This is a genomic window from Pseudomonas sp. AB6 (assembly GCF_034314105.1).
GTDB lineage: Bacteria > Pseudomonadota > Gammaproteobacteria > Pseudomonadales > Pseudomonadaceae > Aquipseudomonas.
In genome coordinates, this window is record NZ_JAVIWJ010000001.1 from 831,521 (window position 1) to 888,864 (window position 57,344).

51 protein-coding genes and 1 pseudogene (2 of these 52 running past the window's edge) are annotated in these 57,344 nt (G+C 55.1%); 28 read left to right on the plus strand and 24 right to left on the minus strand.

Features of this window, described 5'->3' with window-relative positions; genetic code table 11:
* On the plus strand, positions 1–842 hold the 3' portion of the coding sequence (locus RGW60_RS03875) for a glycerate kinase (protein ID WP_322202312.1). 298 nt of this gene lie to the left of the window's left edge; the window shows 842 of its 1,140 coding nt (coding positions 299–1,140); the start codon falls outside the window, past its left edge; its stop codon occupies positions 840–842.
* Here the strand turns inward: RGW60_RS03875 and RGW60_RS03880 are convergent.
* Together RGW60_RS03880 and RGW60_RS03885 are read right to left on the minus strand one after the other, a co-directional pair.
* Positions 839–1,747 carry a hypothetical protein gene (locus tag RGW60_RS03880; RefSeq protein ID WP_322202314.1) on the minus strand — a complete coding sequence of 303 codons (909 nt, stop codon included), beginning with the start codon at positions 1,745–1,747 and terminating at the stop codon, positions 839–841. The genes RGW60_RS03875 and RGW60_RS03880 overlap by 4 nt on opposite strands.
* Before the next feature lie 89 nt (positions 1,748–1,836).
* Positions 1,837–3,366, minus strand: coding sequence for an MFS transporter (locus RGW60_RS03885; protein WP_322202317.1), 1,530 nt, complete (start codon positions 3,364–3,366; stop codon positions 1,837–1,839).
* 125 nt (positions 3,367–3,491) lie between these two features.
* Between RGW60_RS03885 and RGW60_RS03890 the strand changes: the two genes are divergently transcribed.
* A complete protein-coding gene (locus RGW60_RS03890; protein ID WP_322202319.1) occupies positions 3,492–4,364 on the plus strand; it encodes a LysR family transcriptional regulator in 873 nt (290 codons plus the stop codon).
* A gap of 56 nt (positions 4,365–4,420) precedes the next feature.
* Positions 4,421–4,798 carry a VOC family protein gene (locus tag RGW60_RS03895; protein ID WP_322202321.1) on the plus strand — a complete coding sequence of 126 codons (378 nt, stop codon included), beginning with the start codon at positions 4,421–4,423 and terminating at the stop codon, positions 4,796–4,798.
* Between the two features lie 165 nt (positions 4,799–4,963).
* On the opposite strand, the gene RGW60_RS03900 is transcribed toward RGW60_RS03895, so the two are convergent.
* Both RGW60_RS03900 and RGW60_RS03905 read right to left on the minus strand, forming a co-directional pair.
* Positions 4,964–6,421 (minus strand): mannose-1-phosphate guanylyltransferase/mannose-6-phosphate isomerase, encoded by a 1,458-nt coding sequence (locus RGW60_RS03900; protein WP_322202323.1) that lies wholly within the window; start codon positions 6,419–6,421, stop codon positions 4,964–4,966.
* Positions 6,421–7,857, minus strand: coding sequence for an undecaprenyl-phosphate glucose phosphotransferase (locus tag RGW60_RS03905; RefSeq protein WP_322202324.1), 1,437 nt, complete (start codon positions 7,855–7,857; stop codon positions 6,421–6,423). Before RGW60_RS03905 ends, RGW60_RS03900 begins: the two co-directional genes overlap by 1 nt.
* 390 nt (positions 7,858–8,247) lie before the next feature.
* Here RGW60_RS03905 and yegS point away from each other — a divergent pair, with 390 nt between their 5' ends.
* Positions 8,248–9,177, plus strand: coding sequence for a lipid kinase YegS (yegS, locus tag RGW60_RS03910; RefSeq protein ID WP_322202326.1), 930 nt, complete (start codon positions 8,248–8,250; stop codon positions 9,175–9,177).
* Here the strand turns inward: yegS and RGW60_RS03915 are convergent.
* From RGW60_RS03915 to RGW60_RS03925, 3 genes are all read right to left on the minus strand, one after another.
* The gene (locus RGW60_RS03915; protein ID WP_322202329.1) at positions 9,161–9,820 is read right to left on the minus strand and encodes a response regulator transcription factor; all 660 of its coding nucleotides are present in this window, start codon (positions 9,818–9,820) and stop codon (positions 9,161–9,163) included. The two genes, yegS and RGW60_RS03915, sit on opposite strands and share 17 nt — an antisense overlap.
* Entirely contained in the window at positions 9,817–10,707 is an 891-nt protein-coding gene (locus RGW60_RS03920) for a sensor histidine kinase (RefSeq protein ID WP_322202331.1), read from the minus strand. Before RGW60_RS03920 ends, RGW60_RS03915 begins: the two co-directional genes overlap by 4 nt.
* A 207-nt stretch (positions 10,708–10,914) precedes the next feature.
* Positions 10,915–11,400, minus strand: coding sequence for a hypothetical protein (locus RGW60_RS03925; protein WP_322202333.1), 486 nt, complete (start codon positions 11,398–11,400; stop codon positions 10,915–10,917).
* A 486-nt stretch (positions 11,401–11,886) separates the two neighbouring features.
* Between RGW60_RS03925 and RGW60_RS03930 the strand changes: the two genes are divergently transcribed.
* Together RGW60_RS03930 and RGW60_RS03935 are read left to right on the plus strand one after the other, a co-directional pair.
* On the plus strand, positions 11,887–12,816 hold the full coding sequence (locus RGW60_RS03930; RefSeq protein WP_322202335.1) for a chemotaxis protein CheV: 930 nt from the start codon (positions 11,887–11,889) through the stop codon (positions 12,814–12,816).
* Between the two features lie 98 nt (positions 12,817–12,914).
* Positions 12,915–13,724 carry an MOSC domain-containing protein gene (locus tag RGW60_RS03935; RefSeq protein ID WP_322202337.1) on the plus strand — a complete coding sequence of 270 codons (810 nt, stop codon included), beginning with the start codon at positions 12,915–12,917 and terminating at the stop codon, positions 13,722–13,724.
* A gap of 161 nt (positions 13,725–13,885) precedes the next feature.
* On the opposite strand, the gene RGW60_RS03940 is transcribed toward RGW60_RS03935, so the two are convergent.
* Positions 13,886–15,814 (minus strand): transglycosylase SLT domain-containing protein, encoded by a 1,929-nt coding sequence (locus RGW60_RS03940; protein ID WP_322202339.1) that lies wholly within the window; start codon positions 15,812–15,814, stop codon positions 13,886–13,888.
* A gap of 225 nt (positions 15,815–16,039) precedes the next feature.
* Here RGW60_RS03940 and RGW60_RS03945 point away from each other — a divergent pair, with 225 nt between their 5' ends.
* Positions 16,040–17,950 carry an ATP-binding cassette domain-containing protein gene (locus RGW60_RS03945; RefSeq protein ID WP_322202341.1) on the plus strand — a complete coding sequence of 637 codons (1,911 nt, stop codon included), beginning with the start codon at positions 16,040–16,042 and terminating at the stop codon, positions 17,948–17,950.
* A 45-nt stretch (positions 17,951–17,995) separates the two neighbouring features.
* On the opposite strand, the gene RGW60_RS03950 is transcribed toward RGW60_RS03945, so the two are convergent.
* Entirely contained in the window at positions 17,996–18,436 is a 441-nt protein-coding gene (locus RGW60_RS03950) for a universal stress protein (protein ID WP_322202343.1), read from the minus strand.
* A gap of 97 nt (positions 18,437–18,533) precedes the next feature.
* Here RGW60_RS03950 and RGW60_RS03955 point away from each other — a divergent pair, with 97 nt between their 5' ends.
* The 7 genes from RGW60_RS03955 (at position 18,534) to RGW60_RS03985 (ending at position 26,805) form a co-directional block, all read left to right on the plus strand.
* Positions 18,534–18,971 (plus strand): hypothetical protein, encoded by a 438-nt coding sequence (locus RGW60_RS03955; RefSeq protein ID WP_322202345.1) that lies wholly within the window; start codon positions 18,534–18,536, stop codon positions 18,969–18,971.
* 410 nt (positions 18,972–19,381) lie between these two features.
* A complete protein-coding gene (gene fadB, locus RGW60_RS03960) occupies positions 19,382–21,529 on the plus strand; it encodes a fatty acid oxidation complex subunit alpha FadB (RefSeq protein WP_322202347.1) in 2,148 nt (715 codons plus the stop codon).
* A gap of 24 nt (positions 21,530–21,553) precedes the next feature.
* Positions 21,554–22,729 carry an acetyl-CoA C-acyltransferase FadA gene (fadA, locus tag RGW60_RS03965; RefSeq protein WP_322202349.1) on the plus strand — a complete coding sequence of 392 codons (1,176 nt, stop codon included), beginning with the start codon at positions 21,554–21,556 and terminating at the stop codon, positions 22,727–22,729.
* Positions 22,730–22,855: 126 nt separating this feature from the next.
* Entirely contained in the window at positions 22,856–23,092 is a 237-nt protein-coding gene (locus RGW60_RS03970) for a DUF1653 domain-containing protein (protein WP_322202351.1), read from the plus strand.
* Between the two features lie 113 nt (positions 23,093–23,205).
* Positions 23,206–25,818: a type I DNA topoisomerase gene (gene topA, locus RGW60_RS03975; RefSeq protein WP_322202353.1), complete on the plus strand. Its 2,613-nt coding sequence runs from the start codon at positions 23,206–23,208 to the stop codon at positions 25,816–25,818.
* 159 nt (positions 25,819–25,977) lie between these two features.
* Positions 25,978–26,499 (plus strand): DUF6586 family protein, encoded by a 522-nt coding sequence (locus tag RGW60_RS03980; protein WP_322202355.1) that lies wholly within the window; start codon positions 25,978–25,980, stop codon positions 26,497–26,499.
* A gap of 72 nt (positions 26,500–26,571) precedes the next feature.
* Positions 26,572–26,805 carry a hypothetical protein gene (locus RGW60_RS03985; protein WP_322202357.1) on the plus strand — a complete coding sequence of 78 codons (234 nt, stop codon included), beginning with the start codon at positions 26,572–26,574 and terminating at the stop codon, positions 26,803–26,805.
* A 27-nt stretch (positions 26,806–26,832) separates the two neighbouring features.
* Here RGW60_RS03985 and sulA read toward each other — a convergent pair whose 3' ends face one another.
* Positions 26,833–27,306, minus strand: a complete 474-nt coding sequence (sulA, locus tag RGW60_RS03990; RefSeq protein WP_322202359.1) for an SOS-induced cell division inhibitor SulA — start codon at positions 27,304–27,306, stop codon at positions 26,833–26,835.
* A gap of 10 nt (positions 27,307–27,316) precedes the next feature.
* Entirely contained in the window at positions 27,317–27,925 is a 609-nt protein-coding gene (gene lexA / locus RGW60_RS03995; protein ID WP_322202361.1) for a transcriptional repressor LexA, read from the minus strand.
* Positions 27,926–28,211: 286 nt separating this feature from the next.
* On the opposite strand from lexA, the gene RGW60_RS04000 reads away from it, so the two are divergent.
* The 3 genes from RGW60_RS04000 to RGW60_RS04010 all read left to right on the plus strand — a co-directional run bounded on the left by RGW60_RS04000 (position 28,212) and on the right by RGW60_RS04010 (position 30,861).
* A complete protein-coding gene (locus RGW60_RS04000; RefSeq protein WP_322202363.1) occupies positions 28,212–28,916 on the plus strand; it encodes a TetR/AcrR family transcriptional regulator in 705 nt (234 codons plus the stop codon).
* 194 nt (positions 28,917–29,110) lie between these two features.
* Entirely contained in the window at positions 29,111–30,109 is a 999-nt protein-coding gene (gene nagZ / locus RGW60_RS04005) for a beta-N-acetylhexosaminidase (protein WP_322206836.1), read from the plus strand.
* 11 nt (positions 30,110–30,120) lie between these two features.
* Positions 30,121–30,861 (plus strand): S-methyl-5'-thioinosine phosphorylase, encoded by a 741-nt coding sequence (locus tag RGW60_RS04010; protein ID WP_322202365.1) that lies wholly within the window; start codon positions 30,121–30,123, stop codon positions 30,859–30,861.
* Between the two features lie 126 nt (positions 30,862–30,987).
* On the opposite strand, the gene RGW60_RS04015 is transcribed toward RGW60_RS04010, so the two are convergent.
* A complete protein-coding gene (locus RGW60_RS04015; RefSeq protein WP_322202367.1) occupies positions 30,988–33,690 on the minus strand; it encodes a DEAD/DEAH box helicase in 2,703 nt (900 codons plus the stop codon).
* A 129-nt stretch (positions 33,691–33,819) separates the two neighbouring features.
* Complete coding sequence (gene mfd / locus RGW60_RS04020; protein WP_322202369.1) at positions 33,820–37,272, minus strand: transcription-repair coupling factor; 3,453 nt, start codon at positions 37,270–37,272, stop codon at positions 33,820–33,822.
* Positions 37,273–37,450: 178 nt separating this feature from the next.
* Here mfd and RGW60_RS04025 point away from each other — a divergent pair, with 178 nt between their 5' ends.
* Positions 37,451–38,914 carry a glyceraldehyde-3-phosphate dehydrogenase gene (locus RGW60_RS04025; RefSeq protein ID WP_322202371.1) on the plus strand — a complete coding sequence of 488 codons (1,464 nt, stop codon included), beginning with the start codon at positions 37,451–37,453 and terminating at the stop codon, positions 38,912–38,914.
* A gap of 67 nt (positions 38,915–38,981) precedes the next feature.
* Here RGW60_RS04025 and RGW60_RS04030 read toward each other — a convergent pair whose 3' ends face one another.
* On the minus strand, positions 38,982–40,277 hold the full coding sequence (locus tag RGW60_RS04030; RefSeq protein ID WP_322202373.1) for an MFS transporter: 1,296 nt from the start codon (positions 40,275–40,277) through the stop codon (positions 38,982–38,984).
* 135 nt (positions 40,278–40,412) lie between these two features.
* Complete coding sequence (locus RGW60_RS04035; RefSeq protein ID WP_322202375.1) at positions 40,413–40,973, minus strand: chalcone isomerase family protein; 561 nt, start codon at positions 40,971–40,973, stop codon at positions 40,413–40,415.
* 136 nt (positions 40,974–41,109) lie between these two features.
* Here RGW60_RS04035 and RGW60_RS04040 point away from each other — a divergent pair, with 136 nt between their 5' ends.
* Both RGW60_RS04040 and sthA read left to right on the plus strand, forming a co-directional pair.
* Positions 41,110–42,105: an FAD:protein FMN transferase gene (locus tag RGW60_RS04040; protein WP_322202377.1), complete on the plus strand. Its 996-nt coding sequence runs from the start codon at positions 41,110–41,112 to the stop codon at positions 42,103–42,105.
* A gap of 196 nt (positions 42,106–42,301) precedes the next feature.
* Positions 42,302–43,696, plus strand: coding sequence for a Si-specific NAD(P)(+) transhydrogenase (gene sthA / locus RGW60_RS04045; protein WP_322202378.1), 1,395 nt, complete (start codon positions 42,302–42,304; stop codon positions 43,694–43,696).
* A gap of 42 nt (positions 43,697–43,738) precedes the next feature.
* On the opposite strand, the gene RGW60_RS04050 is transcribed toward sthA, so the two are convergent.
* Both RGW60_RS04050 and RGW60_RS04055 read right to left on the minus strand, forming a co-directional pair.
* Positions 43,739–44,461: a glycerophosphodiester phosphodiesterase gene (locus RGW60_RS04050; protein ID WP_322202380.1), complete on the minus strand. Its 723-nt coding sequence runs from the start codon at positions 44,459–44,461 to the stop codon at positions 43,739–43,741.
* A gap of 132 nt (positions 44,462–44,593) precedes the next feature.
* A complete protein-coding gene (locus RGW60_RS04055) occupies positions 44,594–45,181 on the minus strand; it encodes a PilZ domain-containing protein (protein ID WP_322202382.1) in 588 nt (195 codons plus the stop codon).
* A 93-nt stretch (positions 45,182–45,274) separates the two neighbouring features.
* Here RGW60_RS04055 and RGW60_RS04060 point away from each other — a divergent pair, with 93 nt between their 5' ends.
* The 4 genes from RGW60_RS04060 (at position 45,275) to queF (ending at position 49,628) form a co-directional block, all read left to right on the plus strand.
* Positions 45,275–46,525: a lipoprotein-releasing ABC transporter permease subunit gene (locus RGW60_RS04060; protein ID WP_322202384.1), complete on the plus strand. Its 1,251-nt coding sequence runs from the start codon at positions 45,275–45,277 to the stop codon at positions 46,523–46,525.
* Positions 46,526–46,532: 7 nt separating this feature from the next.
* The gene (lolD, locus tag RGW60_RS04065; protein ID WP_322202386.1) at positions 46,533–47,216 is read left to right on the plus strand and encodes a lipoprotein-releasing ABC transporter ATP-binding protein LolD; all 684 of its coding nucleotides are present in this window, start codon (positions 46,533–46,535) and stop codon (positions 47,214–47,216) included.
* Positions 47,217–47,276: 60 nt separating this feature from the next.
* Complete coding sequence (locus tag RGW60_RS04070) at positions 47,277–48,524, plus strand: lipoprotein-releasing ABC transporter permease subunit (protein ID WP_322202387.1); 1,248 nt, start codon at positions 47,277–47,279, stop codon at positions 48,522–48,524.
* Positions 48,525–48,797: 273 nt separating this feature from the next.
* Entirely contained in the window at positions 48,798–49,628 is an 831-nt protein-coding gene (gene queF, locus RGW60_RS04075; RefSeq protein WP_322202389.1) for an NADPH-dependent 7-cyano-7-deazaguanine reductase QueF, read from the plus strand.
* Between the two features lie 55 nt (positions 49,629–49,683).
* Here the strand turns inward: queF and RGW60_RS04080 are convergent, their stop codons facing one another.
* Entirely contained in the window at positions 49,684–49,947 is a 264-nt protein-coding gene (locus RGW60_RS04080) for a DUF4404 family protein (RefSeq protein WP_322202391.1), read from the minus strand.
* Positions 49,948–50,070: 123 nt separating this feature from the next.
* Positions 50,071–50,733, minus strand: a complete 663-nt coding sequence (locus RGW60_RS04085; RefSeq protein ID WP_322202393.1) for an HAD family phosphatase — start codon at positions 50,731–50,733, stop codon at positions 50,071–50,073.
* Between the two features lie 200 nt (positions 50,734–50,933).
* On the opposite strand from RGW60_RS04085, the gene RGW60_RS04090 reads away from it, so the two are divergent.
* On the plus strand, positions 50,934–51,635 hold the full coding sequence (locus RGW60_RS04090; protein ID WP_322202395.1) for a VacJ family lipoprotein: 702 nt from the start codon (positions 50,934–50,936) through the stop codon (positions 51,633–51,635).
* Between the two features lie 74 nt (positions 51,636–51,709).
* On the opposite strand, the gene RGW60_RS04095 is transcribed toward RGW60_RS04090, so the two are convergent.
* Entirely contained in the window at positions 51,710–52,009 is a 300-nt protein-coding gene (locus RGW60_RS04095; RefSeq protein WP_322202397.1) for a PilZ domain-containing protein, read from the minus strand.
* Positions 52,010–52,278: 269 nt separating this feature from the next.
* Between RGW60_RS04095 and rssB the strand changes: the two genes are divergently transcribed.
* Together rssB and rssC are read left to right on the plus strand one after the other, a co-directional pair.
* Positions 52,279–53,460, plus strand: a complete 1,182-nt coding sequence (gene rssB, locus RGW60_RS04100) for a two-component system response regulator RssB (protein WP_322206837.1) — start codon at positions 52,279–52,281, stop codon at positions 53,458–53,460.
* Positions 53,460–53,942: an anti-sigma factor antagonist RssC gene (rssC, locus tag RGW60_RS04105; protein ID WP_299832100.1), complete on the plus strand. Its 483-nt coding sequence runs from the start codon at positions 53,460–53,462 to the stop codon at positions 53,940–53,942. The genes rssB and rssC overlap by 1 nt, the downstream gene beginning before the upstream one ends.
* An 85-nt stretch (positions 53,943–54,027) precedes the next feature.
* Here rssC and tal read toward each other — a convergent pair whose 3' ends face one another.
* Together tal and dusA are read right to left on the minus strand one after the other, a co-directional pair.
* Positions 54,028–54,954 carry a transaldolase gene (gene tal / locus RGW60_RS04110; RefSeq protein ID WP_322202400.1) on the minus strand — a complete coding sequence of 309 codons (927 nt, stop codon included), beginning with the start codon at positions 54,952–54,954 and terminating at the stop codon, positions 54,028–54,030.
* A gap of 152 nt (positions 54,955–55,106) precedes the next feature.
* Complete coding sequence (gene dusA, locus RGW60_RS04115) at positions 55,107–56,117, minus strand: tRNA dihydrouridine(20/20a) synthase DusA (RefSeq protein WP_322202403.1); 1,011 nt, start codon at positions 56,115–56,117, stop codon at positions 55,107–55,109.
* Between the two features lie 101 nt (positions 56,118–56,218).
* Between dusA and RGW60_RS04120 the strand changes: the two are divergent.
* Positions 56,219–56,596, plus strand: a pseudogene (locus RGW60_RS04120) (site-specific integrase); the annotation flags it as partial.
* Here RGW60_RS04120 and RGW60_RS04125 read toward each other — a convergent pair.
* Entirely contained in the window at positions 56,547–57,176 is a 630-nt protein-coding gene (locus tag RGW60_RS04125) for a phage baseplate assembly protein V (RefSeq protein ID WP_322202405.1), read from the minus strand. The pseudogene RGW60_RS04120 and the gene RGW60_RS04125 overlap by 50 nt on opposite strands.
* A 97-nt stretch (positions 57,177–57,273) precedes the next feature.
* Positions 57,274–57,344 carry the 3' portion of a type II toxin-antitoxin system RelE/ParE family toxin gene (locus RGW60_RS04130; RefSeq protein ID WP_322202406.1) on the minus strand. Its footprint extends 220 nt past the window's final position, so the window shows 71 of its 291 coding nt (coding positions 221–291); its start codon lies off the right edge, out of view; it ends in the stop codon at positions 57,274–57,276.

Sequence of the window (57,344 nt, forward strand, 5' to 3'; positions counted from 1 at the left end):
CCCTGGAACAACGAAACGCCTGCCTCAGCAGTACTCAAGGTACAGGCGAATTGATCGGCGCGGCGCTGGATGCCGGTGCGCAACGGATCATTTTGGCTATTGGCGGCAGTGCGACCAATGACGCAGGCAGCGGCATGCTGTCGGCACTGGGTGCGCGGTTTCTGGATGCCCAGGGGCAGCGTGTGGAGCCGGGCGGCCTGGCATTGGCGCGGGTCCAACGGATCGAAATGGATGGCCTCGACAAGCGTTTGCGCGACGTGTGCTTTGAAGTCGCTGCGGACGTTGATAATCCGTTGTGCGGTCTGCATGGGGCGTCGCATGTCTTTGGGCCGCAAAAGGGCGCGTCACCGCAGCAAGTCCTGGAATTGGACGCGGCGTTGGGGCATTTCGCCGATCAATCTGCTGAGGTGCTGAACCGCGATCTACGGGACGACCCCGGATGTGGTGCGGCGGGTGGCATGGGCTTCGCCGCCAAGGCGTATCTGAATGCGACCTTTCGTCCCGGCGTGGACGTAGTGGCTGATCTGGTTGGACTGGCCGATGCACTGGAGGGCGCCGACTGGGTAATTACCGGCGAGGGTCGTTTCGACGCTCAGACTCTGCGTGGTAAAACGCCATTTGGGGTTGCCAAAATTGCCCAGCACAAAGGCGTTCCGGTGATCGTTTTGGCGGGAACGCTGGGGGAGGGCTATGCCCAGTTGTACCAACACGGCATAAATGCGGCTTTTGCGCTGACCAGTGGCCCGATGACCCTCGATTATGCATGTCGTAATGCCGCCCAATTGTTACACGACCGAGCGCGTGATCTGGCTCGGGTGTGGCAGTTGGCGTCGTCACGCTAAGGGTATTTTTGGCCTTTTTTGTAAAGCGTGAGGTAACTGCAGCCTATCCATTCATGCAGACGTTGGCCGTCGCTCAAGCAACGAAAAAATCCCGGGGACATCCACCGTGCATGGCCATCTATATTTGGTGCGCCGCGCCCCTTACGCAGATCGTTGAGCCACAGGGTCCGGGTTTCGAAAGAGATGCGCGTCAGGGCGCTGCTATTAGGCACGCCTGCATGGGCATGGGCTCCGGAAAAGGCGATGATCGAACCGGGCGCGATCACCACGGGTTGCCCAAGGCTAGCGTCCACGGTTTCAAGTAAATGCGGAGTGGCCTGGTCAGCGTCTACCGAATTACGGCCGCCGGCTTGGGATCGCGCTAGCACTGACGCAAGGTCGAACTCAGCACTGGTGTTTTGCAACGGTTGGTCCCATAAATGCGGGTACATGGCAAATGTTCTTTGCGCACTCACGGGGTAAATAGGCGCCCACCAATTGGTTTGCGCATACAGATTCGAACCCCAGGTATCACGATGAAACGCAATGGTTGCGGTTGCACGTGCACGAGACGCTGGGGCGTCGGAACTGGGTGGCGGTTGAAAGCGTAAGTGCAGCCGGTCACAGGCAAGCTCCACAGGGTCAAGGCCGATGTCTTCCATGAGCTTGACCCAGAGGCGATTTGCTTCGTGTGCCTGATGAAAATCAGCTTGGCAGCGAGTGAATCCTTCGGCTTGTTGGGCGTGGGACCAGTGCTGATGAATCAGCGCAGGGGTGTGGGGAAACAGCGCCTCGCGCAGAAACTCATCGGCGAACGTCACCAGTTTCGCCATCGCCGGTTGGGCGTCGATAGCCAAGATTTGCCCTTTGTAAATCCGCTCGTGGACGTCGTTGGGGGAGCAGGGCAGAGCTAGTGCGTGGTACATGATTGATGCCTCGAAAACGGCGACGTATTGAACGCGCCGCTTCGCGATCCATTGCTGACAAGCGCGCTTTTACAAATCAAATCGTGCATTTACGCCGGACTCATCTGCACCGAGGGAATCGGGTTACGCATCAAGGTGCCCACCAATATTGCACCGAACAACGCCAACAACCCGGCTAGCCAGAGAAGGGTGCTGAAACCTGCGACAAAAGCCTGTTGCGCCAAGGGCTGAATCACTAAGCGAGCACTCTCTGTCAGGGGCGACAACGCGGCGGTCATATCGCCGGCCACCACACGCGAGGCGATGTAATCGGTTTGCGTCAACCATTCGGGGGCTTCCGTGTGCAGACTGCCACTCAACGCCTGTTGCGTGTGGCTGGCCAATACCGCGCCGTAGATCCCGATTGCCAACACAATGGCGCTGAAACGCATGGTGGTGCTCATGCCCGAGGCCATGCCTGCACGATCCCGCGGCACGCACGCCATAATGTTTTTCTGGGTATCACCATTGAGCAAACCGGCCCCAGCTCCGGTGACTGCAATGGCGCAAGCAAAACCCAAGTAACCGCCGACAGAGGCAGCCCATGCGCTGAGCAGGTTGCCGCAGCCCACCAAGACCAGTCCGACAGTCATCATGCCTGCCGGTGAGAGATGGTTCGACAACCGCGCACCAATTTTCGGGAAGATCAGCATGGTCGCGGCGAACGGCAGCATGCCCAGTCCTGATGCAATGGCGCTAAAGCCCAAGCCGTTCTGCAGGTAGAACGGCAGCATCGTCATCATCACCTGAGCGCAGCCAGCGTAGGCGAACATCCCGAGCAGCGCTCCGATGAAGCGTGGGTGTTTGAACAATTGCAAATCAACCATCGGCCGATGCTGTAGGCGTTCCACCACAACGAACAGTGCCAAGAGCAGCACCCCGCCGGCCATGCGCAGGGTGGTCAGGCTGTTGTCCCAGCCAATACGATTGGCTTCGATCAAACCCCAGATCAAACACAACAAACTGCCGCTGAATGCCAAACTGCCCCAAGGGTCCAGTCGCGCCGATTGTTCATTGCGCGACTCGGGGATGTTGCGCCAGACCAAGAACATCAGCACCGCACCCACCGGCAGATTCAAGTAAAAAATCCAACGCCAGCCGACGAAAGAAGCGATCAACCCGCCGACGGTGGGCGCTGCGGTCATTGCCACGCCCATGCACGCCCCCCAGAACGCCCAGGCTTTAGCGCGTTCGGTTTCGTCGTGAAAGACGTGGCCGATAGTTGCCAGCGCCGAGGTCAGCAGCAACGCCGCACCCACACCCTTGATCGCACGTGCGATGTCGAGAAATAAGATGTTGGGCGCAGCGCCGCAGCCCACCGACGCCAAAATAAATAGCACTAAGCCGCTGATCAGGGTTTTCTTGCGGCCGAAGCGATCAGCAATGCTGCCAGCCGGCAACAGCAGTGCCGCAAACGCCAGCATGTAAGCACTGACCACCCATTCAATGTCGGCGAAGCCCGCCCCCAAATCTCGGGCGATGCTGGGGAGCGTGACGGCGACAATATTGGTGTCCAGAACAATGAGCGAGCAGACACCGGAAGCGGTCAACAAGGTCATACGCGGGCTAACGATTTTCAATTCTGCCTCCGGGCGCTTATGCTCATGATTGTCTTGCAGGTAACGCTATCAGCAGCATAAAGCAAAGGTTTCAGCCTATGATTACCCATGCAGTAGGATTTCATTACCTTTGAGCTAATTCGACTATGGAAATACGCCACTTTCGCTACTTTCTGGCCGTTGCGAAGCACCGGAATTTCACCAGGGCTGCGGAGCAGTTGGGTATTGCCCCGCCGACCCTGACGCGGCAGATTCAAGACCTGGAGAATGAACTGGGCACACGGGTGTTCCTGCGGCAGCAGCGAGAAGTCAGCCTGACTGACGCCGGCCGGGCATTGCAGGTAGAGGCTGAACTGGCGGTGAGGCAGTTTGAAACCGCGCAACTCAACGCACAGCGCGCCGGACGGGGCGAGACCGGGCATATCGAATTGGGTTATGTTGCGTCGGCGGTATTTTCCGGTGCGTTGCAGCAGCAAGTCAGCAGCTTTCGTCAGCGCTATCCCGACATTGGTTTTGCCATCAGCGAGAGCTTGATGCCTGCGTTGCCGACGTTGATTGAGGAAGGGCGGCTTGATGTCGGCTACATTCGCTCACCGATGCATGTGCCCGATTCGCTCAGCACCCTCAGCCTGGTGGCGGAAGGCTTCACTTTGGCGGTGCCCGACAGCTCATGGTTGTGCCGTCTGAAAGACCTCAACGCCGTGCATTTGCAAAATGAAACGTTCATTCTTCCCGAACAGATCTCCGGCACTTTGCAAGTGGCGGCCCACGGTGGCTTCGCGCCAACGCTCGGGCCGCAGCCGGGTGGACTGGTCTCGGTCATCGCGTTGGTTTCCCTTGGACAGGGTGTGGCGGTGGTGCCTGAATCGGTGGTGGACCATATCAACTTGCCCAACGTGGTGTACCGACGCATTCAGGACTGCCAACCTTCGTCATGCTTGTCGCTGGTGTATCGACGATTCGAGAAGGCTCCGGCCGTAGCGCACTTTATAGAGCACGTGAAGCATTGCGCAGAGTAAGGCGCGCTCGTGGTACCAACCCGTTTTGTGGCAAAAATGCTTGAGGAGTTCAACCAATGATCGATCACCTGGACCACCTGGTGCTGACCGCCACCAATGCCCAAGCTGCTCAGGATTTTTACGTTCGCGTGTTAGGGATGCAGCTGGAGACCTTTGGTGCAGGGCGTATAGCGTTTACGTTCGGTCATCAGAAAATAAACCTGCACATTAGAGGGCATGAGTTCGAGCCCAAAGCCCACCAGCCGGTGCCTGGGGCATTGGATTTATGCTTTGTCGCATCGATCCCATTGGATCAGGTGATCGAACGTTTGAGCGCGGCCAATTGGCCAATTATTGAAGGCCCCATCATGCGCACTGGCGCCACCGGACCCATTCGTTCGGTGTACCTGCGTGACCCGGATCTGAACCTGATAGAGATTTCTGAGTACGTTTGACCCGCGATTGGGAGTTGCCTTGCCGACGAAAACGTTAATGCCAGCAACCCAGGTTTCAGGTCGATATAGGCGGCGCAACGATAGGCCTTTCGTAGGCAAGCATGCCTCCACAATTTGTGCGGCTGCTTGCTATCAAACGTGTCAATGAAATCCTGGCGCCGAGTTTCAGGGCTTGGCGGCCTCCACAGGTACGCGACCATAGATATCGGTGAAGCGAACGATATCGTCCTCGCCCAGGTATTCTCCGCTTTGCACTTCGATCATTACCAGATCGATGACGCCAGGGTTGACTAAGCGGTGTGTGCGGCCCGGTTTGATGAAGGTTGACTCGTTGGTGTCTAGCAAGAATTCATTTTCGCCATTGGTGACCAGCGCCATACCACTGACGACGATCCAGTGTTCACTGCGGTGGTGGTGCATTTGCAATGACAGCGACGCTTGCGGGCGGACCATGATGCGCTTGATTTTGAATCGCTTACCTTCTTCAAGGATGGTGTAGGTGCCCCATGGGCGGGTGACGGTTCGGTGCAGTCGATAAGCATCATGGCCCTGCCGTTTGAGCTCCTTGGCAATAATGCTTACATCCTGACTACGTTTCGCGTCGGCGATCAATAAGGCGTCAGGTGTGTCAATGATGATTAAATCGTCCAGACCGATACCGCCCACTAGTCGTCTTGGTGAGTCGATGTAGCAGTTGGTCACGTCCTGTAATACGGTCTGGCCATTGCATTGGTTGCCGTTGTCATCGGTTGGGCTAAGTTCGCGCATCGCTTGCCATGACCCGATGTCGCTCCAGCCAAGCTGGCAAGGCACCACCGCGACATTCTGCGAAGGCTCCATAACTGCGTAATCAATGGAAATATCCGGGGCCAAAGCGAACAACTCGGCATTCAATTCCAATTGCAACTCGTGATCGCCTTCCTTGCATTGGCTTTGCTCCAGGCAGGCGCGTACGGCGGCCAGTACGTTGGGCGCGTGCTCTTGTAACTCCCGTAGCATAGTGTCGGCGCGCATGCAGAACATGCCTGCATTCCACAAATGAAGGCCGCCGTCCAAGTAGTCTTGAGCGGTCTCGGCATTGGGCTTCTCGACAAAGCGCGCCACCTGGTAGGAAGAGGTGTTTAGCATTTGGCCTTTTTCGATGTACCCGAAGCCGGTTTCCGCTTTAGTCGGGACGATGCCGAACGTGGCCATCCAGCCTTTATCTGCAAGTTCTCGTGCCACAGCAACGGCTTCGGCAAAGGCTTTTACGTCCTTGATCAGGTGATCAGCGGGCAGCACCAACAGGTGCGCATCTTCGCCGTATAACTGGGCGACATGCAGTGCGGCCGCAGCGATGGCCGCCGCTGTATTACGGCCTAACGGTTCGAGAATAAAGTCTAGTTTTGCGCGGGTAGTGTTCAACTGCCGATAGTCGTCCACCATACGGAAATACACGTCGCGGTTGGTTACGGTGAGAACTCGATTGACCTCTGGCAGCCCGCAGGCTCGGACGAAGGTCTTTTGCAACAAGCTCTCGCCATCGGGCAGGCGCATGAATGGTTTAGGCATGGCCTCCCGCGATACCGGCCAAAGACGGGTGCCGGCGCCGCCAGCGATGATGCAAGGAATGAGGATGCTCATTAGTAAGCCTCGCGAGTAAAGAGCACTGCCGGAACAGTGCGGAAAAGGATGTATAGATCGAACCATACCGACCAGTTTTCGATGTATTCAAGATCGAACTCGACACGTTTCTCGATCTTCTCCACGGTGTCCGTTTCCCCCCGATAGCCGTTGATTTGCGCCAATCCAGTGATCCCCGGCTTGACCCGATGCCGAGAGGTGTATTCCTTGACGACTTCTTCAAACAGGATGCCTGCGGCCTTTGTTGCTGTAGCGTGGGGCCTTGGACCAACCATCGACATGCTGCCAGCCAAAACGTTAAACAACTGCGGCAGTTCGTCCAGGCTGGTTCTGCGGATAAACCGGCCTACACGAGTGATTCTGGCGTCACCCCGGACAGTCTGAATTTCAGCATTTGCATCCGCTTGATGCCGGTGCATCGAGCGGAACTTGTAGACTTCAATCAAACGGTTGTTATACCCATAGCGCTTTTGCCGAAACAGCACCGGCCCACGAGAGTCGAGCTTTATGGCGATGGAAACTGCGAGCATCACTGGCGCAAAAATTAGCAGTGCGATGCTCGACAAGAGCATGTCTTCAAGCCGTTTGAAGAACGGTGACCAGCCATTCAATGGAACGTCGGATGCGTTGAACATGGGTAGGTTGGCGACTTCGGTGATTCGGTTGTGGGCATGTCGGAATGCAACCATATCGGGCACTAACAACACGTTAACCGGCAATCTACGCAGTTCGCGAATGATGTAGTCCATACGGTTTTCCGCAGTCCAAGGCAGAGCGACTAATACTTGAGTGACTTTTTCTTCGCGAATGAGCCGTTCCAGGTCGCCCGAATTCCCTATCAGCGGCAGATTTGCCACAGTCGCAGGCATACGCCCAATGCGGTCGTCGATGAACCCGCAAACTCCAGATCGAATATCCTGATTCTGTTCGAGGTATTCAGCCAAACGCTGACCATTTTCGGTAGCTCCCAGAATAATCGCGTTCTGCAGAAAGACGCCTTTGTGCATTAGGCGTTGGAAGGCCATCAGTACCAGCAACCGTTCAACGCCGAACAGCACGAAGCTGGTTGCGAACCAGAGCATCAACTGAACGTTGGAAATATAACTGAGCAATGAAAGCGCCTGGTGCATGAACAGCAACAAGCAAAATGCTGAAGACCAAGCAAAAAGGGTTAGGCGAAAGCGTAAAAGGTTGCTGAAAATAGTTTCTGAATACACCCCTATGGCTTGGAAGATCAGCACGCTGATGAATCCAAAAAATAGCAGCACCGCCAAGTAGCTTTTCAGTTCCACAGGATAGTCGTTTTGCCAAAATGCCAAAATCAGCAACCCTGGCAAAATACAGGTGATGCCGTGCATTACCCGAACCCCGAATAGGAAGTATTCGACAAGGCTAGTTCGCGTCAGCAGAAGACTGTTAACTGGTCGCAAGCGCATAAAACTCCTTACTCCTTTACGGCATGAAACGTTGCCGGATTTCGCACTGCAACGGCCATTATTTACAAAAAAGTCAATAAAATGGCTTTTTAGACCACTAACTCCATGAAAGCCAATATTTTGTCGAATAAACCACAGCCGACTCTTTGTTTTCAATGGTGCTCTGTCTAAAAAACAGAAATATCTTCAATCGGAGGGTAAAAACCACGATATCAGGTAGTCAGTTCACTCAGCTGAATAGGCAGGTTCAAAGCATAAATCCAATAAAGCCGTGCCTGCCTTCCAGCGGGTCAACGGAAAGAAAATTTATACGTCGAGCCGGATTTTTTTTAGTGGCCTTGGGGTCTGACTCTTCACAAGGATATTGGTTTGCCTCTGGTAGGAATCTAAATGACGCAGCGCACGGCTCTTTTGATACTTCACGGGAAGCAAGCCCTTAATGAAGAGGTACGCGCCGCGGTTGGGGCCAAACGTGAAGAGGGCTGGCAGCTTGGAGTGAGGGTGACTTGGGAGCCCGGAGATGCCCAGCGGCTGGTGAACGAGGCGCTGGCCGCGGGTTTCCGGACAATCATCGCTGGCGGCGGTGACGGAACATTGCGCGAAATTGCTCAAGCCTTAGTATTGGCGCACGCCGAGTATCCACACCAAGTCAGCCTGGTATTGCTGCCCATGGGAACTGCCAATGATTTCGCGCGTGCGGCTGGTGTGCCAATGGCTGCCAAAGCGGCGTTGGACCTGCTTGAGCTGCCAGCTCGGGAAGTGGATGTCGGGGATGTCGACGGACAATTGTTTTTGAACATGGCAACCGGTGGCTTTGGTAGCCAGGTTACTGCGAGTACCTCTGAAGACCTGAAGAAAGTATTGGGTGGTGCGGCTTACTTGTTTACTGGGCTGTCACGCTTTAGTGAATTGCGCGCGGCCTATGGTGAGTTGACCGGACCTGACTTTCATTGGTGTGGCGACCTTTTGGCACTGGGTATCGGAAACGGCCGCCAAGCGGGCGGCGGGCATGTGTTGTGTCCTACAGCCCTGGCTGATGACGGTTTGCTGGACATCAGTATTTTGCCCGCGCCTCAAGAAGTCGTGAGCACCCTTAAAGGGTTGCTCGAAGGAGGACTAGGCATTGACAACATGTTCGTGCGTGCACGTCTGCCGTGGGTTGAACTCAAATCGACCCGTGGTTTGGACATAAATCTCGACGGTGAACCGTTGAGCGGCGAGAGCTTGCACTTTTCGGTCCGACCGCGAGCGTTGCGGGTGCATTTGCCCGAACACTCACCGCTGTTGGGTGACATCGAGCCGCTCAATCGTCGAGGCTGATAATTCGTTCGCGAACGCAAAACAACACCAAGCCTGCGACGTCGAATATCTGCAAGCGCTTCATGATTTGCGCTCGATGAGTTTCGATTGTCTTTATGCTCAAACCAAGACCCCCGGCAATTTCTCGGGTGGATTTACCGCGAGCGATCAAGCGAAGGATTTCTGTTTGGCGGCTGGTCAAATTGTGCGCAACGACGCGTTCGGGACGGCGCGCGTGGACGCTGATCAATGCTTGATTGATTACAGCATGGGCAATAGCAGGGCTGAGGTAACGCTCGTTATTGCGAAGTGCGGTCAAGGCCTGTTCGAGTTCGGTGCCGGTTGCGTCTTTGAGTAAGTAACCATGGGCACCTCTCTCCAGCGCACGCATGATCATCTGGGGGTCGGTGTGCATCGACAAGATCAGTACGCTGCTCAGGGGCAGCTCATTGAGCAACTGCTCCATGGCATCCAGACCATTGGTGTCCTTCATGGAGATGTCCAAAAGGATAATGTCCGGCCGCAAGCGTCGCGCCAGTTCGAGTAATTGGGAACCATCGTCGGCTTCGCCGATCACGGCATAACCTGGAAACTCTGAAATCAGCGCACGCACACCGGCCCTGATCAGCGCGTGGTCATCGACTAGAAGCAGGTTGCACGTCATAAGCCCCTGCTTGTATTGGCGCGTTCGCGAGCACGGGGTGCCCAAGGAAAAAGAGCGTCAATGTGGGTGCCCTCGCCGGGGTGGCTGTAAACCTTTAACGTACCGCTCAGCAGCGCAATACGTTCTGCCATACCCGCCATGCCACGTTGCCCTTGTTGCCCTGGGTTTTTAGCAGGCAGAAAACCGATGCCATCATCTGCTATGTGCAGTAATAGTCCTTCTGGTGAGCGCTGCAAACGGACCAAAAGATTGTTTGCGGCGGCATGTCTCAGCATATTAGTCACGGCTTCTTGAGTGATTCTAAACGCCGCAACCGCGACCTCTTCCGATATGCCAGACAAGCGCTGATGACATTCCAAACTCCAATGCACAGCCGTGTCACTCAGCGTGCGCGACAGATGCGCACGCAAGCTGGCTTCTAGCCCAAGACTGGCCAGTTGGCGAGGATTGAGAATAGCCGATACATCGCGCACCTTCGTGAGCGTCTCTTCCAGCGTTGTACATAGCGTTAAAAACTGTTTCTCCAGTTCCACCGGTATATGGCGTTGCAGCAAGTCGCTTTGCAGTTTGGCGGCGGTAAGCATCTGCCCAATGTCGTCATGCAGTTCGCGGCTAAGCCGATGACGTTCTGTCTCTTGAACTTCAAGCATGCGTTCAGCCAATTCTTGTGGCTGAAAATTAATCGAGTTACCTGACCTGCGTTGCACATACCAGACGCTGGCGACTGTCGCTAGGTTTAGCGCTAACAGTTCAGGCGGCAATGCCATTGCGGCGAGATAAACTGCGAGATTGCCTGCGATCAATCCCCCGCAGAGTGCGACTGTCAACCAGCGAGCGTTATTTTTGCTCAGAGACCGAAATTTGAGTGATTTAATGCTGGCATACATAGCGAAAAAGCCATTTGATGTTCGCTGCGGATAACCCGATCGGATTGCTATCGGGTCAATATCAGTTCTAGAAGAATGCAAATGAGTGCGTTAACGCCGCGCAAAGTTGCGATAGCGCAAGAACAGGTGGTTAGCGTAGCGCCTTGAAAGTCGATGCGCGACCCAAACGTGCATTGTCAGCCCGCAGGGTCGGCTGAGGTTGATCAATTAATGTCTGTGGGCTGGGACGTTTAATCGCAGCGCCAAGGAGGGCGACCATGTTGCTGTCGGCATGAGACTGGCTAATTCATGTTCGAGTCCGGCGATGGTCGCAAATGAGTACAGCAATTCCGCTTGTTCGCTGTCATCGAGGGGCAAAAGCCCGGTGGTTGCATCGACCAGTTCAAGTTGCCAAGCGAGGAGGGTGAAGCAGTTTTCCAGCGCTCGTAACGCATCACCCTGCAACGTGGTATGGGGGTAAGCCAGGCTTAGCAAGCGACTGATTCGCAAGGAAAAATCAGTGATGCCGTCTAGGCCCAACTCGTCTGCCTTATGAGCAAGGGTCAACAAGGTTCCAAGCAAGCATTCGATAGCGTCTTTGTCATTAGCAAATAGCTCCAAGTGACTCAGGCATTCGTCTGACTTGGCAAGAAGCTTTTGGGCTTCCATCAGAAAATCGGGGAGCAAATGTTGCCACTCAATGTCCTTCAACATGCTTTATCTCCACAGCTCTTGGTCAGCGAACGTAAATCTCGCTTGGCGAGTGGCCTCAAGTTAATGTTGAAACCAAACGGAAGTCTGTAGGCCGTTTCCGAATCTTGTTTTTTAACTGTATAGATCAACTCGATCCACTGTCTGCAAGACCGTCTCACAAGGCTTGGGTCATTCCTTTCACCGCCCATGACGGCATGCCTCGCTGGTCTAGAAACATAGGCGATAGCGCTTTTCGTATTGTTTGATCTGGGTCGTGCTATCGCCGACACAAGCCTGGCTCCGATGTTGCGATGAGAATAGCGTCACATTAATGTCTATTGCACAGGGCGAATATCAGGTTGGGCCTGACGGCTACTCAGGGATTCCCTTAATATTAATATGACATCAATAGCTCCGTGCCATACTTCCTACCCATTAAGGTCTTGCGCGTTTCAGCCGATAACCAATGAAGCGCTCTAATACTCGAACCATTCCCCAGGAGTCATAATGGCCGGCATTCTCGACACGGTAGATCAACGCACGCAGCTGGTGGGTGAGAACCGCCTGGAAATCTTGATGTTCCGCCTAGTGGGTCGGCAGTTATTTGCCATCAACGTATTCAAGGTTCAAGAGGTGCTGCAGCTACCCAAGCTGACATTAATGCCGCAGCGTCATCCCTTTGTTTGTGGCGTGGTCAACCTGCGTGGACAGACATTGCCGGTCATCGATTTGTCCCAGGCCATTGGCATGCGTCCTCTGATTCCAGGGCCAAACAGCACCATCATCGTCACTGAGTACAATCGCTCAGTTCAGGCATTTCTCGTGGGTGGCGTAGACCGTATCGTTAACATGAACTGGGAAGCTATTCTGCCGCCGCCTGCTAGTGCGGGTCGTCAGCATTACCTGACCGCGATCAGCAAGGTCGATGATCAGTTGGTAGAAATCATTGACGTAGAAAAAGTCCTCGCCGAAATCGTGCCTTACAACGCTAAGGTGTCACGCGAAAAGCTCTTGGACCCAGTGTTAGAGCTTGCCCGAGGCCGCGAGGTGCTGTTGGTTGATGATTCGAACGTAGCGCTGTCGCAGCTTCGCGAGACCTTGTCTCAGCTCGGGGTGAAAATGCATGTGGCCCGTGATGGCCTCAAGGCGCTGAACATGCTCAAGGCTTGGGCGGACTCCGGCGAAGTCATGACCGACAAGCTGTTGATGATTTTCACTGATGCCGAGATGCCAGAAATGGATGGTTATCGGTTGACCACCGAAATTCGCAGCGATCCACGTTTGCGTAAGTTGTATGTAGTGCTGCATACCTCGCTATCGGGCAGTTTCAACGATTCGATGGTAAAAAAGGTCGGCTGCGACAATTTTCTCTCCAAATTCCAGCCGGATAAATTGGTGGATGTGGTGCGAGAGCGTTTGATGCTCGATCAGGCCTGATCACGGTTGCAGATTTGATTTAAGGCGCAGCAGGGGGGGTTGTCTAGGGCGGCGGCAGCTCGTATAAGTTGGGTTTTTCGTATTTAGGAAAACTGACCATGTTGCGCCTAAGCGCTCTTTATCGATTTCCACTCAAATCTGGTATGGCCGAGCCGCTTCACCAGGCGATGTTCGACGGGCTGGGATTGGCCGGAGATCGTCGCTGGATGTTAGTGGAAGAGGGCACCGGACGTTTTTTCACCCAGCGTGCCATGCCGCAAATGTCGCAGTTATCGGCTTTATGGAATACTTCTGGCGGCTTGACCTTAAGCGCACCGGGTCTTGCGGCCTTGGATGTTCCCGTGCCGGAAAGTACCGAGGCTTCGTTGCGTGGCGTGACTCTTTGGCGCGACACCCTGCGCGTGCCGGACGCGGGCAATGCTGCCGCGCACTGGCTCAGTGAATTCATGGGGCGGCCTACGCGCATGGTGCATGTCCCGGCCGATCGGGCACGCTGGTTGCCTAGCGGCTACGGCAAGGTTGAAGACAAAGTCGGTTTCGCCGACGGCTTTCCATTGCTCTTGATAGGCCAGGCATCCCTTGATGATTTGTCGGCAAAAGTTGGGCGGCCATTGGAAATGCTGCGCTTTCGACCAAATCTGGTAGTTGAGGGCAGCGAAGCATTTGCTGAAGATGGCTGGAAACGTATCCGCATTGGCGACATTGAGTTTCGACTGCTCAAGGGATGCACACGCTGCATTCTTACCACCATTGATCCGAAGACCGGCGAACGCTCGCCGGATCGCGAGCCTATGGTGACCCTGAAAACTTATCGTGAGCGCGAAGGGGACGTTTGGTTTGGACAAAACATGGTCAATGATGGGCCGGGCACGCTTGAGGTTGGCATGCCAGTGTCAGTGTTGGAGTAGGCACGCAGCGGTGATTCGATACACCGCCTTTGGGGCCAAGCCAGAGTATGCATATGACATGGCTATTGGGCTGACACAGAAAAACCTCAAGGCGCCAGGCTCGCCTGAATGCCGCAGGTCGCGCACGCGCTTTGGGCAACGCTGCGTTAGCTATTCAATATCTACAAATCGTCAAAAAACCGCTCATGCCAATCCACCAGCGGTTGCGGCGAGTTGAGTTTTTGTCCGTAGATGACCGAATAAGACAACACATTCTCTACGTACTGACGGGTCTCATCAAACGGAATGCTTTCAACCCAGACATCGAACGCCAGGTGGTTTGCACCTTTGAGCCACTGGCGCACTCGCGCTGGGCCGGCATTGTAGGCTGCCGAGGCTAGCACGCGATTACCGTTGAACTGACTATGCACTTGGCTAAGATACGCTGCGCCCAACTGGATGTTTTTATCGGGATCAAGCACTTGCTGTGGCGATGCCAGCGGGATGCTGAACTTGCGTGCGGTCTCCCGGGCGGTTGCTGGCATCAACTGCATCAGGCCGCTGGCGCCGACGCCGGAGCGGGCATCGTCCATGAACGCGCTCTCTTGGCGAGTAATGGCAAACACCCAGCTGGAATGCAACCCGCGCACATTAGCTTCGCGCACGAGGGTGTCGCGGTGAGCCATTGGGAAGCGGATGTCCAGGTCGTCCCAATACTTCGCTTGACTCATGGTGCGGATGGCTGGGAAGTACCAATGCATGTCATAGGCAAGCTTCGCCTGGGCAACCATCTCGTCACGGTTGAACAGGCGGCTGACGTAGTACCACTCGCGTCGGCCGTCGACGATTTCACCGCGATCATGGAACTCCAGCGCCCGACGCACACCCGGGGTGTTGCGAACCTTATTGATAATCTGCTGGCTGAGCATCAGTGGACGGTTATTCAGTTGATACGCAGTTTGCGAGCGGTCCGCAGCGAGGAAGCCATAGAAGTCACGTTCTTTGGAGACGGCTTTGTACAGCGAAGGCACCAGCGGATTGTTGGGCTGCGACAGCTCCAGTGAGCGCGCTTTCCAGTAGCGCCAGCGGTTGGTGGTAGCCAAGTCCTGAGGCAGTCGTCGGGTCAGCTGGTACGCATCGTCCCAGCGGCCCAGTCGCAACAGTAAGCGCAAACGCCATTCGGTGACCGTGTCGTCGCGAAGGTCAGGATCGTATTTAGTCATCACCTCCAAGGCACGGCCGTCGAAGCTACGCGCCAGCGTGAGGCCGATCTCCTTGGCAATCGCCACTTGCTCGTCACGGGAGAAATGCATTGTCGCGGAGTAGTTGTCGAGCATCTCCAGGGCTTTCTGCGGGTCTTTCCTGGCCAAGCGACGCAGGCCCAGGCCCACTACGTCCGACATGGCCTCATCGACGGGCTTGAAGCGCGAAGGGTCGTTAAGTAGCTCGGGCTTCTGTGCAACCGCGATCAACAGGCGTCCTTGCGGCGCGAGGGTCACTAGGCTGTCGACCAAGGTCGTGGCTAGGCTGTAGTTGCGCGCAGAGGCCGCGAGCTTGGCGCGTTTCCAGCGTTTTTCTTCGGTCAATTGACCTTCCGCTGCCCAGCGCGCGAAGAAACCGTCACATGAAGCTGGCAATGTCTTGCTGGTCATCCACAGTTTTTCGGCGTTGGCGTACCCTTCCGAGCGCAAATTGTGGCTCAGTTGGTATTGACCATACAGGCAGTCCAGCTCTACGAAGTTGAGCTTAGGGTCGTAGTACTTTACGAAGGGTTGCCAGTCGCCACGTTCGGCCAACCAACGCAGCCAACGCAGCTTCATCCAGTTGGCCTGGGGCAGATCACCGTGCTCCGCGAGGAATTCTTCAATTTCTGCGTTGCTGGCGGTTTTAAGGCGAGCAGTCAGTTCGTCATATTCTAGATACGGTTCCAGCGGATAGTCGGCAAGCGCTTGGCTGTAACGCATATAAGGCCCGGTATCGCCTTTGGCCAATGCCCGTTTTGCTTCATCGTAGTACTGACGTTGTTGGGCAATGTCTCCAGCCAGTGCAGATTGGGCGGCGGTGACAGAGACAAGCAAGCAGGATAAAAGGCCGAGCAGACGACTGCGCATGAGACTTCCGTGCAGAGGAATCGATAAAAGTGTCGCTAGCTTAGCCCTTTGCCGGCTCCGGGTGAAAGCATTGACGATGGATGCGAGCGAACGGAGGTGAAGTTGTTGTATTTCAACAAGCGCCTTCGTGTAACGAAGGTCAATGACCCCTGTTTGATTGTTATTGAATGTCAACATATGGCGGGTATCTCAGGTAGAATGCGCCCCCAGTTTTTGGAGAAGATCATGACCCTGCTCAAATTCAGCGATGTGTCCCTTGCTTTCGGCGCTATGCCGTTGTTGGACAAGGTGTCCTGGCAGATCGCCCGTGGTGAGCGGGTGTGCATCATCGGCCGTAACGGCACGGGCAAGTCCAGTATGTTGAAGCTGGTAAAAGGCGTGCAGAAACCGGATGACGGATCGGTTTGGCGCGCGCCAGGCCTGAAAATCGGGGAGCTGCCGCAGGAGTTGCCGGAAGCCGACGGGCGGACCGTGTTCGATGTGGTTGCCGAAGGCCTGGATGGCGTTGGCGCACTGCTTGCCGAATATCACCACCTGAGCCAGAACATCGTCACGGCCGAGGACTTGGACAAGCTGATGCATGTTCAGCAAGACCTTGAAGCCCGAGACGGCTGGCGCTTGCAGCAATTGGTCGACAGCACGTTGAGTCGCCTGCAGTTACCGGCTGATAAAACTCTGGCCGAGCTTTCCGGCGGCTGGCGTCGTCGGGTGTTATTGGCCCAGGCCTTGGTTTCTGAGCCAGACTTGCTGCTGCTCGACGAGCCGACCAACCACTTGGATATCGGCGCAATCGCTTGGCTCGAAGAGGCTTTGCTGGGCTTTCAGGGTGCGGTTCTGTTTATTACCCACGACCGGGCATTCCTGCAGAACCTGGCAACCCGGATTCTTGAGCTGGACCGCGGTGGCTTGATCGACTGGAACGGTGATTACGCCAGCTTCCTCGTCCACAAAGAAGCCCAGTTGGCGGCCGAAGATACTGCTAACGCCTTGTTCGACAAGCGTCTGGCCCAGGAAGAAGTCTGGATTCGCCAGGGCATCAAAGCCCGCCGCACGCGTAACGAAGGCCGCGTCCGCGCCCTGAAAGAGTTGCGCGTAGAGCGCGGCGAGCGTCGCGAACGTACCGGCAAGGCCAATATCCAACTTGATACCGCCGATAAATCCGGTAAGCAGGTCATGGTGCTGGATAACGTCAGCTTCGCTCATCCTGGCGGCCCCTTCCTGATCAAAGACTTCTCCATGGTCTTGCAGCGCGAAGACCGTATCGGTCTGCTCGGTGCCAACGGGACCGGCAAGACCACCTTGCTCAAGTTGATGCTCGACAGTCTGCAACCGAGCAGCGGTTCGGTTGAAGTGGGTACACGTTTGGACGTCGCCTATTTCGATCAGTTGCGTCACCAACTCGATTTAGAAAAAACCGTTATCGACAACGTAGCCGAAGGGCGCGACTTCATCGATATCGATGGTCAGAGCCGTCATGTGCTGAGCTATCTGGGCGATTTCCTATTCAGTCCGCAGCGTGCGCGTACGCCGGTGAAAGCGTTGTCCGGCGGTGAACGTGCTCGTCTGTTGTTGGCAAAGCTGTTCAGTAAACCGGCCAACCTATTGGTCCTTGACGAACCAACCAACGATCTGGATGTAGAGACTCTTGAGTTGCTTGAAGAAGTGCTGCTAACGTTTAAAGGCACCGTGCTGATGGTCAGTCACGATCGGGCATTCCTCGACAACGTCGTGACCAGTACGCTGGTGTTTGAAGGCGAAGGCAAGGTTCGTGAATACGTCGGTGGGTACCAGGACTGGTTGCGCCAGGGTGGTTCGCCACGTCTGTTGGGCGTTACCGAGAACAAGTCTGGTAAAGCCGAGCTGGCCACCGCCGCCGTTGCTGCTGCCCCGGTCGCCGCTCAGGACATGCCGGTTGCCAAGAAAAAACTCAGCTACAAGCTACAGCGCGAGCTGGAAGCGCTGCCTAAGCAAATAGACGACGTTGAAGCGCAAATGACTTCGTTGAATGCTGAAATGGCAGATGCCAGTTTCTATCAGCGCCCGGCCGAGCAATCGGCGGCAGTACTGGCGCAACTGGAAAACCTGCAAGCCCAACTCGATACCCTTCTGGAACGTTGGGCTGAACTGGACGCTTGATAGTTGATCTGTAGGGGCCAACGGATTGGCCCTTACAGGAACTTGTCAGCTCTGTGTTTTCAGGCGCACGGCCAATACATCGCACGGCGCGCCGTGAAGAACGTCGTTGGCGGTAGAACCCAGCAGCAAAGCCAGGCCGTGACGGCCATGGCTGCCGACAACGATCAGGTCGCAGGCCTGCGCTTTGGCCAGTTGATGGATTTCCTGGCGCGGCTGGCCGTAGGTAAGGTGGCTGTCGCCGATGCTGACTTCCGGATATTTCAATTTCAGGGCATCGAGCTTTTCTTTGGCCTGATCAAATTGCTGTTGCTGCAGTTGCGATAAATCCATGGGCACGTCGCCCCCAAACGCCATTGCCATAGGCTCGACGATGTGTACCAGTGAGAGTTTGGCGTTGTTGCTGACTGCCAATTCACGCGCTCGGCGTATAACAGGATCGCACTCTTCAGTAAGGTCGATAGCGACCAGGATATGTTCGTACGGCATGAGGAGTACCTCTTGAGGATTGCGATAGCCTTGAGTATGGCTCTTTCGCGCACAATCGTGTGCGCCTTTAAATGATGGTTATTTCCGGGAAAGAACTATGACGGTCTGGATAGTGCTGTCAATCCTTGCGATGATTTTGAGCCCTTTGGCCTGGTTACGGCCATCACGACGGCAGAGTGGAAGAATGGCGTTGCGCTTGGAGGCGCGTCGTATCGGCTTGGGTATGCAGCTCGCGCCGCAAGAATGGCCGCACTGGCTACCCACTGAACCTCCAAGCCCCTGTGCGCAGTATCACTTGCCGCGTAGTCGCAAAGAGCCTGCGTGCTGGGTTTATTGGCAAGCCGCTCCGGGTATTTGGCTGAATCAGTGGCGCGAACCTTGCGAGGACGCATTGCTGATGGCGCAGTTTTGTACATTGCCCTGCGACGTGTTCAAGGTCGAAGCCAGCAAGCAGCTTATCTCACTGTATTGGGCTGAGCGCGGCGAACCCGAAATATTGCAGCGGATTTCTGCCATCCTCAGATCGTTGGCTTGAAGCGACCAAACTGACCCTTTCATTGGTCCTTCGACGGTTAAATTACGCCGATTAGGTGCGGCATTACGCGTGTGCCTGCGAATTATTAATCCAGTGAATATTCCTACATCCGACAGGTATCAAACCCGCAGCCAGCGCGGCGTGGATTACTGACGTGTCGATATATTGCAGTCTCCACGGGAATTTTGCGGAATTGACAATTGGCAGGATTTCCGTGATGGTGTCCGTACCCAAATCAAACGGGCGTATGAAATGAGCGTTTGCATGTCGGAAAGCGCTTACAGAATCCCGAGTATCGCGTCGGTGGGTGTGTCTAGGCAGATGGTAGTAATAACGGGTTAAACCGTATTCACGTCGGCCTCTAGCGTCCAGCGCGTATTGTTCAGCTTCCATATCGTGGAGATCAGTTGATGATTTACGAAGGTAAAGCCATCACGGTTAAGGCTCTTGAAAGTGGCATCGTCGAACTGAAGTTCGATCTCAAGGGTGAGTCCGTCAACAAGTTCAACCGTCTAACCCTAAATGAATTGCGTCAGGCTGTAGATAGCATCAAGGCTGACGGTTCGATCAAGGGTGTGATTGTCAGCAGTGGCAAAGACGTCTTCATCGTCGGCGCCGACATCACCGAGTTCGTCGAGAACTTCAAGTTGCCGGATGCTGAGCTGGTGGCTGGCAACCTCGAAGCCAACAAAATCTTCAGCGACTTCGAAGACCTCGGTGTTCCAACGGTCGTGGCCATCAATGGCATCGCGCTAGGCGGTGGCTTTGAAATGTGCTTGGCGGCTGACTTCCGTGTCATGTCGAGCAGCGCCAAAGTCGGGTTGCCGGAAGTCAAGTTGGGTCTATACCCAGGTTTCGGCGGCACCGTTCGCTTGCCGCGTCTGATCGGCGCTGACAATGCTATCGAGTGGATCGCTTCGGGCAAAGAAAACCGTGCTGAAGACGCGCTGAAAGTGGGCGCTGTCGATGCGGTTGTTGCGCCAGAGAAATTGGCCGAAGCCGCGCTGGACTTGGTCAAACGTGCCATTTCCGGCGAGTTTGCTCACAAAGCCAAGCGTCAGCCTAAGCTGGATAAACTCAAGCTCAACGCTATTGAACAGATGATGGCGTTCGAAACAGCTAAAGGTTTCGTAGCAGGCCAGGCTGGCCCGAACTACCCAGCCCCGGTTGAAGCCATCAAGTCCATCCAGAAAGCCGCCAACTTTGGCCGCGACAAGGCTCTGGAAATCGAAGCCGCCGGCTTCGTTAAAATGGCCAAGACCTCTGCTGCGCAGAGCTTGATTGGCCTGTTCCTGAACGATCAGGAATTGAAGAAAAAAGCCAAAATCTACGATGAAGTCGCTAGAGACGTGAAGCAGGCCGCCGTACTTGGTGCCGGGATCATGGGCGGCGGTATTGCCTATCAGTCGGCTGTCAAAGGTACGCCGATCCTGATGAAGGATATTCGTGAAGACGCCATTCAATTGGGTCTTAACGAGGCGTCCAAGTTGCTGGGCAATCGTGTCGACAAGGGCCGTTTAACCTCTGCGAAGATGGCCGTCGCATTAAATGCGATTCGTCCTACGCTTTCCTACGGCGATTTCGGCACGGTCGACTTCGTGGTTGAAGCCGTGGTCGAGAACCCAAAGGTCAAGCAGGCGGTATTGGCCGAAGTAGAAGGCCAAGTTAAGGACGACACGATTCTCGCGTCGAATACCTCGACCATTTCCATCAGCCTGTTGGCCAAAGCCCTCAAGCGCCCGGAAAACTTTGTCGGCATGCACTTTTTCAACCCAGTGCACATGATGCCGCTGGTAGAAGTCATCCGCGGCGAGAAGTCCAGTGAAGTTGCAGTGGCAACGGCTGTGGCTTACGCGAAGAAAATCGGCAAGAACCCGATTGTGGTTAATGATTGCCCCGGCTTCTTGGTCAACCGCGTGCTGTTCCCGTACTTCGGTGGGTTTGCCAAGTTGGTCAGCGCCGGTGTGGACTTCGTCCGTATCGACAAAGTGATGGAAAAATTCGGTTGGCCAATGGGCCCGGCGTATCTGATGGACGTGGTCGGTATCGACACCGGTCACCACGGTCGTGACGTTATGGCTGAAGGTTTCCCAGATCGCATGAAGGATGACCGTCGTTCGGCTGTGGATGTGCTTTACGAAGCCAATCGTCTGGGGCAGAAAAACGGCAAGGGCTTCTACGCTTACGAGATGGACAAGAAGGGCAAGCCGAAGAAAGTCACGGACGCCGCTGTGCTTGAAGTCCTCAAGCCAATTGTCTACGAGCAACGCGAAGTGTCTGACGACGACATTGTCAACTGGTTGATGATTCCGCTGTGTATGGAAACCGTTCGCTGCCTGGAAGACGGCATCGTCGACACCGCCGCAGAAGCCGACATGGGCTTGATCTACGGCATCGGCTTCCCTCCATTCCGTGGCGGTGCGCTGCGCTACATCGACTCTGTTGGTGTGGCTGAGTTCGTTGCCCTGGCTGACAAATATGCTGATCTGGGCGCCTTGTACCATCCGACCGCGAAGCTGCGTGAGATGGCTAAAAATGGCCAGAGCTTCTTCGGTTAAGCGCCCAACGACTGAGAGGAATTTATGAGCTTGAATCCGAGAGACGTCGTGATTGTTGACTTCGGTCGCACCCCGATGGGCCGCTCCAAGGGTGGCATGCACCGTAATACCCGCGCCGAAGATATGTCCGCGCACCTGATTAGCAAATTGCTGGAACGCAATGTCAAAGTTGACCCTGCGGAAGTCGAAGATGTGATTTGGGGTTGCGTAAACCAGACCCTGGAACAGGGCTGGAACATTGCCCGCATGGCTTCGCTGTTGACTCAGATCCCGCACTCCGCCGCTGCGCAGACGGTGAGCCGCTTGTGTGGTTCATCCATGAGCGCGCTGCACACTGCCGCGCAAGCGATCATGACCGGCAACGGTGATGTGTTCGTGGTCGGCGGTGTCGAGCACATGGGCCATGTCAGCATGATGCACGGCGTAGATCCAAACCCGCATATGTCGCTGTACGCTGCCAAGGCGTCAGGGATGATGGGCTTGACTGCGGAAATGCTCGGTAAAATGCATGGTATTACCCGCGAGGCCCAAGATGCTTTTGGCGTGCGTTCACATCAGTTGGCCCACAAGGCAACGATTGAAGGTAAGTTCAAGGATGAAATCATCCCGATGCAAGGGTATGACGAGAACGGTTTCCTGAAAATGTTCGACTACGACGAAACCATTCGTCCGGATACAACTCTGGAAAGCCTTGCCGCCTTAAAACCTGCCTTCAATCCTAAAGGTGGCACGGTTACGGCGGGCACGTCCTCGCAAATCACCGATGGTGCATCGTGCATGATTGTCATGTCAGCGCAGCGTGCTCAAGACCTCGGCATCCAACCTCTAGCGGTCATCCGCTCGATGGCGGTGGCGGGTGTGGACCCCGCAATCATGGGCTACGGTCCAGTACCGGCAACACAAAAAGCCTTGAAGCGCGCAGGGCTGAATATCACTGATATCGACTTCTTCGAGCTGAACGAAGCCTTCGCCGCACAGGCCTTGCCAGTGCTGAAAGATTTGAAAGTGCTCGACAAGATGAACGAGAAGGTTAACCTGCACGGCGGCGCAATTGCTCTTGGGCATCCATTTGGGTGTTCCGGTGCTCGTATCTCCGGTACGTTGCTCAACGTTATGAAACAGAATGGCGGCAACCTTGGCGTTGCGACCATGTGCATTGGCCTGGGTCAGGGCATTGCCACCGTCTTCGAACGCGTCTAAAGGTTCGTCTGATGGGAAGCCGGGGCCAAGTGCCCCGGCTTTTGTTTTTATGAAAAGCTGGTTTTTTTGCAAAAAGTTGCATTTCAAAATAATTTATTTTCAGGTTTCATTTTCGAGGTCAGCAGCATGCAGTTACAGCCTGGACTCTATCGCCATTACAAGGGCCCTGAGTACCGTGTATTCAGCATTGCCCGTCATTCTGAAACCGAAGAAGAAGTAGTGTTCTATCAAGCCCTCTATGGCGATTACGGTCTTTGGGTGCGTCCCTTGAGCATGTTCCTGGAGTCCGTCGAAGTTGACGGCGAACAGGTGCCACGCTTTGCTTTGGTTCAAGCCGAACCGAGCCTGTTTTCAAGGCCCTGAGTTGAGATCGCGCAGTAGCCTGTGCTTGACCTCGTCTTATTGCCACTATATATAGCGGTGCCTCGACAGGCACCAAGCGCCTTTCATTTCTAAATTCAGGAATTTTCTGATCCATGGGCAAATCGCTGGTCATCGTGGAATCCCCGGCTAAGGCCAAGACCATCAACAAGTACTTGGGTAACCAGTACGTGGTGAAGTCGAGTATCGGCCATATCCGAGACTTGCCCACCAGCGGTTCGGCTAGCGCCAGCAAAGAGCCTGCTGCCAAGCGCGGCAAGGCTGTTGCGGGCGAGGGACCGGTTCTGACGCCGAAAGAAAAGGCAAAGCGCCAGCTTGTGTCGCGGATGGGTGTCGATCCTGATCACGGCTGGAAAGCCAAGTACGAGATCCTTCCCGGTAAAGAGAAGGTGATCGAAGAGCTGCGCCGGCTCGCCAAAGATGCTGACATCATCTATCTCGCAACCGACTTGGACCGCGAGGGGGAAGCCATTGCATGGCACCTGCGCGAAGCCATTGGTGGTGATGACAGCCGCTACAAGCGCGTGGTGTTCAACGAGATCACTAAGAAAGCGATTCAGGAAGCTTTTTCCAAGCCGGGTGAGTTGGACATTGATCGGGTCAACGCTCAACAGGCTCGTCGATTCCTCGACCGCGTGGTGGGGTACATGGTTTCGCCGCTGCTCTGGCAGAAAGTTGCCCGTGGTCTATCAGCAGGTCGCGTCCAGTCGGTTGCGGTTAAGTTAGTGGTTGAGCGCGAACGGGAGATCCGAGCGTTTAACCCTGAAGAATATTGGGAAATCCACGCAGACCTCGGCACTGCCAAGGGCGCAAACGTACGTTTCGAAGTCGCCCGTGAAAGCGGCGAGGCGTTCAAGCCGCTAAACGAAACCACGGCTATGGCCGCGCTTGAGAAGCTCAAAGCGTCCAGCTACAGCATCGTCAAGCGCGAAGACAAGCCCACCAGCAGCAAGCCATCGGCGCCGTTTATCACCTCCACGTTGCAACAGGCTGCCAGTAACCGCTTGGGCTACGGCGTGAAAAAAACCATGATGATGGCTCAGCGTTTGTACGAAGCTGGCTACATCACCTACATGCGTACTGACTCGACCAATCTATCGGTTGATGCGGTGACCATGGCACGTGCCTATATCGAAACCGAGTTCGGCAAGAAGTACCTGCCTGAAGCGCCTAACGTCTACAGCAGCAAAGAAGGCGCACAGGAGGCTCACGAAGCGATTCGTCCTTCAGACGTCAATACCCATCCGAGCAAGCTTACGGGGATGGAGCGCGACGCTGAGCGGCTCTATGAACTTATCTGGCGCCAATTCGTAGCCTGTCAAATGCCACCGGCGCAATACCTGTCGACCACCGTCAGTGTCGCTGCCGGGACCTTCGAACTGCGCGCCAAAGGTCGTATCCTAAAGTTTGATGGTTACACTCGCGTTCTGCCGCAGATGGCCAAGCCGGGCGACGACGACGTGTTGCCGGATATGGGGCAGGGCGATACGCTCAAGTTGAACCAGCTTGACCCGACTCAACACTTCACAAAACCGCCTGCGCGTTACTCCGAAGCGAGCTTGGTCAAAGAGATGGAAAAGCGCGGGATCGGCCGACCATCGACCTATGCTGCGATCATTTCCACTATCCAGGATCGCGGCTACGTAGCGCTTCATAACCGCCGTTTCTACTCCGAAAAAATGGGCGACATCGTTACTGGGCGCTTGTCTGAGAGCTTCTCCGATCTTATGGATTATGGTTTCACTGCCGGCATGGAGGGGAACCTTGATGACGTCGCTAAAGGTCAGCGTGATTGGAAAAATGTCCTCGACGAATTCTACGGCGACTTCAAGAAAAAACTCGAAGTAGCCGAGGCTGCGGATAGCGGCATGCGCGCCAACCAACCGGTGATGACAGATATCGCTTGTAAAGTGTGTGGTCGTCCGATGCAGATTCGTACCGCCTCCACCGGTGTGTTCCTGGGTTGCTCTGGTTACAGCCTGCCGCCGAAAGAGCGCTGCAAGGCAACGGTTAACCTGACGCCAGGTGACGAAATTGCCGAGGACGATGAAGGCGAGTCTGAGTCTCGGGTATTACGTGGTAAGCACCGTTGCCACATTTGCAACACGGCAATGGACGCCTATCTGCTGGATGAAAAGCGAAAGCTGCACATCTGCGGCAATAACCCTGACTGCGTGGGTTATGAGGTTGAAGAAGGCACTTACCGGATCAAGGGCTATGAAGGCCCAAGCCTGGAATGTGACAAGTGCGGCAGTGAGATGCAGCTAAAGACCGGACGTTTCGGCAAGTTCTTCGGTTGCACCAATGCAGAGTGCAAAAACACGCGCAAACTGCTGAAAAGCGGGGAAGCGGCGGGGCCCAAGATGGACCCGGTGAAGATGCCCGAGTTGAAGTGCGAGAAAGTTACCGACACCTATATCTTGCGTGATGGTGCTTCAGGTTTGTTTCTGGCTGCCAGTCAATTCCCGAAAAATCGCGAGACCCGTGCGCCACTGGTGATCGAGATTGTTCCTCACCGGGACGAAATCGACCCCAAGTATCACTTCCTCTGCGACGCACCGAAGAAGGATCCGGACGGGCACCCTGCGGTGATACGTTACAGCCGCAAAACCAAAGAGCAATATGTGCAGACTGAAGTGGAAGGCAAGCCGACAGGCTGGCGTGCGTTCTACGACGGCAACGCCTGGAAGGTCGAAGACAAACGTTGATGATGTGCGCCTGACCTTCGGGTTGGGTGCTTTTCGGTTGTCGGATGCTGGCTCGCCCGACGCGCAAAATGCGTGTTGCGCGAGCCAGATTTGCTTTAAGTCCAGCTGTTCTAAAATTGTTTTTGATGGCTAAAACTGTTTGTTATGGAGAGTCGCGCCATGGCCCATGAGCTTTATACCCGCACCAACCAGAAAATCTATTTCGCCGGGCTTGCCCTGGAAGCGCTTGGCAAAGCTGAAGACAGCCGGGCCATGAACGCACAGGCGCTAATCCAGTCCGAGCGCGAATGTGCGTTGTTTCATTTGTACGGTGCATTGCTGGGCCTGTGTCATGAGATCGCAGGTTTCTATCGCTTACCCCAAGCCGGTGCGCCCCGGGCAGAAATGTTGCTGACGCAGGACGTATTAAGCGCTGTTGCGATTCCCGAAATGGCCGAACTGATCGAATTGGCTGAGCATTCGCAAACCTGGCTGGCACAGCTGTTGGCCGCCTATAACGCACTGTTCCAGCCGCCGCGCGCACCGAAGAAACCTAAGGGTGATGTTACTCAACCGTCAATCATTGCTATCAGCCTAGGGGACGAGCCTGCCCCGGCTTTGACTCGCACGGAAATGGAAGACTGGCGTCAGCAGCTAAAGGGACTGACGGTTCGATTTCGAGAAGGGCTCAGTGAGTGCTGAATGATCGATGGGCTAGGGGTTGAGTCGGATGGGCTGGTACAATATCGACTTTTTGCGGGGAAGCAGATCGCTATGCCAACGTCTTTTTTAGAAATTGTCGAGTTGCCTGACGGACGTATTGAATTGCGCCGCGCCGAAGACGAAGGGTCTTTGGTTACGTTGGATTTCTCTGCAGACGCCAAAGTATTCCTGCAGGGCCAGCACGTAGAAATTGCTAAAGCGATGCTGAGTGTTGGCGTGCAAATGGCTGGACGTCTCGCGGAAGGTGATATTGATAAGCACAATGGCCCGCGAATTCTCCACTGAATTGTCGGGTGGTCGTGGGCTGATAAATCAGCCCAGGCGAATATTCAAGCTTTGGGCGTCACCGGTCCTTGCCGCGCTGATCAATTGTTCACGCCCTATGCCATTGATCGGATTGATCCAGCTCACCACTGTATGACTGCGGCCCAATCGCAGGGCTTCGCAGGTTAACTCCAGTGCGCTTTGAACGCCGCGCGGTTGAAGCAATAGAATTCGCTCCCGGTTTAATCCCGCGTCACGCAGCCAGGCTTGAGTCAGGCTCGACGGCGGTGCGATCAACGTTAGCCATCGCGCATCTTGATCCTGACTCAGCTCGCGCAGAATCGGCGCCAAAAGATTTAGACAATTTCCGGCCGCGCCGCGCAACGACAATTCACTAAAAACTTCTGGCGCTGAATTCCAGGGCGTTTCGACCACGTCTGTAAGTAGCGGGGCGATGGGCTGTGCCATAAATGCCTCGAACAGTGGTAATTGAGCATGCTGTGGGGTTTGGTGGAACTGCATAAAATCTCCTTTAGCGGCGAATGACGCCGACGCTCAAGCCTTCGATAACCAGATCCTGATCTTTAAGGTTCACTTCTATAGGGGCGAAGTCAGGGTTTTCCGCGATCAGCCAGACTTTGCTGCCTTCACGCTTGAAACGTTTTACCGTTACTTCGTCACCGATCCGAGCGACCACGATCTGCCCGTTGCGAGCTTCGCGACAGGTGTGTACGGCAATCAGGTCACCGTCGAGAATGCCGACGTCTTTCATGCTCATGCCGTGGACACGTAACAGATAGTCGGCAGCGGGATGGAAGAAAGCCGGGTTGATATTGCAGGACTCTTCAATATGTTGCTGCGCAAGTATCGGGGCGCCCGCAGCGACTCGACCAATGATTGGCAGGCTGCTTTCTTCGGATTTGGCTTCAAATCCCGGAATTCGAATACCCCGGGAGGCGCCAGGGGTCATCTCGATAGCGCCCTTGCGCGCTAACGCCTTAAGGTGCTCTTCAGCGGCGTTGGGAGATTTAAAACCGAGCTCTTGAGCGATTTCTGCTCGGGTCGGTGGATAGCCGTTGTCTTCAAGGCAGCGTTTGATGAAACCCAGAATTTCGGCTTGGCGTGGCGTCAGTTTCAGCATGTTGATCGCTCTGGCTTTTTATACAGTGACTGGGATTATATACAGTGATTACGTCTTGGCAATCGTCCTTTGTATCCGGACCGCTGGACGGTCTCTACCGACCTGACAAAGACTCGACGCGATCGCTTGTCCCGGCAGGTTCTCAGGCCCTGGTTTGTAAGATCTTTACGCATTGTTGTAGGGTTAAATGCCAGCGTGACTGCCCAGCCAGAAAATGAATGCACAGGGTTGACAAACAACCCGCTTGAAACGTATGTTTCAAACAAGTGTTTGTCAGGCGAAGATCATGGCCCAGTCGGAAACAGTAGAACGCATCCTGGATGCTGCTGAGCAGTTGTTTGCGGAGAAAGGTTTCGCGGAAACGTCGCTGCGGTTGATTACCAGTAAAGCATCGGTCAATTTGGCGGCGGTGAATTACCACTTCGGGTCAAAAAAGGCCTTGATTCAAGCAGTATTCTCTCGCTTTCTCGGACCTTTCTGCATCAGCCTGGATCGTGAGCTTGAGCGCCGTTACACCAAGCCCGATCACAAACCCACACTGGAAGAGCTGCTGGAAATTCTTGTAGAGCAAGCTTTGGCAGTCCAGCCTCGTAGCAACAACGATCTTTCGATATTTATGCGTCTGCTGGGCCTCGCTTTTAGCCAGAGCCAAGGCCATCTGCGGCGCTACCTCGAAGACATGTACGGCAAAGTCTTTCGGCGCTACATGCTGTTGGTCAATGACGCCGCGCCGCGTATTCCCCCGATAGAATTATTCTGGCGTGTACATTTTATGCTCGGAGCAGCCGCGTTTAGCATGTCCGGGATCAAGGCGTTGCGCGCTATCGCGGAGACTGATTTCGGCGTGAATACGTCGATTGAGCAGGTGATGCGCTTAATGGTGCCTTTCCTTGCGGCCGGCATGCGCGCCGAGACCGGCGTTACCGACGATGCCATGGTTTCAGCACAGCTCAAGCCTCGCAGCAAAAGTCCGGCTGCCGCCAAGGTTTAGCCGCAGTCGGGTGGGCGCGACAGCGTTCATCCGCTAAGCTAGCCGCCTATGCGTACCCTTCGGTTTATTCGTGTCTCCCTCGCCAACCCGTTTGTCCTCATGGGTTGCGCGTCTGGCCGTGTGCACTGTGCCTGATGCCACGCCTTTGTAGGGTTTGGCTGTATGAGTTAAGGAATTTCATGATGAGTTCAGGCCTGCAAGGCTCGTTGATGGTCGATGTCGCCGGTACGTGGTTGACCGCCGAAGATCGCCAGCTACTGCGTCAGCCCGAAGTCGGTGGTGTGATCATTTTTGCGCGCAATATCGAGCATCCTCGGCAAGTCCGCGAGCTTAGCGCTGCAATTCGTGCCATTCGACCTGACGTGTTGATTGCGGTGGATCAAGAAGGCGGTCGCGTGCAGCGGTTGCGTCAGGGCTTTATCCGCTTGCCAGCGATGCGGGCCATTGCCGACAACCCGAACGCCACAACGCTGGCCGAACACTGCGGTTGGGTGATGGCCACCGAAGTTTTAGCGGTAGGCCTGGACCTGAGTTTTGCGCCAGTGTTGGACCTGGATTATCAGCGTAGTGCGGTAGTGGGTAGCCGGGCATTTGACGGTGATCCTGAGCGCGCAGCTCTGTTGGCAGGGGCTTTTATTCGAGGAATGAATGCGGCCGGCATGGCCGCAACTGGTAAGCATTTCCCTGGTCATGGTTGGGCAGAAGCTGATTCGCATGTCGCAATGCCGACTGACGAGCGCAGTTTGGATGATATTCGCGCCAACGACCTTGTGCCGTTCGCCAGGCTAAGCAAGCAACTGGCGGCAGTGATGCCGGCCCACGTGATTTACCCACAGGTCGATTCGCAGCCCGCGGGCTTTTCCCGCCGTTGGCTGCAAGACATCTTACGTGGTGAATTGAAATTCGACGGTGTGATTTTTAGCGACGACCTTTCGATGGCGGGTGCGCATGTGGTCGGGGATGCGGCAAGCCGTATCGAGGCGGCGCTTTCGGCCGGCTGTGACATGGGCCTGGTGTGTAATGATCGCGGTGCCGCTGAGCTGGCCCTTAGCGCGCTGCAGCGGATGAAGGTCGCACCGTCGCTGCGTATCGCGCGGATGCGCGGGCAGGCTTACGCCACCACTGAATACCGTCAGCACCCGCGCTGGCTGGCAGCGCTTGAAGCGTTGCGTGCCGCCCAACTGATTGATTAAAGGATTTTGCCATGACTGTTTACGCGATTATCGGCGGTACCGGACTGACTCAACTGGAAGGGCTGAACATCCGTCAATCGTTACCCATGAATACGCCCTACGGCGCGCCTTCTGGCGAGATTCAGGTCGGTGAATACGCCGGGCGCGAAGTATTATTTCTAGCCAGACACGGTCATCCCCATCGCTTTCCACCGCATCAAGTGAACTACCGCGCCAATCTCTGGGCATTGAAGCAGGCCGGGGCCGAAGCGATTCTGGCGGTGAATGCGGTTGGCGGGATTCATCCGGCAATGGGCACTGGCCACTTTTGCGTGCCACACCAGTTGATTGACTACACCGGCGGCCGTGAACACACGTACTTCGCCGACGACCTGGAACACGTAACCCACATCGACTTCAGCTATCCCTATAGCGAAGAACTGCGCGCTAGACTGATTGCTGCGCTGGCCGCTGAAGGGTGCGACCACAGCGACCAGGGTGTATACGCCTGCACTCAGGGTCCACGCCTGGAAACCGTGGCGGAGATCGTTCGTCTGGAGCGTGACGGGTGCGATATCGTCGGGATGACCGGTATGCCTGAAGCTGCATTGGCGCGTGAGATCGACCTGGCCTACGCGTGTTTGGCATTGGTGGTTAATCCTGCTGCCGGGAAGTCGTCGGCGGTGATTACCATGGCGGAAATCGAACAGGCTTTGCACGACGGAATGGGCAAGGTTAAAGCAACCTTGGCCAGGGTGCTGACGGCTGATTGAGCGCGGCGGCTTTCTGGATGAACCAATGTGATTGCGATTCACTGATGCACCGAGCGACGCCCTTCCCGATGTATTCGGCCTGCGGATTTTTCTGAACCCCAACACGTCGGCTCCAGATTATTTAGCTCACGGCCTGACCTTTTTCGGCTTCGGCGACGGTATAGGCAGCGGGGCAAACAAAGCATTGATGTCTTCGCTCTCAAGTCGCCAGTCTCCAGCTGTTCGGCCATCAAGTACACCGGATGCCAGCGCTGATTTTTCTTGCTGCAAGCGCTGGATTTTCTCTTCGACGGTGCCTCGCGCAATCATCTTATAGACGAATACGGGTTTGTCCTGACCGATGCGATACGCACGGTCGGTGGCTTGGTTTTCCGCTGCCGGGTTCCACCACGGGTCATAATGAATCACGGTGTCGGCGGCGGTCAGGTTCAGGCCGGTACCGCCTGCTTTCAGGCTGATCAGAAACACCGGTACCTTACCGCTCTGAAAGTCCTGCACCGGCGCACGGCGGTCGCGGGTTTGGCCGGTAAGCAGCACGTATTCGATGCCCCGTTGGTTCAGCTCCGCTTCAATCAACGCTAGCATTGAAGTGAATTGGGAAAACAGCAGGATCTTTCGCCCCTCGGCCAACAATTCTTCGAACATCTCCATCAGGCTGTGAAGTTTGGCCGAGCTGCCATGGCGCCCGATGGCAGGGGCGCTGTTGACTAAGCGCAGATCGCAACACACTTGGCGCAATTTCAGCAAGGCTTCAAGAATAATGATCTGGCTGCCCGCCATGCCTTTGCGACCTATCTCCTCGCGAACCTTTTTATCCATGGCCAGCCGCACGGTTTCGTACACATCACGTTGAGTGTCATTGAGCTCAACCCAATGCACTATTTCGGTTTTCGGGGGCAGTTCGGTGGCCACTTGCTCTTTAGTCCGGCGCAGCAAGAACGGCTTGATTCGGGCATTCAGATGCTGCAAACGTAACTCGCTGCCGTCTTTTTCAATGGCTTTGCGGTAGTTGCTATTGAAGTGTTTGTTGTCACCCAGCCAGCCCGGCATCAAAAAGTGAAACAGCGACCACAGCTCGCCCAAGTGGTTTTCCAGTGGCGTACCACTCAGGCACAGCCGTTGCCGGGCATTCAAACTGCACGCAGCATGAGCGGCCTTGCTGCGGGGGTTTTTGATGTACTGCGCTTCGTCCAGTATCAGCACGTGCAGCGGTTGTAGCGCCAGCAACTCAACGTCCCGTGGCAGCAGCGCATAGGTAGTCAAAATCAGGTCGTATTCGTGCAGGTTTGTAAAATTGCGTTTTCTACCTGCACCATGCAGCGCCAAGACTTTCAGTTCCGGGGTAAAGCGTTCGGCTTCGTCCATCCAATTTGGAATCAAGCTAGTGGGCATTACCGCCAGCGAAGGGCGGTCCATGCGACCCGCCTGTTTCTCTATAAGCAGGTGAGCCAAGGTTTGCAGGGTTTTTCCCAGGCCCATGTCGTCAGCTAGAATGCCGCCGACTTCCAGCTCGCGCAGCGATTGCATCCAGCTCAAGCCCTCGTGCTGATAGGGTCGCAACGTCGCATTCAAGCGCTCGGGTATACCGACCGAGAAATTTTTAATGTTGGCCAAGCGCTCGGCGAAGCGACGCAAGCGTTCGCCGCCTTCCCAAATCAGCGGCAAGTTGTCCAGTGCCGTCAGACGGGTAGCGTCGGCAGTGTTCAGGCGAAGCGCATTATTGCCATCGTCGTGCCAATAGAAGTCGCCCAAGGCTGCTAACACCGGTTTCAGTCGGCCATAGGGCAGCGCCACTTGAATCGGTTCGCCACCTTTTTGCGTGAAGTGATTGAGCTGCACCAGAAGCTGTTCGTCGTCGCGGCGTTTGGTAATCCCGCTGGCGCTCATCAATTCAGGGTGAGTGCGCAGCAAGTTGATCAGAATCGGCAGTAAACTCAGGCGTTCGCCGTTGACGACAATCCCCAGTTCCAGGTCGAACCAGTCGTGTTCCGGTTTCTCCTGAATGACCGCATACCAGTCTTCGACGGGTGTGACGTCGAAACTGAAATCATCATAAATATCAATTTCCCAGCCCTGTTCGCGCAATAGCGGCAATTGGTGGGTCATGAAGTGCAGCCAGGCTTTATCGTTCGGCAGTTCGAACATGTCCCCGGCGCTGTCGGGTAGCGCCTTGCTTTGCCGAGTCGCCAGCTTAAAGCCACAGTCGTGCATCGCCTCGTAGCAGCGTTTTTCCTCATCGGCGTGGCGATGGAGGCGCAGGGTCTCGGTTTGCTCGTGCAAAACCATATCGACGGGTTTGCCCGCCGCATAGTAAGGACCATAGCCAAAAGCCAAGGCCGCGCGGTGCTGGAGGTGCCGTTGCATACGGCCGTTACGTGGTTCGTAGGCACTGTACTCGACACTGGCAACTGTCAGCCGTGGACGTGGAAAGTAGTCGATTGTGCGTTCGGGCAGCGCCGGTTTTTGTTTTACGGGGGGAGCGAGATCAGGCGTGGGGTTGGCTATGTCGAGCGCAGCAAGGATCGATGGCTGATTTTCCGGGGCTTGCAGGAAAAACAAAGCGGCGGCGCAGTGCTTACAGTTGTTACGTACTGGGCAGGTGCATTTGGCGACCACGAACTGGCTGTATTTCTCCGGGTCTTTGAGCTTGAGAGTTTGGGTGTAGATTTCCAGGCTTGAGCCTCGGCATAGCGTCTGGACTAACTCCCCGCTCAGGTGGTGCAACATGATGCGTTGTTGCCGGGCATAGTCGCGCCCTCGCTCAAGGCTTTGAGCTTTGAAACCATCTGCCCACGAAGAGGCTAAAACTCTTTCAAGAATTGACGACACAGTTCAATACAGCCCTACGCCGCAGCGGTGCTCAAAAGGCAAGGGGCGCAGTGCGCCCCTTGAGTGCTTTGTGATAAACGTCGACCAGTATGGCCGTGCGTGCGGTGCAAGTGGAGCGCTTTTAACGATTCAGGCTTTTTTCGGCGCAAGACGTTCGAACAGAGCTTCCAGCGTGTTAAAACGCTCCTCCGGACGTTCCATGGGCACCATGAATTTGAACAGCGTGGCGCCTTCGAACTTGTAGCGATTGGGCTGGCCCTGAATCAGCTTGATCAGTACCAGGGGATCAACCTGGGTACTGGCGCTGAACTCAATACGCCCACCTTGAGGACCGGCGTCGACTTTCTTGATACCCAATTGCTCGGCTTGCAGCTTTAGCAGCGTTAGGCGTACCAGATTTTTGGTCGGCTCGGGCAGCAGGCCGAAGCGATCAATCATCTCGACCTGCAAATCCTTGAGACCTTCTTCGTCGGCGGCGTTGGCAATGCGCTTGTAGAGGATCAGGCGTGTATGTACGTCGGGCAGGTACGCCTCGGGGATTAATGCCGGCAATCGCAGGTTGATTTCCGGGCCGCCGCCCAAAGGCTGGTCTAGGTTCGGTTGTTCGCCCTTACGAATGGCCTTGACCGCGCGCTCGAGCATTTCCATGTACAGGGTGAAGCCCACAGCCTGAATTTGCCCGCTCTGACCATCGCCCAATAGTTCGCCGGCGCCACGGATTTCCAGGTCATTGGTGGCGAGCACGAAGCCCGCTCCAAGGTCTTGGGTGTTGGCAATCGCTTCCAGACGCTTCTCGGCGTCTGGGGTGATTTGTGCGCGAGGCGGCGTCAACAGATAGGCATACGCTTGGTGGTGACTGCGCCCCACCCGGCCGCGCAATTGGTGTAATTGTGCCAAGCCAAACTTGTCAGCTCGTTCGATGATGATGGTGTTGGCGCTTGGTACGTCGATCCCGGTCTCGATGATGGTCGAGGCGATCAGCACGTTGAAACGCTTATGGTAGAAATCGCTCATCACCTGTTCGAGATCGCGTTCACGCATCTGCCCGTGACCGATGCCGATGCGCGCTTCCGGCACCAGCTCAGCCAAGTCCGCAGCGCATTTCTCGATGGTTTTGACGTCATTGTGCAGGTAGTAAACCTGTCCGCCACGCAGCAGTTCACGGAGCAGGGCTTCTTTGACTGTACTTTTGTTGTTCTCCATGACGAAGGTACGGACCGACAAACGACGCGCCGGCGGAGTGGCGATGATCGACAAGTCGCGCATCCCCGACACGGCCATGTTCAGCGTTCGCGGAATCGGTGTTGCGGTCAGGGTCAGGATATCGACTTCACTGCGCAGGGCCTTGAGCTGTTCCTTCTGGCGTACCCCGAAACGGTGTTCTTCGTCGATGATTACCAGCCCAAGGTTCTTTATCTTCACGTCGTCTTGCAGCAGCTTGTGCGTGCCAATCACAATGTCGATTTTGCCTTCAGCCAAGTCCGCCACGGCGGCATTGATCTCTTTGGTGGACTTGAAGCGGCTCATGACTTCGACGCTCACCGGCCAATCGGCAAAGCGATCCCGAAAGCTGTTGTAGTGTTGCTGAGCGAGGAGGGTGGTCGGGACCAGAATGGCAACTTGGCGACCACCGTGCACGGCGATGAACGCCGCGCGCATGGCCACTTCGGTTTTGCCGAAACCCACGTCGCCGCATACAAGGCGGTCCATCGGCTTGGGCGCGAGCATGTCAGCGCGCACGGCGTCGATGGTGGTTTGCTGATCCGGGGTTTCTTCAAACGGAAAACCTGCGCTGAAGGTCGCGTAGTCGGCTTTGGGGTCAGCGAAAGCATAACCCTCACGGGCGGCGCGACGGGCATAAATGTCGAGCAGCTCCGCCGCGACATCGCGAACCTGTTCGGCGGCCTTACGCTTGGCTTTCTGCCAGGTTTCGGAGCCCAACCGATGCAGCGGCGCCAAGGCGTCATCGCTGCCGGTGTATCGTGCGATTAAGTGCAAGTTGGCTACTGGCACATATAATTTCGCCTCTTCGGCGTATGCCAGCATCAGGAACTCGGCCACCTGGTTTTCGACTTCCAGCGTCGCTAACCCCAGATAGCGGCCCACACCGTGGTCGATATGCACCACAGGGGCACCTTCACGCAGTTCGGTGAGGTTCTTGATCACCGCGTCATTGTTGCCGCCGTCGGTGCGCTTCTCCCGACGCCGACGTTGCATGACGCGTTGGCCGAACAGCGGGCTTTCTGCGATCAGCGCAAGGGCTGGCTGCTCCAGGATAAGGCCTTCGTCCAACGGCCCAATGGTGATCGACAGGCGATCTTTGCCTTCTGTGAAGTCCGTCCAGCCGTCGACGGTTTTTGGCCGCAGCTTCAGGCGCTCCAGTAGCTCCAGCAACACTTCGCGGCGCCCGGCAGACTCGGCGGTAAACAATACGCGCCCCGGAAACTCGTCGAGAAACTTTGATAGCGCGGCCAGTGGTTGGGTGGCCTTGGATTCGATGGCCAGATCCGGCAGCGGCAGAACCGGGAACCGTTCACGGCCGATGCCGGTTTCGACGTCTTGTTGGCTGGCGACTATCCGTGGCCAGCTTTTCAGGCGGGCGAAACAGTCTTCCACGGGGAGAAATAATTCGCTGGGCGGCAGCAACGGCCGTTCAGGATCGACTTTGCGCTCTTCATAGCGGTTGCGCACATCACCCCAGAAGTTCTCGGCCGCTTGTTCAATGCCGGGCAGCGAGAACACCTGGGTGTCTTGGGGCAGGTAATCGAACAGGGTCGAGGTTTCATCGAAGAACAGCGGCAGGTAGTACTCGATCCCGGCCGGCGTGATTCCGCTGCTCAGGTCTTGGAAGATCGGGCACTTGCGAAAATCCACATCGAAGCGCTCGCGAAACCGAGCCTTGAAACGAGTAACGGCATCTTTTTGCAGCGGAAACTCGCGCGCAGGCAGCAGCCGAACTGACTGCACCTTGTCGATGGAACGCTGGGTTTCCGGGTCGAACGTGCGCAAGGTTTCGATTTCGTCGTCGAACAGATCGATCCGGTACGGCAGTTTGCTGCCCATGGGAAACAGATCGATCAACGCGCCACGGACGGCAAACTCACCGTGCTCGTACACCGTATCCACGCAACGATAGCCACTGGCTTCAAGGCGGATGCGCATTTGCTCGACGTCGAGCTTTTGGCCGATGTCCAGCACCAGGCTGCTGCCGAGCAAAAACTTGGTCGGGGCCAGTCGGTGCAGAGCGGTAGTGATGGGAACCACCAGCACGCCGTGCGCCAGTTCTGGCAGCCGGTAAAGGCTGGCGATGCGCTGGGAGATAATGTCCTGGTGCGGCGAAAACAGGTCGTAGGGCAGGGTTTCCCAGTCTGGAAAGTGCAGTACGGGCAAGTCTGGCGCAAAAAAGCCGAGTTCTTGCTCAAGACGCTCGGCGCTTTGGCTGTCAGCGGTTAGCAGCAGCGTAAAACGCTTGGCAGCGCTGGCAGCTTCGGCAATGGCCAGACTGAGGGCAGCACCGGGCAAATTTCCCCAGTGTTGTTTGCCTGCCGCAGCAGGGAGTTTCGGGATACGCAGAACGGGCACGGACGGTTGAGCTCCAGCGTTGCGAAAGGGCGGTTGATTGTAGCGAACGAAGGTGCGTGCTGTCAGTTTTCAGCGTTTTACGTGCATGGAATTTATGTAGTGCCGTGTGATCTCAACGTCACGCATTGCTCATAAACAAAGGCGGCGGCATAATGTAGTCCCTTTTTTCAGCCCCTACATGTGGAAGGTTCCCGTGACTCAGAAGCCCGACCAGTGTCTTGGTGAATGGATCGATCGTGAAGCCCTCGCCGAGGCAATGATCCCTCTCATCGGTCAGCTCTACCGCAATAATAATGTGGTGAGCTCGATTTATGGCCGCAGCCTGATCAACCGTTCAGTCATCGCAATTCTTAAAGCACATCGTTTTGCTCGTCACCGGCAAGCCGATGGCGTCGAGTTGTCCGTGCATGAGACGTTCCCGCTGCTCAAAGCCATGAGCGAGCTAAAACTGGGTGCTGCTTCGGTAGACTTGGGCAAGCTGGCTGTGAAGTTCAAGGCTGAGGGCAAAGGCCGCAGCGCTGAACAGTTTGTGCGTGACGAATTGGCTGATGTAGTGGGTCAACAAAGCGCTACCTCGGGCAAAGGCACCGATGTTGTGTTGTACGGTTTCGGCCGAATTGGTCGCCTCTTGGCACGGATACTGATCGAAAAAACCGGCGGCGGCGATGGTTTGCGCTTGCGGGCGATTGTTGTGCGTAAAGGCGCCGACAATGATTTGATCAAGCGTGCCAGCTTGCTGCGTCGCGACTCGGTACATGGTCCGTTCGATGGCACCATTACCATTGATGAAGCCAACAATACCATCACTGCAAACGGCAACCTGATACAGGTAATCTACGCCAAGAATCCGACTGACGTGGATTACACCCAGTACGGCATCAAAAACGCTTTGCTAGTAGATAACACCGGTGTGTGGCGCGATGCCGAAGGTCTGGGCCAGCACTTGACCTGCCCCGGCATTGCCCGCGTTGTGTTGACTGCGCCTGGCAAAGGCAAGCTGAAGAACATCGTGCATGGCATTAACCATGACCAGATCACCGCAGATGACTTGATCATTTCGGCGGCTTCTTGCACCACCAATGCCATAGTGCCGGTGCTCAAAGCGGTTAATGACAAGTTCGGCATCGTGAACGGTCACGTTGAAACGGTTCATTCTTATACCAACGACCAGAACCTGATCGATAACTTCCACAAGGGCGATCGCCGCGGCCGTAGTGCTGCGTTGAACATGGTCATCACGGAAACCGGTGCTGCCACCGCTGCTGCCAAGGCGTTGCCTGAACTGGCTGGTAAGCTGACCGGCAATGCGATCCGGGTACCGACGCCTAACGTGTCCATGGCGATTCTCAACTTGACCCTTGAGAAACCCACCACCCGTGAAGAAATCAACGAGTACTTGCGCTACATGGCAATGCACTCCGATTTGCATAAGCAGATCGATTTCGTTCATTCGCAGGAAGTAGTGTCCACCGACTTCGTCGGCTCACGTCACGCCGGTGTTGTCGATGCCGAGGCAACAATCTGCAACGACAACCGCGTTGTTCTGTATGTCTGGTACGACAACGAATTCGGTTACAGCTGCCAGGTTGTTCGTGTGATGGAAGACATTGCCGGGGTTAACCCGCCAGCGTTTCCGAAGTAAGTAGCTTTTGTAATAAATGCCCTGACTGAGTCGGGGCATTTTTTATTACAGCTTTTTAAAATTACTATCAGGCGCTAGCAGGAATGGCCTGAGGCGCTTCCAGTCGGTTTTTGCCTTTGCGAAACAGTACCAGCGTTGCGATCAACCCGAGAAGCGCTGCACCGCTGAGCCAGATGCCAGGCGCTGCCTTGTTGTCCAGTGCGTGGATCAAGTAGGTACAGGCCAAGGGTGTAAAGCCGCCGAAAGTGGCTGTTGCCAAGCTGTAGGCCAGAGAGAAACCGGTTGTCCGTACATCTGCTGGCATGATTTCGGTGAGGGCTACAACCATGGCGCCGTTGTACGAGCCGTATAGGAACGACAACCACAACTCAACAATCAAAAGGTTTTCAAAGCTAGGGTGAGCCACTAGCCAGGAAAGCGCAGGGTAAGCCGTGAGCAATGCCAAGATAGTTGCGGCCAACAGCAGCGGTTTGCGGCCGATGCGGTCAGACAGCGAGCCCATGACTGGCAGCCAGATGAAGTTCGAGATACCCACACATACTGCGACCAGCAAGCTTTCCAAGTCGGTCAGGTGCAGCTCGGTTTTACCGAAGGTCGGTGTGTAAGCGGTGATCAAGTAGAACGACACAGTGGTCATCACCACCAGCGCGGTGCCACCCAATACCAAGCCAAAGTTCTGGCCGATCGAACGAATAATTTCGCCTAAGGTTGGGTGATGTTTGCGGGCCTGGAACTCAGGCGTTTCTTCCAGCGAACGACGAATAATGAAGATCGCCGGAACGATCATGCAGCCGATCAGGAACGGTACGCGCCAGCCCCAATCACCCATTTGCTCCGGGCTCAACCAATGGTTGAGACCAACACCGAGCAGGGCGGCGAATACAACCGCAGCTTGTTGGCTGGCCGACTGCCAGCTAACGAAGAAACCTTTACGGCCTGGCGTGGAGATTTCTGCGAGGTAAACCGAAACGCCTCCCAGTTCTACACCGGCGGAGAAGCCTTGTAACAGACGCCCGAACAGCACCAACAGCGGCGCTGCGACACCGAGCGTGGCGTAACCCGGTACGCAGGCGATAAGCACCGTGCCCATGGCCATCATCGCTAACGTAATGATCAGACCTTTGCGGCGACCGTGACGGTCAATGTAGGCGCCTAGGAAAATCGCGCCCAATGGCCGCATTAGAAAGCCAGCACCAAAGGTCGCTAGGGACAGCATCAGCGAAGCAAAAGCGCTATCGGTAGGAAAGAAGGTCTTTGCAATGGCTGTGGCATAAAAGCCGTAAACCATAAAGTCGAACATTTCCAGAAAATTGCCGCTGACAACGCGAAAAATCGCTTTGCCTTTGCCCGTATTCGAGGACATTTCAAATTACTCACTTAGGCTATGTAGCTGGAATCCCTTATTTTTTTCTTTATGGCACGTTGGCTTCCTGCCTGCATGCAGCACCGGATGTAACAATATGTGTATTAGGTCGTCAAGACAACTGAAAACCTCGGGCTAAGTCCGATTTAACAGGGCTTTACGCAGACTCTTAGACAATCCATCCGGGGCCAGCCACAGGCCGAGATAGACGTGTGCCAACTCGGGGTTTGCGCTTCTGAAAATCACTTGGCCATTACGCTCTAGGCTAAGGCCGCGTTGGGGTTGAAAGCTCAATAGGTACCGGTCACCGCGCTGAATGTCCTGAAAGCTCGCGTGCAACTGATCTAATTCCGGTTTCAGTCGGGTGAGGGTGGCTTCACTTTGTTGACGAGCCAAGGTTGCATCTGCGGCCTTAATCATGTCTGAGCGGTCAATGGCTCGAAAGTAATACAGCTCAAGACATTGTGCGCGTTGTCCGCTGAACGCTTGGGCAGCACTGATCGACGGTTCATTGAACAGGGCAGCGGCATAAACGTCTGCCCAAAGATAAGTCAATACGCCTTGACCTTTTAGCATGAGCGCTGGCGTTCGATCGCTCAACTGATTAGGAAAAGCAGCCTCCTTGAGTCGGTCTGCAGAACTGGCTGAGACTATTGGGCTTAATAACAGCAATAAGCAGACAAGCAAATATCGCATAATGGCCGCGCCTCTTTTTGATTTCAGACTAAGACAATTGTTGCCCAATTCCGGGCTTTGCGAGTGATGAATGCGTTTCAATTGGACTATTCGACTGACTTCGCTTCAGATCTCCCGCTGGTGGGTAAGGGTTTCGATGTCTTTGCTGCTGATAAGTGCCGTGACCTCATGTGGTTCGGGTGATAGTCAGGAAAGCTTCACCGGCCCAACCATGGGCAGCAGCTATTCAGTGCAGTACGTGAGGCCTTCTGGTGGGCCGCGAGCAGAGGATGTTCAGCCTCAGGTCGATGCGATTCTGGCTGAAGTTGATCGACAATTGTCGACTTACCGTGCCGACTCTGACATTGAACGGTTCAATAAGCTGCCCGGCAACAGTTGCCAACCGATGCCCGAAAGCGTCTTGCAGTTGGTTCGATTCGGTGAGCAGCTGTCCACTGACAGCCGCGGCTCTTACGACCTGACGGTCGAACCGTTGCTCGATTTGTGGGGCTTTGGGCCGCAAGCCCGGGTCGAGCGTGTGCCAACACCGGAACAATTGGCACAGGTGCTGCGGCGTGTAGGCCATGCTCACCTAACCATTGACGGTGATCGGTTGTGTAAGGACGCGCCAGTTGAGGTCGATTTCAATAGTATTGCCGCCGGGTATGCGGTGGACCTTATCAGTGCCCGCTTACAGTCACTGGGTATACAGAGTTATTTGGCCGAGGCCACTGGGGAGTTAAAGGCAGTCGGCAAAAAAACCGACGGGTCATCGTGGCGTGTGGCGCTTGAGGTGCCGCGGGATGATCAGCAGGTTCCCGAACAAATTATCGAGCTGGACGGTTATGGTGTTTCCACCTCCGGGGACTATCGAAACTATTTCGAACAGGACGCAAAGCGTTACTCCCATACCTTCGACGCGTTGACCGGGGCGCCGATTGTGCACGCACTGGCATCGGTCACAGTCATTGATCCCTCCACGTTAATGGCCGACGGATTGTCGACATTGCTGGAGATCCTTGGCCCTGAGCGTGGATGGGTCTATGCCGACACGCATAAAATCGCCGCCTTTTTTGTGATTCGAGCCGATAACCGCTTTATCATCCGCAGTAGCCCGGAATTTGACAGGCTGTTTCCCGGTAAATTGCAGTAGCTGACCGCAGCTTTATCGACTCGATGCGCATGTAGTGCACACAACGTTGGCCTACGACGCGACCAAGGGTTAATGTTCGCGGCGTCGGCGCTTGTTTAAACTGCGCCCCAGGTTTTGATCTTTCATGTCGCTGGCCGCGACTTGATTTAGCCAAAGACGCCAGAGTGGCGTTTCGGCCCGTTCTATAGGAGTACGCATGGCTGTTTACAACTACGACGTAGTGGTACTGGGTTCCGGTCCTGCGGGAGAAGGAGCGGCAATGAACGCTGCGAAAGCAGGGCGCAAAGTCGCGATGGTCGATAGCCGTCAGCAGGTTGGCGGCAACTGCACTCACCTTGGCACTATCCCATCCAAGGCACTGCGTCACTCGGTCAAGCAGATTATCCAATTCAATACCAATCCGATGTTTCGGGCTATTGGTGAGCCGCGCTGGTTTTCATTTCCGGACGTATTGAAAAACGCCGAAAAGGTGATCAATAAACAGGTGGCCTCGCGTACCGGTTACTACGCCCGTAACCGAGTTGATGTTTTTTTCGGCACCGGAAGTTTTGCTGATGAGCGCACGGTCGACGTGGTGTGCGCCAATGGCGCAGTGGAAAAGCTGGTCGCCAGCCAAGTCATTATCGCCACGGGCTCTCGCCCTTATCGTCCGGCGGATATCGACTTCTCTCATAAGCGAATTTACGACAGCGACACCATCCTTAGTCTCGGACATACCCCGCGTAAATTGATTATCTATGGCGCTGGCGTTATCGGCTGCGAATACGCCTCGATATTCAGCGGGCTAGGCGTGATGGTTGAGTTGGTGGACAACCGTGAGCAGTTACTGAGCTTTCTGGATTCGGAAATAGCCCAGGCACTGAGCTACCACTTCAGCAACAACAACGTGATGGTTCGTCATAACGAAGATTACGAAAAGGTTGAAGGCTTGGAAAACGGAGTGATCCTGCACCTCAAGTCGGGTAAGAAAATCAAGGCTGACGCTTTGCTTTGGTGTAATGGTCGGACCGGTAACACTGACAAGCTAGGTCTGGAGAACGTCGGTATTAAAGCCAACGGTCGTGGTCAGATTGAAGTCGATGAAAGCTACCGTACCAGTGTGCCAACCATCTATGGCGCCGGCGACGTGATCGGCTGGCCAAGTTTGGCCAGTGCCGCTTATGACCAAGGGCGATCGGCGGCGGGCAGTGTGGTCGATAACGGCAGCTGGCGCTTTGTCAACGACGTGCCGACCGGCATTTATACGATACCTGAGATCAGCTCGATCGGTAAAAACGAGCACGAGCTGACTCAAGCGAAGGTCCCTTACGAAGTTGGCAAGGCATTCTTTAAAGGCATGGCGCGGGCGCAGATCTCCGGCGAACCGGTAGGCATGTTAAAAATTCTGTTCCATCGAGACACGCTGCAAGTGTTGGGCGTGCATTGTTTCGGTGACCAGGCATCAGAGATTGTGCACATCGGTCAGGCGATCATGAACCAGCCGGGCGAGGCCAATACGTTGAAGTACTTCGTCAACACCACGTTTAACTACCCGACCATGGCCGAAGCCTATCGGGTAGCTGCTTACGATGGTCTTAACCGGCTTTTTTAAGCGGCTCCGGCCGGTGGCCTGAGCCGGTCGGGGGGACCGATTTCAGTGATTCCCGAGCGTGGCGGTGGCCAAACCGGGAAAGTCTGTAATCAGGCTGTCTACGCCGAAGTCTGCGAGCCTGCGCATTAGCGCGGGTTCGTTGACTGTCCACACTGATACATGCAAGCCCTGACGTTGTGCCTTTTGCAACCTCTCCGGTGTACATAGCGTCCAGTTCAACGCCAACAATGTGCAGCCATAACTGTGCGCGACTTTCAACGGGTCGAGCCAAGCGTATTCAGCAACTAACCCCCTAGACAGATCGGGAGTCAGGTTCAGCGCCGCGCGCAGCACCTCCCGGGAACTGGACGTCACCGTCACTTTTTCCAGCAGGCCGTGACGTTGCGCCATCTCGCGAATCGCTAGTACGGTAGTCGCGGCGCGGGTACGCGAGGCGCTTTTGACCTCTAACTGCCAATGGTCGAAATCACAGGTTTCGAATAACTCTTCCAAGCGCGGAACGGGGCAAGGCTGTACCCAGCCTGGACCTCCCTTGCGTGCGTCATAGGTTACCAAGTCGGCAGATAAGTGTTCTACGACCTTGCCGCGCCGATCCGTGGTGCGCTTGAGTGTCGAATCGTGAATGACCATTAACTCGCCGTCCAGCGACAGGTGCAGGTCCAGTTCACAACGACGGACGCCATGCTTGAGGCATTCCTTGAAACTGGTCAAAGTGTTTTCCGGTGCTTCGCCTTTGGCGCCGCGGTGGCCATAAATGAGCGTCACGTTTAGTCCTTATGGGCGTCGGTAGATTAATCAAGATTGAAAAGGGTCGGGCTTCGACAGCCGGTCTGAATATCCATGGGAATAAATCATTAGTGAGGGCAGCGGCGGCGCTATTCGCTAGCCTCGGCACTCTTATGACTCCTGGATCTCACTTTGATCTTTCGCCAAGCGCCGTTGCTGGGATTGTCGTTGCAGAATGTGTCTGGCAAGCAGCTGTCGTTGAGCATCCGAGAGGTCTTCGAACTCGGTACCGATTTCGAAACTGCCAATTTCATGGGCGTCACAGTGCGTGACTTTCGCGTTCACCATAAGGCCTCTTGCCTCGGGTAATAACACCATCTTAATCGACAGTTGAGTGCCCGCCGGAATAGGTAGCGGATGATGGAACTGCACACCGCCTTCGGACAGCTTTACCCGTTGGGGCTCGCCTACGCTGCCTAGAGCGGTATGTGCAACCACTTGCCCAAGTAAATCGATACGCCTGCTCAGGGCTTTCAGAAAGCTATTCAGCACGCGGTCTTTTTCGCCAAGCTGGCGCAGCAAATGCTGAGACTCGAACTCGCTGACATGCAGCTCGCTGAGCAGACCGAACAAAATGGATGTGTCCTGCGCGGGCGCCTTATGGCCTGGGTCAGAGCCGGTTGTATGGTTTATTTCCAGTGCGATCGTGTCCTCGATACGGTAGTATTCGCGGCGATCTTCTTCATCTAATGTCGACATGGCGAACCCATGGTAGCGGCGGTGGTCTGAGTGTAAGGCTGCTCGTTGAGCCTCGCCACAAGGACGTTCCTATTCCTGCGAACAAGCCCCTAAATGTTCAGACCTCTTTTTGTATTTATTGGCACGCGTTATACCCGTGCGAAACGTCGTAATCATTTTGTCTCTTTCATTTCCCTGACGTCGATGATCGGCCTTGCCCTTGGCGTGGTTGTGATGATTGTCGTGTTGTCGGTGATGAATGGGTTCGATCATGAGATGCGAACCCGCGTCCTCGGCATGGTGCCCCACGCCACGATTGAGGGTGATCAACCTATCAACGACTGGCATGCACTGGCTGAAAAGGTCAAGGCGCACCCTGAGGTGCAGGCGGTTGCGCCTTTTACTCAAATGCAGGGATTGCTGACCAGCAACGGCAAAGTGCAGAAGGTATTACTGGACGCGATCGATCCCGTCGAGGAGCGAAAAGTCTCCATTATCGATAACTTCATGCAGCAGGGTCGCCTCGACGAGCTGACGCCGGGCAGCTTCGGGATTGTGATCGGTGACAAGGCCGCCACCAACCTCGGTGTGGGCATGGGCGACAAGGTCACGTTCGTTACCCCGGAAGTCACCGTAACGCCCGGTGGCATCTTTCCGAGAATGAAGCGTTTTACTGTGGTCGGTATTTTTCACGTCGGCGCTGGCGAGCTGGATGGTTACCTCGGCCTGACCAACCTGACTGATTTGGCGCGTCTGCATCGCTGGAAGCCAAATCAGGTGCAAGGGTTGCGTCTCAAGTTTGATGACTTGTTTCAGGCGCCACGCGTTGCATGGGAAATTGCTCAGAAGCTGGGCGATCACGAGTTTTATGCCCGTGACTGGACCCGCACCCATGGCAATCTGTATCAAGCGATCCGTATGGAAAAAGCCATGATCGGTCTGTTATTGCTGCTGATCGTCGCGGTTGCGGCGTTCAACATCATTTCTACGCTGGTGATGGTGGTCAACGATAAAAAGGGCGATATCGCGATCTTGCGTACTCTTGGCGCCACACCTGGGCAAATCATGGGTATTTTCATGGTCCAAGGCACGGTCATTGGTGTTGTCGGGACGTTGATTGGCGCGCTGGTCGGCATCTTTGCCGCACTTAATGTCAGCGCAGCCATTTCCGCCCTAGAAGGCCTGATCGGTCACAAGTTTCTCAGTTCAGATGTCTACTTCATCGACTATCTGCCGTCCCAGCTGATGGCTGAAGATGTGGTTCTGGTCTGCGGTGCCGCGTTGGTTTTGAGTTTTCTCGCCACCTTATATCCAGCCTGGCGTGCCGCGCGCACCCAGCCGGCGGAGGCGTTACGTTATGAGTGAGTCGGGCATGAGTGATAAAGCAGTGCTGAGTTGCCGCAATCTAGGCAAATCCTACGAGGAGGGCCCGGAGTCTGTGGTGGTCCTATCGGACTTGCAGTTGGAATTGCACCCTGGCGAGCGCGTGGCGATTGTCGGCAGCTCGGGCTCCGGTAAAAGTACGCTGCTCAATTTGTTGGGCGGTTTGGATACTCCTTCGCAAGGCAGTGTGTGGCTGGCGGGCGAAGAGCTGTCGGCGTTGGGTGAAAAAGCTCGCGGGCTGCTGCGCAACCGGTCGCTGGGTTTTGTGTACCAGTTCCACCACTTGCTGCCTGAATTTACCGCATTGGAAAACGTCTGTATGCCGCTTTTGATCGGCCGTACGGCGATCCCGGAAGCACGCCAACGCGCTACCGTCTTGCTGCAACGCGTGGGGCTTGGGCATCGGCTGGCGCATAAACCGTCAGAGTTGTCCGGTGGCGAGCGGCAACGCGTGGCGATTGCCCGGGCGTTAGTCAATCAGCCGGGTCTGGTAATGCTCGACGAACCCACGGGTAACCTCGATCAACACACGGCTCAGGGGATTCAAGATTTGATGCTGGAGCTCAGCACCTCGTCGCGCACGGCGTTTTTGGTGGTGACTCATGACATGAATCTGGCCAGCCAGATGGACCGTGTATTGCGCCTTGAAGAAGGTCGACTGGTCGAAGGCTGACCCATCAACCCGACGCCCCTGACGGCGTCGGGTCTCCACACTTTTTACGGTGCTCCGCGAATGTTCAGACCGTTATCGATCTTTATTGGCATGCGCTATACCCGCGCCAAGCGCCGCAATCATTTTATTTCGTTTATTTCCATGACCTCGATGATCGGCCTTGCGTTGGGGGTTCTGGCTATGATCGTTGTGTTGTCGGTCATGAACGGCTTTCAGCGTGAGATGAGTTCGAGGATTCTCGGCATGGTGCCGCACGCCGTCATTGATGGCGTGACGCCGCTAAATGACTGGAAGCCCGTGGCGACAGCGGCACTGAAGAATCCTGAAGTGACCGCTGCCGTTCCGTTTACCGAAATGGACGGCATGTTCTCGTATAAGGGATCGATGCAGCCGATTCAGGTTAGCGGCGTCGATCCAGCGCTGGAACACCAAGTATCGATTGTTGCCCAACACATCACTCAAGGCCGTCTGGAAGACCTTAAGGCGGGAGCGTTTGGTGTTGTGGTAGGTGAAATAACCGCCAGACGGTTTCGTTTGAATGTAGGCGACAAAGTTACCCTGATCGTCCCGGAAGCCAGCGCCTCGGCGGCTGGCGGCATTACACCGCGCCTGCAGCGTCTGACAGTGGTTGGCGTGTTCAAGGTCGGCGCCGAACTCGACGGCACGATGGCTTTGATCAACGTGGCTGACGCTGCGCAAATACAGCATTGGCAGCCGAATCAAGTGCAAGGCGTGCGGTTGGCGCTAAAAGATTTATACACCGCTCCCCAAGTGTCGGCGTCAGTCGTTGCCGGTTTGGGCGCTGATTATCGGGCCGATGACTGGACCCATACTCAAGGCAGTCTGTTCAGCGCCATGAAGATGGAAAAGACCATGATCGGTCTATTGCTGCTGATGATTGTGGCCGTCGCGGCCTTCAACATTATCGCGACGTTGATCATGGTGGTTAATGATAAGGGCGCCGACATCGCGATTCTGCGTACGATCGGCGCCACGCCTGGACAGATCATGACCATTTTCATGGTTCAGGGCACCGTTATCGGGATCGTAGGCACGTTGATCGGCGGTGTTCTGGGGGTCATTGCTGCGATCAATGTCAGTGCGATGGTTGGCTGGTTGGAGCGAGTCAGCGGTCAGCATATCTTCAGTTCGGACGTATACTTCGTTAATAACTTGCCTTCCCAATTGCAGGGCGGCGATGTCGTTTTGATTTGCAGCGCCGGGTTTATCTTGAGCTTTCTGGCTACCCTGTACCCAGCCTGGCGGGCGGCCCAGATCCAGCCAGCATATGCTCTGCGGTACGAGTGATATTTGGGTATTAGAGATTCTATATGGAGAGTTTATGTCTGCGCTTTCCGTTTGTTTGTCGCTATAGGGACGTCTGCGTTAAGTCTGCCCTGGCTGGCCTAGGTAGATGAAGTGTCTAGTTTTGGTCAGCAAGGCTGGCGGCCTTGAATGCTTGCAATATCCCGGACATTATCAGGCGGTAATCGTGAGTAAGGATCGAGATCCTCGACGAGACGCTGAAAATCAAGGGCAAACCCTATAAACTCGTCGGGATAAATTAGTCAGGTCTATGTTATGTATCCCGCAGCCGAACATTCGCCGCTGGGCAAGTCCAGTGAATACATTGCTACTTATAAGCCGTCATTGTTGTTCCAGATTCCGCGTGCCGCGAAATGGGCGGAATTAGGTCTGACGGCCCAGACGTTGCCCTACCAAGGTGTTGACTTCTGGAACTGCTATGAGCTGTCCTGGTTGTTGCCGTCCGGCAAGCCGGTAGTTGCCGTCGGCGAGTTCAGTATTCCGGCGGACTCTGCGAACATCATAGAATCCAAGTCATTCAAGCTCTACCTCAATTCGCTGAATCAAACCGTGTTCACTGACGCTGGGACGCTGGTCGCAGTGCTTGAAAAAGACTTGTCGGCAGCCGCAGGTAAGGCAGTGGGCGTGCGTATTCGCAGTCTGGCGGAGATTGAAAGCGAAGGGTTGGCATCGCTGCCAGGCGCTTGCATCGATGACTTGGATATCAGTGTCAGCAGTTATGAGGCCCCACGCCCCGAATTACTGCGTTTCGATGAATCGCGGGTGGTGGAAGAAAGCCTGCACAGTCATTTGCTTAAATCCAACTGTCCAGTCACCAGTCAACCCGACTGGGGCAGCGTTGTTGTTGAGTACCGCGGGTTGGCGCTCGATCCTGCAAGCCTGTTGGCTTATATCGTTAGCTTTCGTCAGCATTCCGATTTTCACGAGCAATGCGTCGAGCGAATTTTTCTTGATCTGCACCATCTTTTAAAACCGGAAAAGTTGACGGTTTACGCGCGTTACGTGCGGCGGGGCGGGTTAGATATCAATCCCTACCGCAGCACTGAATCGATTCGTTATGAGAATCGCCGGCTGGCGCGGCAGTAAATAAAAAACCCGTCGCTGAACGGGTTTTTTTACAGAAAATCAAACCTCAAAAAATTTAAATTCCAATATTGCCGAGGGTTTGCACAATATTGCGCAGTGTCACGGCAATAGCAGGGTGCTTTAGTTCGAAGCGCTCAACAGCAAGGTTGACGCCGTCGGACAGACTTGCGTCCTGAGTCATCGATTCCAGTTGGATTTTATCCTCGATTTGCATTATCAGATCGTGCAGATTCTGACGTTCAGATTCTGAAAGCGGTGGATTTTTCTCCAATTGCTCGCGCAAAGTATTGAGTTGGTCTTGCAGTTCGCGGGCAGGCATAGCGTGCTCCCTTTTATGGATAGGCTCTGGCATGGACCCTTGCACAGGGCTAAAAGGTCCTTGATGTGCGTAAGACTAATCCACTCCGCTTCTAAGTGCATGATCTTGATCAAACAGATCTGATTAGGGCTTCTCACCCTTCGTCCGACGCAAGGTGATGTCTGCAAGGCACGACGCTAGTTCGCCCACGTGATCTATCACAGAATGGACGCCAAGGCTGTATAGCTGCAGGGTGGCCTGGCCTCGCCGGTATTCGCGCTCGGCATCATTAAGTGCGTGCCAATCTTTGGGTGACAAACCGCAAAGTGGGCCGCAGGTTGCCAAGCCGACAGTCCAAAGCCCTGCATTTAGCGCTGACTGCAGCAGCCGTGGGTCGCCGCTGACTAAGACGCATCCGTCCAGCTGCTGCACGTTAAGGCTCATTAACGCTTGCCAGCAGGCATCAGGTGCCGGCCAGTCTGCGCATGTGCTAGAGCGGACTGCCGGTTTGATCCAGCTTCCTAGTGGCCTGGCGAGAAGATGGCTTAAGTTTTCGGGTAATTCATCCATCCAGGCGCAGGGCACCCCTTGGCGATTAAGTGTTTGCAAAATCGCTAGGGACCCAAGCGTGATGCTGGCGTACTCATCGAGCTTATCGACTTGGCTTTCGAGTTGAGCGTTGAGGGCACTACTGGTCGACGACGATGCGCAAGCGCCAAAGTCCACTAAGCAGCCGCTGAGGCCGAAAAGCAGCGCGGTGAAGGTGGGAGCGGGTGCAGTCAAATGTAGGGCGTGTGGCGCAGGCATAGTGGCGTCCCTGAAATATTCTCCTACGCTACGGAGCCTTTGTGACAGTTAGATGAATGCTATATGAGCACGGAGCTATCGATTTTGTGCATTAGCACTATCAGTGCCAGAGAGGCTGCCAAAAATGTTGCCGAAGGCTTTATACTGCTGACCTTGACGTGCAGGGCAAGAGCCCGACCCATTAACTAGGAGTGTTAGCTATGCCCGTGACTGGTGCAGGCTTTATCAATCGTCTGGCTCTACTGTGCTTTATCGGCGGTGTAGCACTGGTCCCTTCGGCAGCCCAAGCGGCGGATGAAGATCCGTGGGAAGGCGTCAACCGCGTAATATTTCGCTTCAATGACACGCTTGATATGTATGCGCTAAAACCTCTGGCCCAGGGGTATGAGTTCATCACTCCGCGATTCGTTGAAGATGGTATCCATAACTTCTTCAACAATATCGGCGACGTCCGCAACTTTGCTAACGATGTCCTGCAAGCCAAACCACACGCCGCTGGGGTCGACACAGCGCGCTTGCTGTTGAACACCACGTTGGGTGTTGCTGGTTTCATTGACGTCGGTACTCGAATGGGTTTGCAGCGTAATGACGAAGACTTCGGTCAGACCCTGGGTTACTGGGGTGTTTCCAGCGGTCCCTACGTGATGCTGCCGTTGCTAGGCCCAAGCACCGTGCGTGATGGCCTTGCCAGGTTCCCTGATACCTACGACTCGCCTTACCACTACATGAATGATATCTCCTGGCGTAACTCGCTTGAGGCGCTGGATATTGTCGATACCCGCGCCAGCCTGCTGTCGGCTGAGAAGTTGATCAATGGTGACAAGTATACGTTCATCCGTAATGCTTACTTGCAAAGCCGCGAGTTCAAGGTAAAAGACGGAAAGGTCAAAGACGATTTCTAATCGTTCTAAATTTAAAAAAGGCGACCCTGAGGTCGCCTTTTTTATTCAATAAGCGCGCAAGGAAAAAAATTGTATCAATTCATCGAAATAATGGTGAGCCCCAGTTTCTGGCCACCGTCTTCCTGAGCCACCAGCCAGACCACTTCAGTTTTCGCTTCTAATCCTTTGAGGGAAGAATGGTCTGAATCAATGCGTACATTTAGCTTGTCTCCTACATTGAAAGCCCGCGGCACCTGCACCTGCATGCCCGAGCTTGACAGGTCTACACAGATTGCAGGAACGACCTGGCCTGCGTACAACAAGGTGATATCGGCATCCACACGCATTCGAATGTAATCTCTCTTTTCCGTGTAGTCCCGATCATTTTGGCTCATGGTTAGTCCTTCGATTTAGTTGCTGATTTGTCTGTTCTTATAACTCTCTGTGATTTGTGATGTAAAGACTCCAAGGCGCCACGGGCATGAGCTTGAAACGCCCGTCGGATGGGAGTACCGTCTGCGCCTTAAAGGGCACCTCTGAATGGCAATATCAGCGATGGTAAAGTCTGTTGCTGGCGTTTTAGAGAGGCTAGAAGCGAATCCAGTATGCGATCCGGGTGATCCGAATCGCCTACGCCAACCTACCCCTGGCGCCGTTTGCCCACATGCAGAAAACCAGTGCCACGCTGCTGATAATCGATGACGACGAAGTAGTGCGAGCGAGCATCGCCGCCTATTTGGAAGACAGTGGCTTCAGTGTCCTGCAAGCGAGCAATGGCTTGCAGGGCCTTCAGATCTTCGAGCAAAAAAAGCCCGATCTAGTGATCTGCGACCTGCGTATGCCTCAGGTGGGCGGCCTCGAACTTATCCGTCAGGTAACAGACCTCGCCCCTGAGATGCCAGTCATCGTCGTTTCCGGCGCTGGTGTTATGAACGATGCTGTCGAGGCTTTGCGTCTGGGCGCGGCAGATTACTTGGTCAAGCCGCTGGAAGATCTGGCAGTGCTCGAGCATTCAGTGCGTAGAGCCTTGGATCGAGCTCGTTTGCTGCTGGAAAACCAACGCTATCGACAAAAGCTCGAAACCGCTAACCGTGAACTCGAAGCTAGTTTGCACTTGCTCCAGGAAGACCAGAACGCTGGTCGCCAGGTGCAGATGAATATGCTGCCGGTCAATCCGTGGGAGGTAGGCGAGTTCCAGTTCGCGCACGAGATCATTCCGTCGCTGTACCTCTCTGGCGATTTCGTGGACTATTTCCGGGTTGATGAGCGCCGGGTAGCCTTCTATTTGGCTGACGTATCTGGGCACGGGGCTTCATCAGCATTCGTCACAGTATTGTTGAAATTCATGACGACGCGCTTGATGTTTGAATTCAAGCGCAACGGCACCATGCCTGACTTCAAGCCTTCAGAAGTGCTAGGTCACATAAATCGTGGATTGATCAACTGCAACCTAGGTAAGCATGTCACCATGGTTGGCGGCGTCATAGACGAAGAAACCGGAAAATTGACCTACAGCATCGGAGGCCATTTACCCCTACCGATTATGTACACGCCAACTGAAGTGCACTATCTGGAAGGTCGAGGCCTTCCGGTAGGGCTGTTCAATGAGGCAACCTATCAGGATCACGTGTTGGATTTGCCTGAAGCATTCAGTCTGACCTTGCTGTCCGATGGGATATTGGACCTTTTACCGGGTGATACACTCAAAGAGAAAGAAGCCGTTTTACCTCAGTTGGTGAAAGCGGCAGGCGGCAGCCTGGATGGTCTGCGTCAAGTGTTTGGATTGGCCACGCTAGGGGAGATGCCGGATGATATCGCCTTGTTGGTGTTGAGCAGGAACCTTTAATGAGTACCGGTAGAATCCAGTTCGCCGAGCAAGCAGGCACGTTTATTCTCAAATTCGTCGGGGAAGTACGACTTACGCTTTGTTCGGCTTTGGATACAACTATTGAAAGAATTTTCACGTCGCGGAATTTTTCAGCAATCATTATCGATTTGACTGAAACCCGTAGCATAGACAGCACAACGCTCGGCTTGCTGGCCAAGCTGTCGATTATGTCCCGGCAAAAAGTTGGACTTCTGCCGACTGTCGTCACCACCCACGAAGACATTACTCGGCTATTGCAGTCGATGGGTTTTGATCAGGTATTCAACATCGTCGATCGGCCGATTCGCTGCCCTGAATCGTTGACGGATTTGCCATCGCAAGATCAATCCGAGGAAGTGGTAAAAGCGAAGGTGTTGGAAGCGCACAAGATTTTAATGGGCCTCAACGACTCAAATCGTGAAGCGTTTCATGATCTGGTCAATGCCCTTGAGCGGCACTGAGACCCCTAACGCCGCGCGTCAGTAATCACAAATCGCAGGCGTAAAAAAAGGGCGGACCCTCTAGAGGTACCGCCCTTTTGCGCATTCAAGCCTTGGCGGCGAGCAATGCCTCAAGCTTTTCTTGGTCGCGAGCGAACTGACGAATACCTTCAGCCAATTTCTCAGTCGCCATGGCGTCTTCGTTCGATGCCCAGCGGAACTGATTTTCAGTCAAGCTTTGACGCGGTTCGCCGGAGTTGCCCGGAGCAAGTTTGCGCTCTAGCGTGCCCATGTCTTTAGATAGTTGCTCCAGCAGGTCTGGGCTGATGGTCAGGCGATCACAGCCGGCTAGTTGCTCGATCTGGCTCAGGTTGCGGAAGCTGGCGCCCATCACCACGGTCTTGTAGTCGTTGGACTTGTAGTAGTTGTAGATCTTGCTCACCGACTGCACGCCAGGATCATCGGCGCCTACGAAGTCGTGGCCGGCTGATTTTTTGTACCAGTCGTAAATTCTGCCCACAAACGGGGAGATCAAAAACACACCCGCTTCAGCACAGGCTACTGCCTGAGCAAATGAGAACAACAGGGTGAGGTTGGTCTGGATGCCGCTTTTTTCCAGCTTCTCGGCGGCACGTATGCCTTCCCAGGTCGATGCAAGTTTGATCAGTATCCGCTCGCGACCGATGCCGGCTTCGTCATACAAACCGATAAGGCGTTCGCCACGTTCGATCATGGCGTTAGTATCGAACGAGAGGCGGGAATCTACTTCAGTAGACACACGACCCGGTACGACTTTAAGAATTTTCTGACCGATTGCGACGGCGAAACGGTCGCAGGCCAAGCCAATATCGTTCTTGCTGCCTTTGAACGCTTCCTGGAGCAACTCATCGTTGCTCGAACTTGAAGCGGCCTTGAGTAATAAAGATGGGTTGGTCGTGGCATCCACCGGCTTAAGGCGGGCGATGGCATCAAAGTCGCCGGTGTCGGCGACTACAGTGGTGATTTTCTTGAGTTGTTCCAGCTTGGAAGTCATGAGTGTGCTCTGTCCTGTGCGGTTAGATGACATTACCCGAGCGCTGCCGACCACTCAAGAAAACATCTTTCTAAATGCGTCTTGAGGCGGATGGGCAATCGAAGAACATTTGAGCCCCATCCGCACAGCTTGTTCCGTGAACTTACAGATAACTAGCGACCTTCCAGCAGCTCTGCCGCTTGATCCAGCAGCGCCAGTGGGTTCTGCGCTTTATGTATGTCAACTGACAGCAGTTGCCGAAAGCGCCGTGCCCCGGGAAACCCCGTGCCAAGCCCCAGTACATGGCGAGTGATGTGATGCATCGACCCGCCGTTCTCAATATGCGCGGCAATATAAGGTCTCAACGCCGACAGCGCTTGCGCCCGGGAGATCACTGGCGCGGTGCTGCCAAAAAGCCGTTGATCGACGGCAGCCAGAATGTATGGATTATGGTAAGCCTCGCGGCCCAGCATCACCCCATCAAAGACTTGCAAATGCTCGGCGCACTGGTCGAGGGTCTTGATGCCACCGTTCAGAATAATTTCCAAATCGGGAAAATCTGCCTTCAGCTTTGCCGCTACGTCATACCGCAGCGGCGGAATATCGCGATTCTCTTTCGGCGACAAACCCTCAAGAATCGCGATCCTCGCATGCACGGTAAAGCTGGTACAACCCGCTTCATGCACCTGCCCGACAAAATCACACAGCTCGGCGTAGCTGTCTCGGCCATTGATTCCGATGCGATGTTTCACGGTCACCGGAATAGCCACTGCATCCCGCATTGCCTTCACACAATCCGCTACCAGCCCCGGATGCGCCATCAACACAGCACCGATCAAATTGTTTTGCACCCGATCACTCGGGCAGCCCACATTCAGATTGACCTCGTCATAACCGGCAGTCTCCGCCATGCGCGCGCACGTTGCCAAGTCTCCAGGGACGCTGCCACCCAATTGCAAAGCCAATGGATGCTCGGCCTGGTCATGGCGCAGGAAGCGCTCGTGATCGCCATTGAGTAAGGCGCCGGTAGTGACCATCTCAGTGTAGAGAAGCGCATGCTTTGACAGTAGCCGCAGGAAGTACCGGCAATGATGATCGGTCCAATCCATCATGGGGGCAACAGAGAAACGCCTAGACACCGTAGAGCTTGTGTTTACAGGGTATATAGCTGATTTCGGTAACATTTTTCTCTACGTGTTCACAGCGGGTTTCAGGGCGATTTAGGGCTTTTTTTCAGCTCGATGGTACAACGTACCAACTCAAAACCGGCGTGTACCAAATCGATATGGCAACTATCAGGATCAGAAAACGGGCCGACGGAACGGCCAGCTATACCGCTCAAATCCGAATCATGCGTCAAGGAGTGCAAGTCTACCAAGAGAGTAAGACCTTCGCCCGGAAACAGGCAGCGCAGGCTTGGACTCGTTCGTGTGAAACAGAGTTGGATCAACCCGGCGCCATCGAGAGAGCGAACCGCAAGGGCGTCACCATCAAGGACATGATCAATCGGTACCTACTGGAGATGGAGAAGGTCAGACCCTTGGGAAAGACCAAGCGGGCCACCCTTGTGGCGATCAGTGTCGCCGACTTCGGCAACCTGAAAGACACGGACATCAATAGCCGGCGATTGGTCGAATTCGCCCGGTGGCGTATGAGCGCTGAATTCTGCGCCACTTCGAAGGTATCCTTGCCCGACGCCCCAGTTCAATCAACATGCCCTGTTGGTCCTCTGGCCAAAGGCTAATGGCGTAGGCTTTGCGTTCTTCCAGAATCTGCTCGTAGTCGATCTGCTCGACCACTTGCGGTGCGGGCAATTGGCTCAGGTCGATAGCCGTAAAGGTGTTCATACGCCGGCCCCTAGTTGCAGGGGAATGCGCAGGTTTTGGGGTACGTTTCAAGTGGTGCGCGTTGCTGTCATATTCGATAACCGTACCGTCGCGATAGGTACGGCGATGCAAACCGCCACGGTCGCCGTTGGCGGGTATCGCATTACAGTAAACCCCGGTGACGACGACCCCGTTGGCCAACTGGCCGGATGGACTCAACAAAAGCACTTGCTCATTGACCGTCGGCGGGTCCCAATCGACATCCGCCCCGGCCCGCAGGGCCAGCCATGGCAGCCAGCCGGTGAGTAAATCACCGGTTTTAACGCGGACACGGGGCGGCACCATCTGAACTTCGGCGATGGTACCGAAGCGGATTAAATTTTCGAGCATGCGGGCGATAGCGGCGAAATCGTTCATGCCGCCATAGTGGCGTTCACGCGTGCGGGGCGCAGCTAGAGGGGGTTGTGTGGGGCTCTGCTACAGAGTACACCGCCCAACTTTCAATGCGCGGAGATCACCAGTCGCGATTACGTTCATTGCGTTCATGAAGAATGCGAACAATTGAGATGATCTCGTGGGCCACAT

Bases quoted from the DNA above. Each gene is read 5' to 3' on its own strand.
- topA (WP_322202353.1), top strand. From the start codon at position 23,206: ATGGGCAAATCGCTGGTCATCGTGGAATCCCCGGCTAAGGCCAAGACC.
- RGW60_RS04125 (WP_322202405.1), bottom strand. From the start codon at position 57,176: ATGAACGATTTCGCCGCTATCGCCCGCATGCTCGAAAATTTAATCCGC.
- lolD (WP_322202386.1), top strand. From the start codon at position 46,533: ATGAGTGATAAAGCAGTGCTGAGTTGCCGCAATCTAGGCAAATCCTAC.
- rssC (WP_299832100.1), top strand. From the start codon at position 53,460: ATGAGTACCGGTAGAATCCAGTTCGCCGAGCAAGCAGGCACGTTTATT.
- RGW60_RS04085 (WP_322202393.1), bottom strand. From the start codon at position 50,733: ATGCCTGCGCCACACGCCCTACATTTGACTGCACCCGCTCCCACCTTC.
- RGW60_RS03905 (WP_322202324.1), bottom strand. From the start codon at position 7,857: ATGCGCTTGCGACCAGTTAACAGTCTTCTGCTGACGCGAACTAGCCTT.
- RGW60_RS04095 (WP_322202397.1), bottom strand. From the start codon at position 52,009: ATGAGCCAAAATGATCGGGACTACACGGAAAAGAGAGATTACATTCGA.
- RGW60_RS04055 (WP_322202382.1), bottom strand. From the start codon at position 45,181: ATGTCGACATTAGATGAAGAAGATCGCCGCGAATACTACCGTATCGAG.
- sthA (WP_322202378.1), top strand. From the start codon at position 42,302: ATGGCTGTTTACAACTACGACGTAGTGGTACTGGGTTCCGGTCCTGCG.
- RGW60_RS03970 (WP_322202351.1), top strand. From the start codon at position 22,856: ATGCAGTTACAGCCTGGACTCTATCGCCATTACAAGGGCCCTGAGTAC.
- RGW60_RS04035 (WP_322202375.1), bottom strand. From the start codon at position 40,973: ATGCGATATTTGCTTGTCTGCTTATTGCTGTTATTAAGCCCAATAGTC.
- sulA (WP_322202359.1), bottom strand. From the start codon at position 27,306: ATGCAGTTCCACCAAACCCCACAGCATGCTCAATTACCACTGTTCGAG.
- rssB (WP_322206837.1), top strand. From the start codon at position 52,279: ATGCAGAAAACCAGTGCCACGCTGCTGATAATCGATGACGACGAAGTA.
- RGW60_RS03920 (WP_322202331.1), bottom strand. From the start codon at position 10,707: ATGTATGCCAGCATTAAATCACTCAAATTTCGGTCTCTGAGCAAAAAT.
- RGW60_RS04040 (WP_322202377.1), top strand. From the start codon at position 41,110: ATGTCTTTGCTGCTGATAAGTGCCGTGACCTCATGTGGTTCGGGTGAT.
- RGW60_RS03945 (WP_322202341.1), top strand. From the start codon at position 16,040: ATGACCCTGCTCAAATTCAGCGATGTGTCCCTTGCTTTCGGCGCTATG.
- dusA (WP_322202403.1), bottom strand. From the start codon at position 56,117: ATGTTACCGAAATCAGCTATATACCCTGTAAACACAAGCTCTACGGTG.
- RGW60_RS03955 (WP_322202345.1), top strand. From the start codon at position 18,534: ATGACGGTCTGGATAGTGCTGTCAATCCTTGCGATGATTTTGAGCCCT.
- fadB (WP_322202347.1), top strand. From the start codon at position 19,382: ATGATTTACGAAGGTAAAGCCATCACGGTTAAGGCTCTTGAAAGTGGC.
- RGW60_RS03925 (WP_322202333.1), bottom strand. From the start codon at position 11,400: ATGTTGAAGGACATTGAGTGGCAACATTTGCTCCCCGATTTTCTGATG.
- RGW60_RS03985 (WP_322202357.1), top strand. From the start codon at position 26,572: ATGCCAACGTCTTTTTTAGAAATTGTCGAGTTGCCTGACGGACGTATT.
- RGW60_RS03930 (WP_322202335.1), top strand. From the start codon at position 11,887: ATGGCCGGCATTCTCGACACGGTAGATCAACGCACGCAGCTGGTGGGT.
- yegS (WP_322202326.1), top strand. From the start codon at position 8,248: ATGACGCAGCGCACGGCTCTTTTGATACTTCACGGGAAGCAAGCCCTT.
- RGW60_RS04025 (WP_322202371.1), top strand. From the start codon at position 37,451: ATGTGGAAGGTTCCCGTGACTCAGAAGCCCGACCAGTGTCTTGGTGAA.
- fadA (WP_322202349.1), top strand. From the start codon at position 21,554: ATGAGCTTGAATCCGAGAGACGTCGTGATTGTTGACTTCGGTCGCACC.
- RGW60_RS04010 (WP_322202365.1), top strand. From the start codon at position 30,121: ATGACTGTTTACGCGATTATCGGCGGTACCGGACTGACTCAACTGGAA.
- RGW60_RS03890 (WP_322202319.1), top strand. From the start codon at position 3,492: ATGGAAATACGCCACTTTCGCTACTTTCTGGCCGTTGCGAAGCACCGG.
- RGW60_RS03935 (WP_322202337.1), top strand. From the start codon at position 12,915: ATGTTGCGCCTAAGCGCTCTTTATCGATTTCCACTCAAATCTGGTATG.
- RGW60_RS03915 (WP_322202329.1), bottom strand. From the start codon at position 9,820: ATGACGTGCAACCTGCTTCTAGTCGATGACCACGCGCTGATCAGGGCC.
- RGW60_RS03980 (WP_322202355.1), top strand. From the start codon at position 25,978: ATGGCCCATGAGCTTTATACCCGCACCAACCAGAAAATCTATTTCGCC.
- RGW60_RS04030 (WP_322202373.1), bottom strand. From the start codon at position 40,277: ATGTCCTCGAATACGGGCAAAGGCAAAGCGATTTTTCGCGTTGTCAGC.
- RGW60_RS03950 (WP_322202343.1), bottom strand. From the start codon at position 18,436: ATGCCGTACGAACATATCCTGGTCGCTATCGACCTTACTGAAGAGTGC.
- RGW60_RS04070 (WP_322202387.1), top strand. From the start codon at position 47,277: ATGTTCAGACCGTTATCGATCTTTATTGGCATGCGCTATACCCGCGCC.
- lexA (WP_322202361.1), bottom strand. From the start codon at position 27,925: ATGCTGAAACTGACGCCACGCCAAGCCGAAATTCTGGGTTTCATCAAA.
- RGW60_RS04000 (WP_322202363.1), top strand. From the start codon at position 28,212: ATGGCCCAGTCGGAAACAGTAGAACGCATCCTGGATGCTGCTGAGCAG.
- RGW60_RS04090 (WP_322202395.1), top strand. From the start codon at position 50,934: ATGCCCGTGACTGGTGCAGGCTTTATCAATCGTCTGGCTCTACTGTGC.
- RGW60_RS03895 (WP_322202321.1), top strand. From the start codon at position 4,421: ATGATCGATCACCTGGACCACCTGGTGCTGACCGCCACCAATGCCCAA.
- RGW60_RS03880 (WP_322202314.1), bottom strand. From the start codon at position 1,747: ATGTACCACGCACTAGCTCTGCCCTGCTCCCCCAACGACGTCCACGAG.
- tal (WP_322202400.1), bottom strand. From the start codon at position 54,954: ATGACTTCCAAGCTGGAACAACTCAAGAAAATCACCACTGTAGTCGCC.
- RGW60_RS03900 (WP_322202323.1), bottom strand. From the start codon at position 6,421: ATGAGCATCCTCATTCCTTGCATCATCGCTGGCGGCGCCGGCACCCGT.
- queF (WP_322202389.1), top strand. From the start codon at position 48,798: ATGTATCCCGCAGCCGAACATTCGCCGCTGGGCAAGTCCAGTGAATAC.
- RGW60_RS03940 (WP_322202339.1), bottom strand. From the start codon at position 15,814: ATGCGCAGTCGTCTGCTCGGCCTTTTATCCTGCTTGCTTGTCTCTGTC.
- RGW60_RS04060 (WP_322202384.1), top strand. From the start codon at position 45,275: ATGTTCAGACCTCTTTTTGTATTTATTGGCACGCGTTATACCCGTGCG.
- RGW60_RS04080 (WP_322202391.1), bottom strand. From the start codon at position 49,947: ATGCCTGCCCGCGAACTGCAAGACCAACTCAATACTTTGCGCGAGCAA.